Consider the following 57,671-nt stretch of genomic DNA (forward strand, 5'->3'; position numbering starts at 1 on the left):
TCCGACTAAACTCATCGCGCTAATGTTGGCGCGCTTTATGGCGACGGATCGAGGATTTTCTAAACTGAAACGTGAAGGCCACGTTGGTGCCACTGACGAAGGACAGTGACGCTTAAGCTTTCCCCGAAGCTGTTGGTCGACGCTAAATAGTTCCGTAATCAACCCAGGCGCTGCCGAATTGGCGCTAACAGCTGGACATCGTATCGGAAAGTGTGTCCCGCGTCTGCCCGGAACAACTCCGATTACTGGGTTCTCTCTGTTTTCAGACGCGAGACTGCTGGAGTCTAGGTGCGGCTATTCGTTACCTTCAGGCGCGTTACACTACTCCGGCCATTGACGTTGACAGGCACGTCACCCTCGATCGTGGCCCGACGTACGATGCGACGCTGATCCCCGTAGTCGTTGACCGCGTAATGCTGCGTTGCCCGGTTATCCCATATCGCAATATCGTCCTCTAACCAGTTCCAGCGCACGGTGTTTTCGGGTGCGGTGATGTGCGACTGGAACAGATCAAATAGCTTTTGTCCGTCGTATTTGGAGACCCCAACAAAGTGCTTTACCAAGGCGCCGAGCACTAGCGTCCGCTCGCCTGTTTCGGGATGGACGCGTACGACAGGATGCTCGGTCTCAAAAACTGTTCTGGTGAACACCTCCTCAAAGTGTTTTTTGTCGACATCGCGGACACGTGCGATCCCGGCGTAATCGAAAACATTGCTGTGAACGGCCCATAGGCCCTCGGCAAGCCGTTGTAGCGGCGGCGGCAGATCAAGATAAGCGGCAGCTGTGTTCGACCACACGGTGTCGCCTCCGAACGTTGGCATTACAACGGCCCGTAGGACCAAAATCTTGGGATAGGCAGCGGCGAAAGTCCCATCTGCATGCCAAACGTCGGCGCGACCGCCGCCCCGAGTGGAGTCCAACTCGAGGAGCGACGCCATCCCCTTGGTAGCACCGAGCATCGGATGTGGCACTAGCTTTCCGAGACGAGCGGCAAAGCGCTCCTGCTCGGCGTCATTGAGATGTCCTTGATTGCGGAAGAAGATCACCTTGTGCTCGAGCAATAAGCTGCTGATCGAGGCGATCGCGTGATCCGGTAGATCGCCTGATAGCTTGATATTTTTGACTTCGACACCGATCCGCGCTGCACGTTTCACAACATCTGTGCTCGGGATGAAGCCACCGATCAAAGCCATTGCGCTCATCTTGCTTTTCCAAGTCCTGGCCGTTCTTCCTTGCCTCTTGAAGCGAGTAATCTTCAGCAAGCATCGTGCCAAATCCCCGTCAATGCGCACTGAACGAATGGTGGTATTTGGTGCGAGCCATGAACTGAGCCGATGGTTGGGCATGCCAGGCGACGCTGGGAAAGCGATGCCGAAGGACTTTAGCTTACTATGCGCGCTGTACTGGATCTGACGCGAGATTGTGCCTCTGTCAGAATACGGACAAGTGTTTCTAAACAGTGCGGTAAGTCGGAGCTGACTGTTCCGTTGGTGAATTTCGCGAGGTAATCGATGGCCCGACCGCTGGAGCCTGGGAGAGCTGTAGATGCACATCAGGCTCTGTCGAGCGGCGCTGTTGGCGGGTCATGCACATTTGTGTTTCAGTCCTGAATCGGGATAAGAGCTGCAACTTCCTGGTCCCGTGCCAGTTTACTCGCCGCTAGGCCAGTGGCGACACCAATGCGATCTGGCGCGGGGCGGTTTTGGCTCATCTTGCGCTTGCCTTCGACTCTGGTGATCGGGATGCGCACGCCGACGATTTCACGCAACTGGGCGGCTATGAAATCCGCGGGCGCATCGCTGACCGCCCAGGGCGTCGCACGTGACGTCTCATGGATATTCGTCAGACGCGTCACGATCTCGAGCAGGCGATTGGGATCCTCGAAGAACTCAATCGGCCCATGGGCGTGGACCGCGATGTAATTCCATGTCGGCACCACATGTTCAGCTTGTCGCTTGCTAGGATACCAGGATGGCGTCACATAAGCGTCCGCGCCAGTAAAGATCGCCAGAGCTTCTCCAATCGGGGCCCTGCGCCAGTGCGGATTGCCCTTCGCCAGATGCCCGTACAGCGCGCCGTGTTCGCCTTCGCTCTCATTGAGGAAGAGAGGAAGAGGCGTCGCAAGTGGCCCATCTGATGTCGCCGTGATCAGGTTGACCAATCGGGCGCGGCGGATTGTGGCTCGAATGTTCTCGATGTCGTCGTCTCGAAAGTGGACTGGTATGTACATGAAGGCTCTCCGCTGGCAGCGTGGAGATAAACCTAAATCAGTATGCTAGAAAACTGCCAGTTTCAGTCGTTCCGCTAGAGGTTCTCCGCTTCCTCTCTTGGCGTGACGATTTTGGAGTTCTCTGGGACGCGGGTGATTTCGAACTGGCGATGGACGAAAGCAAGCTCATGAAACCCAAGTAAAGGCCCACACTCCTTAACTTAAGCCTCCCGCGAAACCTACGATTTCTTGAGGCGCGCCGATCTCGATCACAACCTACACTGCACGTCGATATATGGTTCCTCGTTCGATCGAGGCACTAGAACATTACGACAAGCATTTTCAGAAGACGCTCAGTTGGGGGCCTGACCAACGTGAGCGAAACCACAGGCAGATTGAAAGAGATCAAAACGATTTGCTCCGACCGAAGCCGCGCGCATAGCTGCGTGCGCTTCGACCATAATCCTACGGCTGGTCGAAGAACAGCGGAAGTCCTCAAGATCTTCGGCACGTTGCGCCGCAAGGTTTGGCTCGATAGCGTTGACGAACCCTCTTCCCGAAGCTCAGAGCTGCAGCACCGGACCCGACCTTTGCCGCCATCGAACGCCGCCGCCGCGACTCGGAGTGCGGTAGGTAGAACGGCAAGGCTTGGGAGTGTCGCTCGCCGGGTTCGCCGACAAGGACAAGCTATGGCTATACTTGGCATAGATGTGGTGAAAGCGAGCTTTGGTGAGTTTGGGAAGGCGCAGTTTGATTGCGACAATGATCGGACAGTCATTCTTTTCCCGAAGCACCCCCCCGGTTTCGAAGAGACATTTAGACAGATTCTCATAGGGGCTTGGCGCAACCGCAAGAAACACCTTCAGGTTTTGACATTTTGATATTCCTGATAGATGGGCGTTGGCTTCACGTGCGCTCCAATAATGCGGAAGTTGCGAAAGACATCCGTGCCTACGGTGAACAAGCCAAAAGCTCATCATTGCACCCTCGGGATAAGCCGCCTCATGCTTCGGTCGGGGGCAGGAGTACGTCCGGCACAACGGCTCGTTTTCGCTTCAGTTCTCGTTCGCAAACCAGCTCAACTGACCAAATCTGGTAGGTGCCTTGCGGGACTTTCGACGATAAAAGACAGAGCGCCCCGGGGCAGCCGCCCAAGGGTGCGAGGTGGCAGCGTTGCAGTACCGTGACGCTGGCGAGCGAAGTTAGTGGCGCACGTGATAGGGACAGCGCTTTTACCAAGGGCCTCTTCGACGAGCGCCGAGTCACATCGTCATTTAAACTTCGCTGGCAGCGCGGAGCCGGTAGGTACAGAGCCGCTTGAACAGCGCGGATGGCCGGCTCGCGCTGCCTCCCCTGAGCGTCGGCCACGATTTGTTCGCCGCGAACTTCATCGCGCAACTGCGCTCCATAACGGCAGGAGTCGCGAACAGCGCCAGGAGCTATATCGGCGTAACAATGGCTGCGGTGTAGCGAGGGCTCCTATGCTTGTACGCAAAGATGCTCTGCTTAGTGACGTTAAAAAGCGCCCTATAAGCATGCATGAAAGCTGAGAAGCTCACAGTGGACGGCATGAGCCACTAAGCCGCGGTCACGTTACCGGCGTGTTCGCTGGCGCTCGACGCTGAGACATTGGTTTATAACCGACGGCAACTAGGAACCCTGCTGAGGTGACGACGAGATCCGATGTCGCGACGCTATGGAGACAGCGTCGCGACAGTGTCACGCCTGCTCCGATTTTCGGCCGGGCCGCTCCTGAGGCGGACGAATTCCCGACGCGCCTGAAAAAAGTCGATTTCGTTCGTGGCTGAGCGGCCGCTGGGAAGCCAGGACCGAGTTTTGCGTGATGACACGATTTCCGGTTCCCTGAAACGAGTTCGCGAGTTTCTCTCATGGCTGAGGGTCGAATCATCGTCTCCCGCGAAGATCGCAAGCGAGTGCGATCTCGTCGGCTGCGACGCGAGCGAGATAGACGCGCCGCATACACGTGTTAGCTTTGACTATGGCATACAACGTATGGGTCGAAACCCGCGCGCGCGGAGGGTTCGGCTTCTGCCAATTCCTGAGACGCTTGGCCGAGTCGTCAAGATCAAGCCGAACGGTCGCGGCTACTATGGCTTCCTGCATGCCGATGGCGAGGCGCGCGCACCCTCCGCTTGATCGTCGAGCTGAAGTCATGTTGCCGTTCCTAACTCGGGCGGCTTCACGACGGCAGGACATCCCAACTCGCGCCATCTGCGTTGTGACGAAATGCTGCGACTAGCTAATGCTTTAGGATGCGCGCTTGGTCTTTTTTACTTACGGCAGCTGAAGCAGAGATATGGGGAGTTAGCGGCGCCCTTGTGCCGTCTGATCGTTCTGGAGGATTAAGCGGCGTTAACTGGCGGTCTTCGAGTTTGTCCAACAGTTTCTCGATTGGTGTGTATGACCACCAATGCTGGTAGGTCACTCGAGCCCTCACTCTCGCTAAAGTGCCCACTACCCTGAGGCGGGGGCCTCACGGGAAAGCCGGGTGGGTAGCCTTGTGATCCCCGAGGCTGACTACTGAGCCAGCGGCACGTGATAGGGACAGCGCCTTCCTTGCTCCAATGAGGGTGCCGAGTCACGTCGCCCCTGGCCGTCCGGCGAAGCGGATGCGGCAGAGATAGCGCATTTGTCGATCCTCCCCGGGTGGACATAGGCGCCGAGTCGCATCCGCGCTGCTTTCTGGTTGAGCTCCACGATTCGGGTCCAGTTTTTACGCCTTACCGGCTGATGCGCCTGATGGAGCTTGGTAACGCATTTGACGCAACGGACGCAATCGTCTTGGATACGAGAAACTTGCGTGGAGCGCGTCCCTAAGCGGCGCGATGGTTCGACCGCAACTGATGATCCGAATGGCCAGTCCTACCCGGTCCACGAGCCGGGGAGCCCGTTAGGTCAATCAGTCATAAATGTCCAGCGGATTGGCTGCGCGCCAATCCGGCGCGTAGCCCCAAGCGGCTGCCGCTGATCGCAAGCGCCGAATGGCTATCTCAGACGTAAACGCCGAAATTGCTCTCGACGGCAAGTGGTCACATGGGCCGCTTTCCCTTTTGTAAATTGCCGCGAAGGTCGTCAGCTTTCGGTAAGCCAGCCCTGATAAAGAATCGTTTGTTTAGCGGGGGCGTGGCAGGGACAGCGCATGAGCTGAAGGACCACCATGTGCCGAGTTACGCTTCCGTTAAGCTCATTACCGTTCGGATGCTGCACGCATAGTGCCTCATGATGCCGCCCAGGCCGTCAGACGCCGAGCCGCGTTCGCACAGCTTCCGACTCACGGGTTGGTTCTCATTCTGGCGATTTTGCTCGTCCTGCGAGCAATAAGCTCCTGATCAGTTTCCTGCCACCGATTAAAGGTGAGCTTGGGGCAGCTAGCTGGGCGGCAGTGACATTGCGCTGCCCCTGCGTATCCGTGGCGGGATAAGCGCCTAGTCAAGTTTTGCTAAGTGTCGGGCGCGTAGGAACAGCGTCTGCTCCAGCGCAAACAAACGACGTCGAGTCGCGCCCGCACTGCTTGCGATCAACATCGCCAACACTCTGGAATGGAAGGAGATTGCTAGCTGAATACCGTCCGCTCTTGCCTTGTTGCAAATTGTGTCCGCCATCCGTGGCGACGACCACGCCGACAGCGTCGCCGATTCTTCAACGAGGTACTCCTTCGCGGTCGCGATGGGGTGTTTGTATTACGCTCCGTCTAATTTTATTCCGCCAACATTCTTGCGTCTCTCATGTGCGTTTGGCTTGTAATTCTTGTTTATGCGAGGCGCGCGTGTCTGGCCACCTGTGTCTCCAATTCCGTTGACGGCAAAGACTCAGCTTAGAGAGTCGCCGACGAGGATGGGACCGACCGATTTTGGTAGGTGCCATGGGTACCTCTCGAAGGTACAACATTGTAGCCCTTGAGAATTTGAGCCTCATGGGAGCAAAGGTGGCCAGCCTCAGTCTTCGTGACCGGGGTGGCCACCAGCCTTGCGACGCCATGCATACAGCTCCAGGCCAACGAATGCATATATTCGAGCGGCATATCACGTCCCTGCGATCGCAAGCGATTGCGCTGCTTGCAGCCAATCAGGCCCGTGCCGCCGATCAGTCTCTGGGACTATCAGATCGCAAGGCCGCCACATTTAACTTCGAGGAAGTTCAGGCAATGCTAGCCATACTCGATTGCATGAATCCAAACATGCAGCCGAAGGAAGCACGGCAGATCGCTGCGCGCATACGCACGGTTCTAGAGGCGCCACATGGGGGGGATCCCGTTCGGGTAGCATGTTTTTGAGACCGTAAGGTGTGAGCTTCAGTAGGTGCCGTCCGATCTTGAACGAGGAAGCTGAACTTGTCGAAACGTTAGCCTACCCCTTGAGGATCGAATGGACACCCAGAAGAATGAGCCACTGACGCCGAAACGCCGTCGTGCCAAGCTTGATCGTAGGTGACCTGACGAAGGCTGCAGCGCGCTCCAGTTCAATTTTCAGCGAAGGCCATCGCCAAGTGATCAAGTGTTCCGCGAGGAAGGCGTGGATGGCATGAGATCGCTCCACAAGACCTCTTTCATTTAGCCAAATCTTGCCTGCCCCCTGCGCAGAAGTCGGAGTGTTGCGACGACAGCGCAACACAGGTAAACAGACCGCAGGCTGGGCCTAACTGAAGGTCACCGCCCCAAATTCGTTCGCGCCTGTACGGAAGACTTTCAGCAGTTGCATGATGCGCTTTCGCGCTGAGCAGCGGATGTCCGCCGTGGCCCGCAACCGCAGGAGTCCTATCGGCTTACCAAAGGCGTCGGGGAGGCTATTGCAAACTGGGCTCGGTCCAACTCAATTAATATAGAGCTCGACATGCAAACAATCACGAGCGTCGCTGAACTCGCCGCACTCTCACAAAATCCCGCAGTGCGATCCACGGGTCGGATCCGTGCCGACGATGGACTATCCCCACGATGTCTACCTGGCGCTGATCGCGGCAAGCTAGGCGAAATGCGATGTGAGCGTCGTCACAGGTCGAAACCTTTGTTGAACCTGGCGAACCTCGTGAGACCTCTGTGCGGAGCTTTGAGGCCCGGACATTTTCGCGTTGTCGCGACTGTCGGATGCAAGTTGTTCAACATGGTGCAGCCAGACGTCGTCTTTTGGCCAGAAGGAGTTTCGGCAATGCACAGTCGTGCGTCGCATGTGGTTGATCTCAATCTCCCTATCGAGATCGTCACCGTACCAAACGGTTCGCGAAGAGGATGGGCTCGCCATGAGTAGTCGCAACCGCTATCTCAGCAAGGGAGAACGTCAGCAGGGCCTATCCGCAGCGCTCGACGATTTTCGGTCGGGAGAGCGCAACGTAGAAAAGCTGATTGCGGCCGCAAAGGCGCATTTAGAGGGGTTGAAGACTGCAGTATCTTGAACTTGCCGACGGTGACACGCTCAAAGCGCCGACTCCCCGCGATGCGGCCGCCTACGTTGGCTCAACGCGGCTGATCGACAATGTAATCTTGGCGTTGCGAACTCGGTAGCGCAAGGCGTGGCCAAGCCGCGCGCGGCTTAGTCAGCTGACAGAAACGTTCAGGCACTGTTCCGAGAGGTGTATCGAGCTGGCAGCAGAGGGCGAGCTCCGAGAGGACTTTGTCCGGCGAGTAGCGAAGCGATAGCGCGTGCCAACGGAATATGTAGGGCCTTGAACTGTGTGGCCGGCAACTCGCAAGTCTTGCGACGGTGATCACCCGCCAATTCGACAAACCTTCGTATAGTGCTTTGCAGCCGATGCTATATCACCCACTTACCTTTGTAGAGTTGAGCACCGGTCAGATCGTTTGTACTTTCAATGTCGAACCTGGATCGTTCGGTGTGCGGGACAGTGCGAAGCCTGAACTAACGCCTTGCTAGAAGTCGTTGCGTTCCAATCAGCTATTGAACATCTTGATTCGAATCTTTGGCCGAGTGCACGCAAAAAGGGCAGGGACTTCGTAGCTGGGGCTCTAGCACAGTCGCCGCGTTGCTGATCATTGCCATAGTAAGTTGCTGGCAAATTTACATCCCACTCCTGAAATACGAGTCGACATGGCATTTACCGCGCTTTTCATCAAACGTCCGGTATTGTCAATCGTCGTCAGTTTCCTGATCTTGCTGATCGGCTTGCGCGCCGCCACCCTACTGCCGATCCGGCAATATCCAAAGCTATCCAATACGGTCATCAATATCACGACTGTCTATCCTGGCGCCTCTGCCGACACGCTCCAGGGCTTCATCACCACTCCCCTTGAGCAAGCAGTCGCGTCCGCCGAAGGCGTCGACTACATCAGTTCCTCGTCTGTGCTTGGTGTCTCGACAATCCAAGTCTACATCAAGCTGAATTTCGACCAAAACGAAGCGCTCACGGAGGTGCTCTCGAAGGTCAACTCAGTCAGATACCTGATCCCGAAGGAATCAAACGATCCAGTCGTCACGAAGTCGACCGGTCAGACCACTGCTGTTATGTATATCGCCTTCTCCAGCGAGGAGCTAGCCGCCAGCGCGATCACCGACTACCTCTCGCGGGTCGTGCAACCGGTTATCTCAACCGTCGACGGGGTTGCAGCGGCAGACATCCTGGGCTCCCAGAGTTTTGCAATGCGGCTGTGGCTCGATCCTGCGAAAATGGCTGGGCATGGCGTGTCGCCGGCCGAGGTTTCGGCTGCAATCGCCGCCAACAACTTCCAGGCCGCGGCTGGCCAGGCCAAGGGCTATTTCACTATCTCCGATGTCACGGCAAATACGGATCTGCGGAGTGTGGATGATTTCAAGCGGATGATCGTCAAAGCCAACGAGGGTGGCTTTGTGCGCATGGAAGACATTGCGGTAGTCGAGTTTGCCGCGCAGACGGCAGACACTAGCGTCGCGATGAACGGCGAGCACGCGGTCTTCATCGGCGTACAGGCGAGCCCGCAAGGCAATCCGCTAAACATAGTGCGAGGCGTTCGAGGGCTGTTTCCAGAAATGGAGCGTAACCTGCCCCCGTCGCTGAGGATGAAAGTGGCCTACGACTCCACCCAGTTCATTCAATCATCGATCGATGAAGTGGAGAAGACGCTCATTGAGGCTGTCGTGGTCGTGGTGATCGTGATCTTTCTGTTCCTGGCCTCACTGCGGTCGGTCATCATTCCTGTGGTCACTATTCCGTTGTCGCTCGTGGGTGTCTGCAGCATGATGCTCGCGCTGGGGTTTTCATTCAATCTCCTGACTCTCCTTGCGATGGTTCTCGCGATCGGTCTCGTGGTCGACGACGCGATCGTGGTGGTGGAGAACATTCATCGCCATTTAGAAGAAGGTGCGACGCCCCTAGTGGCTGCTACAAGGGGCGCGCGCGAGATCGTCGGTCCCGTTATCTCCATGACGATCACCTTGGCTGCGGTATATGCGCCGATCGGGTTTCTCGGCGGCCTCACCGGTGCGCTGTTCCGCGAATTCGCGTTTACGCTGGCGGGAGCTGTGATCGTGTCGGGCGTGATCGCGTTGACGCTGTCGCCCATGATGTGCTCGCTCTTCCTGAGGCGCGCCGAAGGGGGCCGATTTGCAAGGCTTGTGAACCGCGGATTCGGCGCCATAACACGATGGTACGGCCGCAAGCTCGACCGCTCGCTCGAATATCGCCCAATTACCGGCCTATTTGCGCTGACCATGTTAGGCCTTGTCGGTTTTCTCTACATGAATATTTCCAAGGAGCTCGCGCCTGAGGAGGATCAAGGTATCGTATTCGCGCTAACGAAGGCGCCAAAATACGCCAATATCGACTACCTCGACTATTACGGCGCCAAGCTTGAAAACGCGTTCAAGAAATTTCCAGAGAGTGACTTGAGCTTCGTGCTCAATGGCATCAGTGGCCAGCAGAGTGGCATGGCCGGCATGTTGCTCAAGCCGTGGGACGAGCGCAAGCGATCATCGATTGTATTAAAATCCCTCGTTCAAGCCGAGCTGTCCAAAATCGAAGGCATTAACGCGTTTGCCTTTAGCTTGCCTCCGCTTCCGGGCGGTTCGGGTGGCCTACCAGTGCAGATGGTGATTAATTCGACGGTTGGCTTCCAATCCGTTTACGAGCAGATGTCCAAGCTGAAGGATGTCGCGCGCAAGAGCGGTCTGTTCATGGTGAGCGACTCCGACCTCGAGTTCAACCAGCCGGTGGTACGAATCAAGGTTGATCGGTCCAAGGCCAACGAGCTCGGCATCACCATGCAGACTATCGGTAGCGCGCTCGCCACCTTACTTGGCGGGAACTACATCAATCACTTCAATTTGCAGGGTCGTTCCTACCAGGTGATCCCGCAGGTCCCACGTCAGGAACGCCTGGCGCCGCAAGCAATCGGGAGCTATTATGTGAAGACTGCGACGGGCTCAATGCTCCCGCTGTCTACGGTAGTCTCCATCGAGACTGCGACCGATCCGAACGCTCTCACCCACTACAATCAGCTCAACTGCGCGACCTTTCAGGCCGTGCCGATGCCTGGCGTCACGATCGGCCAGGCTGTAGACTTCCTGGAAGCCGAGGCAAAGAAACTGCCCGCAGGCTTCAGCCACGATTTTCTGGCCGACGCCCGCCAATACGTATACGAGGGTAACCAACTGGCGATTACCTTTGCATTTGCAATCATCATCATATTCTTGGTGCTTGCGGCGCAGTTTGAAAGTCTGCGCGATCCTTTCATCATCATGATCAGCGTACCGATGGCAATCGTGGGCGCCTTGACCCCGCCATTTTTTGGCTGGGCAACTATGAACATCTACACCCAGGTCGGACTGTTGACACTGGTGGGATTGATTTCCAAGCACGGCATCCTGATGGTTGGGTTCGCCAATGAGCTGCAGCTCAAGGAGAGACTTGACCGTCGCTCGGCTATAGAGATGGCGGCGCGCGTCCGACTGCGTCCAATCTTGATGACTACGGCGGCAATGGTCACGGGCTTCATACCCTTGTTGACTGCAACGGGAGCTGGCGCCGCGAGCCGCTTCTCGATTGGGCTCGTGCTCGTCGCTGGCATGACTGTCGGCACGCTGTTCACGCTTTTCGTGCTGCCGGCGGTCTATGTCGTGTTCGCGTCGGACCACCGCGCCGATGCGAGCTCCGGCCGCGCGAAGAACGCCGCCGAGTTCGGCCTCCCCGGCGCTGCTGATTCCCAGCTGGCCAAGCAATGACGATAAATGCAATCTAGGTTCGCTCAGTGGCAAGCGAGGGCGCCTGCGATCGCTTCACGCTCCGTTACGCATTGAGATCTTCACGCCCGTGGTGCCGAGCTTGGCGGCTATCGGGGGCTCGGAAGAACACATCGGTGATCCCCGGCTGCTCCGCTAAGGTGAATTTCACCGTACATTTCAAGGCAGCGGAATGCCCAAGCTCGACATCGCCGGGGGAGAAGGGAATTGATCCTCGCTGACAAAAGGTGCGTTGCTATTTATCCCAGGGCTCTTGAAGGAGAATTGTTTGCTTCCGTCTAACCGCGTTGCGTTGCTAGCTGAAAAATGATGACGCTGAACCGCTTAGGGGTCGACACGTGTTCAATTCCGTGGGAACGGCCCGTATCCATGGCCGACGCACTTACGGCTTTCGATACGAGGACCATTGATCGACAAGCCGAGAAACAAGCCGACGGGTTTTGGCTGAATGATCGGTGCCGAGTATCGGGAAGTGCAGCACAGCTTGCGTTGGACGATCGCAGTCGAGAACAAGAGCAACTGCTGAACGCAAAAACGGCCGCTGCCATCGTGAAGACGGGCGGAGCTGCTAAGCGAATGGTCAGAATCTGCCGCAACCCGATGACCAATGGCCGCGCTGGCTCCCCGACGTGTGACCCGACGCCCTCTGGAGTGGGAAAATTAAGGAAATGCCTGAGTTTAATGCTGCTATCTGGTTTCTGGCCGCAACGACGTGTTTTGCTGCCTTTGTAAATGGAGCCATTTGCTACGGCTTTTCGTCGCTCACTGTACCCTTTGCGCTAGTTTTCTACACCAATCGCATTCTCAACCCCGCCATTGTCATCATCGAGGTCTTCGTCAACGTTTACGTCCTCCTCATCAATCTGAAGGGCGTGCGGGTGGTCTGGAGACGAGTGTTTCCCATCTTGCTCGGGCTCTTGCCGGGCGTTGCGCTCGGCGGCTATGCCTTGACCTCGCTTCAGCCGGGCTGGATCAAATTCGCCACCTACACGATCATTCTGCCCCTGATCCTGCTGCAAGCTGCGGGTTGGCGCCGCCCTATCGGAGCAAGCTGGCTGATCGGCCTGCCATTCGGGTGGATGCTGGGCGCTCTCTATTCGCTGACGACAATCTCCGGGCCTCCCATAGCGATGCTGTTTAACAACCAAGGCTTGGTCAAACACGAATTTCGCGCCGGCCTAGCGCTGGTTCGCGTGGTGGAATCGAGCGTTACCGCCTTCGTCTACTATCAGCTCGGCTTGTTCATTTACGAAAGCGGCAGCTTGCTCTATGTTTTTGTACCGAGTGTCATGCTTGGCGTCCCGCTGGGGTCCTACGTCATTCGCCGGCTTGATGCGGAGATATTCCGACGCATCTGTATGAGCTTTGATGCTTGGATCGTGGGCTTCGGCTTGTCACGGGTGCTGATTGAGCTCGATCTAGTGCAGAGCGCCTGGGCTTATAGCGTGATGGCGGCAGCGATACTCATCGATCTCTGCCTGCTATACTTGTTCTTTACAACGCACTATCCAATCTCATCTCGGCGAACTGCGGATATAAGCACCTGAACGATGCCGGCGGGCAACTCGGTATCGAATGCGCGCGCGTCCTGGATCTGCTCGACGCCGCCCTCTTCGGCGGCGATGATGATGGCTTGCAAATCTGGTTGATTGCTCCAGACGGCCCAGCCCACCGGCGCCGGGAACCCGGGATCACAGGACAGCCCTGCACTGTTGGAGGCTGATGTTGCCGCCATGCCACTCGAAATGGCTGTTGCCGGCGGCGACACGCTGGCCCAGAACAAACGAACTGAGGCCCAATGGCTGCGCGGGAACCATCTGGCGGCCGGAAATTAGGGACGAACGAATATCAAAAGCATCGGGGCCGATATCCGCTTGCGCGTGGTAGCGGGGCTCGTTGTAGTGACCTCTTGAGACAGCGCCGCCACTCGTGATGAGAGCTTCCGATTGTGCAAAGTTGTCGGAAAAACGACGGCCGTGTTAGCGCCAACTGCATAGAGGCCTGGGGCGCCGTCGGCTTTGTAGGCGTTGCGACAAGCCATGCTGAGCGATGCGATCCGACTGTCGCAGACCAGCAAAAACCATCGCCCTCGTATGGCCAGCTCATCCGGGAGAGATTGGCCGAAACACCGCCGTCCCCAGGGGCTCGACGATCACCCCTACTTGTCGCTCTCCGTGTGACGCAGTTCAGTATTTGTGACGGCATCGCATTTGCAGGGATGAAGAACGTAAACTTGAGGCCATCATCGTCGAGCCGAGCGTCGCTTGCAGGCGACGCACGCAGGATGAGGGGCGCCGCGCCCGCGAGTCCGTTCTCTCAGGAGCGTCCGTGACACCATGTGCCAATTTGTCTGCCGGCCTGCTTGGGACACGCCTGACATTTTTTGTGGCCGGATTCGGCCTCGCGGCCTGGGCGCCTTTGGTGCCACTCGCCAAGGAGCGGCTCGCGGCGGATGACCGCATGCTTGGTCTACTGCTGCTCTGTCTCGGAACGGGATCTGTCGTCGCGATGCTTTTGACCAGCGTGTTGAACTCGCGGTACGGCAGCAAGCCCATTATCCTCGCGGGTGGACTTGGACTCGCGATCATCCTGCCGTGCCTTGCAGTTTCCGACACACCTATAAGGCTCGGTGCCACGCTATTTGCTTTCGGCGTTTCACTCGGCTCGATCGATGTAGCAATGAACATCCACGCGATTGAACTGGAGCGCGCCACGGGCCGTCTATTGATGTCCGGCTTCCACGCCCGGTACAGCATTGGGGAAGTCACCGGCTCTGCCGCGGTCACCTTGTTAGTCTCCCTGCAGTGTGGCTCGCTTCTCTCGACGTTGGTCTGTTCGGCGTTAGTAACGATCGCGATTGTGACGGCCTGGCCGAGGTTGCTGGCGACGGGTTCGAGACAGCAGGGGCCATTATTTGTCTTGCCCCACCGCAGTGTGTTGCTCATAGCGGTGCTCGCGGGTATAACCTTTCTTGTAGAAGGTGCAATGCTCGATTGGAGCGCTTTGCTTCTCGTTGAACGAGATCTTCTCGCGGAGGCGCACGGGGGCATTGGTTATCTGCTCTTCTCAATCGCCATGGCCGCAGGGCGTCTCAGCGGAGATGCCGTGGTGGCGCGAATCGGCGGCCGTGCCACGTTGATGCTCGGGGCTGTACTAATGGTAACAGGCTTCTTGGCCGTGGTGGCCGCGCCCGTTGCGTTGATTGCTATGGCAGGGTTCCTGCTTATTGGATTGGGTATTTCAAATGTTGTACCCGTACTGTGTCGACGCGCCGGCAAACAGAACGTGATGCCAGCAGGCATAGCGATAGCGGTCATCACGACAGGCGGCTACGCGGGTATACTCGTCGGGCCGGCCGGCATCGGGCTCATCGCACACATATCTGGCTTGCCAATGGCGTTCGGGATGTTAGGCGCGCTCATGTCCATCGCGATGCTGTCGGCGAGGATGATGACCGACCATCGCTAAGGCATTGGTCAAGAGGAAGGGAGCGCCGGTTCGCTCCGGCTAGTGATCGCCTTCGGCGGTTGAGATTTAGAGTCGATGAGCTCTCAACTGCTGGCAGCACGTCTCGATCTGATCTTTCCTTTTACTGCAAGTCGGCAGGGGTTCTTGGCGGCGAACTGAGGGCATTGTTGACAATGAACGTTCGTCAACTTGCGAAGCAAGATTGATCGTTACGTGAGCGGCGAGTCTGCTAGGCCGGACGTTCACCGCCGGTTGATCGTGGGATCGCCCCCTTATCCGGGAACAACGAATCACTCTGGTGCTGTCCGTCGCTGTCAGCCCGATACGCCCGATATGCCAGCTGAATGCCATCCTTTAGCGAAGTCGTGGCGCGCCAGCCGAGCCCGGACAGCCGACTCACGTCGAGCAGCTTGCGCGGCGTGCCGTCCGGGCGCGACGTATCGAAGCTGATCTCACCGCGAAAACCGACGGCGGCCGCGATCATGAGTGCGAAGTCGGCGATGCTGATGTCCTCGCCGCTACCGATATTTACCAGTTCCGACGAGGAATAGGTCTTCATCAGATGGATGCAGGCATCGGCGAGATCATCGACATAGAGGAATTCGCGGCGCGGCGTGCCGGTGCCCCACACCACGACGTTTCGGCTGCCCGAAATCTTGGCCTCGTGAAAGCGGCGGATCAGCGCGGCGACGACGTGGCTGTATTCGGGGTGATAATTGTCCCCGGGGCCGTAAAGATTAGTCGGCATCACGCTGATGAAATTGGCGCCGTACTGGCTGCGATAGGCCTCGGCCATCTTGAGGCCGGCGATCTTGGCGATGGCATAGGGTTCGTTGGTCGGTTCCAGCGGGCCGGTCAATAACGAATCCTCTCGCAGCGGCTGAGGCGCCAACCGCGGATAGATGCAGGAGGAGCCGAAGAACATCAGCTTCTCGCACCCATTGGCATGCGCCGCCTGGATGACGTTGCTCGATATCGCCAGATTGTCGTGCAGAAACTCGGCGCGCAGCGTGTTGTTAGCGACGATGCCGCCGACCTTCGCGGCGGCGAGGAACACGGCTTGCGGCCGCTTCGCGGCAAACCAGGCGTTCACCGCGGCCTGGTCGCGCAAGTCGAGCTCGCTGCGCGGCACCGTCAAGAGATCGGCCTGTTCGCGTGCTAGCCGGCGCATCAGCGCCGCGCCGACCATGCCGCGATGGCCCGCAACGAAAACCGTCTTACCCTTCAGTTCAAACGACGTGCTTGCCATTGGTCGCATCCTGCTTGGCTTCAACGAGATCGCTGGCGACCATTTCCTTCACCAGTTGCGAGAACGGCGTCTTCGGAGCCCAGCCGAGCTTGGCGCGCGCCTTGCTGCCGTCACCGATCAGGAGATCAACCTCGGTCGGACGGAAATAGGTCGGATCAATCTGCACCAGGGTCTTGCCCGAGGCCTTGTCCACGCCGACTTCCTCGACGCCCCTGCCGCGCCATTCGATGCTGCGCCCGACCTCGGCAAACGCCACCTCGACGAACTCGCGGACCGACCGCGTCTCGCCGGTCGCCAGCACGAAGTCGCCGGGCTCGTCGACCTGCAGGATCCTGTGCATGCCATCGACATAGTCGCGGGCATGGCCCCAGTCACGTTTGGCGTCGAGATTGCCGAGATAGAGCGTGTTCTCGAGGCCGACCTCGATGCGGGCGACGGCGCGGGTGATCTTGCGCGACACGAAAGTCTCGCCGCGGGTCGGGCTCTCATGGTTGAAAAGGATGCCGTTACTGGCGAAAATGCCATAGGCCTCACGGTAGTTCACCGTGATCCAGTAGCCATAAAGCTTGGCGACGCCATAGGGCGAGCGCGGATAAAATGGCGTGGTTTCCTTCTGCGGCACCTCTTGCACGAGCCCGTAAAGCTCCGAGGTCGAGGCCTGGTAGAACCGCGTCTCCTTTTCCATGCCGAGGATGCGGATCGCTTCCAAAAGGCGCAGAACGCCGATTGCGTCGGCGTTGGCGGTGTATTCCGGGCTCTCGAAACTGACCTGGACGTGGCTCTGGGCGGCCAGGTTATAGATTTCGGTCGGCCGGATCTGCTGCACCAGCCGAATCAGATTGGTCGAATCCGTCATGTCGCCATAGTGCATCAGGAACGGCACGCTGCCGGCATGCGGATCCTGGTAGAGATGATCGACGCGCGCGGTGTTGAACGAGGACGACCGGCGCTTGATCCCGTGCACGTGGTAGCCGAGACCGAGCAAATACTCGGCGAGATATGCTCCGTCCTGCCCGGTGACGCCGGTGATCAGCGCAACGCGCCGCTTTGAGTCCTGAGCCGTCATGGTCTCTCGTGGTTTCGCCGGAAAGAAAAGCCCTGTGAAACGCTATTGGAAGCTGTTTCTCGTGAAGTCTAGATGGCAAGCCCGCTCCACCCGCAATTTGAGGAAAGCGATCGTTAGGTCCAGTCATACACATCAGGTAGGAAAGCACACTATATACATTGTTTTAAATCGGACTGGATTGTGTGAACGCATTGATCTCCAAAACATCAAAGTCAACTAACGCTCGCATCCTGGCTTATATCACTGACGATCCTAAGCAGACGAGATGCATGCGATCGCCGTTGCGAGCGCAAGGGCGCGCTTCGTCCGGGCTATATCTCCAACGAGATAGAAGCCGACCATCTGTGTTCCTATCTAACCTCAGGCGCAAGTACGCATACGCGTGGTCTCGTCACGGCTTGCGAGAGCGACAAGCTGGAGCCGCAGTCATCGATGCATTTGCCGGATGACGGGATGCAAGCAAGCGTACAGTCAAGCTTGCACGTCAATTCGTAGTCAAGAAAGCACCCCTACCGTTAACTTCCGGACAGAACACCCGTCTTCGCGGTCGATTCATCGCCCGTGATCAGGCGCTGTTGCCAATATTAAGCTCGCGGCAGCCAGTGGAGCGGTCGACGCAAGACAAGATGAGCAAGAGTAGTAAACGTTGGTATAGATGCTCCAACGTTTCGATATCGAAAGTTTACGCTCGTACAATAGAGCTTCGCTGCCAATCGTCTAATCTCGATGGCCGTAACTTGCCTCGGTACGAGTGTGATGGGCCTCTTAAATCCGCGCCGGAAAAATGTTTCCGGTAGCACAGAACAATTCAAGCTAGAGCTGCTGCGCAGTTTGTACTCGATCGGCAGCCAAAAGCGGAATGTAGCCGGCCGAAGCGATGATGGCTGAAGGAGGTCTAACTCACGCTTGCGAATGCGGCGGCGATACAGGCGGCCGCGAAAAAGCCCGAACTTGACGCCTGTTACCATCGGGCAGGCGATTTCATGATCGGATTCCTGTAGGCGGGACCTCGGGCCCCTTGAACTTGGGCTGCATTGATCGATATGTGTGGAATTGTCGGCATTTTGGGGCGTGGTCCGGTCGTTGGCCAGTTGGTCGCGTCGCTCAAGCGATTGGAATATCGTGGCTATGACTCCGCAGGCCTCGCGACTCTCGAAGGTCTCCGTATCGAGCGGCGGCGCGCTGAAGGTAAGCTGAGAAACCTTGAAGAGCAGCTGCGCTATTATCCGCCGTTGGGTCATACCGGCATCGGTCATACCCGCTGGGCGACCCATGGAAAACCGACCGAGAGCAATGCTCACCCGCATGCGACGGAAAATGTCGCGGTCGTTCATAACGGGATCATCGAGAATTTTCGCGGGCTGCGAGCCGAACTGGAGCGGAATGGAGCCCATTTTCACTCAGAGACAGACACGGAGGTGGTGGCGCATCTCGTCGATTCTTATCTCAAGAGGGGCTACTCGCCGCAGGATGCGGTACAAGCGTCGCTGCCACAGCTGCGCGGTGCCTTCGCGCTCGCGTTCCTTTTCAAAGCCCACGACGATCTTTTGATCGGTGCACGTAAGGGGTCGCCCCTTGCGATCGGACATGGTGACGGCGAACTGTATCTAGGATCGGACGCCATCGCGCTCGCGCCTTTGACCGACACCATCACCTATCTCGAAGACGGCGATTGGGCCGTGCTTACACGCACGATGTGCGTGATTTATAGCGCCGACGGATTTGTCGTCCAGCGGGAAACATCAAAGTCTGGCGTATCGTCACTCCTTGTGGACAAAGCGAATTATCGCCACTTCATGGCCAAGGAAATCCACGAGCAGCCGACAGTAGCCGGCAAGACATTGGCGCATTATGTCGACATGGCGGCCAAGCGAGTCGCCCTGCCGGTCACATTGCCATTCGACTTTAAATGCATTCAGCGCATCTCTATTACGGCGTGCGGCACTGCAAGCTATGCCGGGCATATCGCCAAATACTGGTTCGAGCGGCTGGCGCGCTTGCCTGTCGAGATCGATGTAGCGTCCGAGTTCCGCTACAGGGAGGCGCCTTTGCGCCGTGGCGATCTCGCGATCGTCATCTCGCAGTCGGGCGAAACCGCTGACACGCTAGCTGCGTTGCGATACGCCAAGGACCAGGGCGTGCACACGATATCTGTGGTCAACGTCGCGACGTCGACGATTGCGCGCGAGAGCGAATCCGTTCTGCCGACGCTGGCGGGGCCGGAAATCGGCGTCGCTTCCACCAAGGCATTCATCTGCCAGCTGATGGTATTGGCGGCGCTTGCCGTCGCAGCAGGCAAACAGCGCGGTAAGCTGTCCGAGATCGATGAAACAAGGCTCGTGCGTGAGCTTATCGAAGTGCCGCGGTTGATTGCTGCGGCGCTGTTGATCGAGCCGCAGATCGAGAAACTCGCGCGTTATATCGCCGATTCAAGGGACGTGCTCTATCTCGGTCGTGGCACATCGGCTCCCCTGGCGTTGGAGGGCGCACTCAAGCTGAAGGAAATTGCCTATATCCATTCAGAAGGTTATGCAGCCGGCGAGCTCAAGCACGGACCGATCGCACTGATCGATGAGGCCGTGCCTGTGGTGGTGATCGCGCCTTATGACGGTGTCTTCGAGAAGACCGTCTCCAATATGCAAGAAGTTGCGGCTCGGGGCGGCAAGATCATCCTGATCACCGATTCGAAGGGGGCCTTGGAAGCGACGGTGGACACACTCATGACCATTGTGCTACCTGAGATGGTAGCAAGCTTTACGCCGATGGTCTATGCCATTCCGGTTCAGCTCTTGGCTTACCATACCGCCCTCGTAAGGGGTGCGGACGTGGATCAGCCGCGTAACCTAGCAAAATCGGTGACTGTGGAATGAGGCTACAGTGCTATATCGGAGCATTGAGGCCACTAATGGCGTGGGCGAGCTCAGAAAGAAAACGGTCCCGGTATCAACAGTCAATCATAGACCGATCCAGCTCGATGAGCAGAGTCAGCCCTGCTTGCGTCATCATCGTCAACCGGCTAACGCTACCGGGAGCGAGCGTTACCTTCCTTTTGTTCGAGCGGAACGGTAACAAGTGGGAATTAGAGATAATTGAAAGATCCAAGTTGGCTCTCGGTTACCCAGCCCGCTATCTGCTTTGCAGCGCCAATCAGTGAAGCTCGGTTCACAAAAGATACTCTGTAGCTCATCCTCCTACCTCGCCGATGCCGATGAAAAAGTCGGTGCACAATAGCTTCGGGCCGCTCCGTCGCAGCTTATTCACCGGCAGCGCATATGCGCGACAACTTACTTTTCCCGACTGCCAGCATCCGTGCGAGTCGGGCACGTCGAGCATGCACTTCGACCTCGGGACGCTTGCTTAGGATTAGCAGTCCAGTTTGTCCCTTCGATCGCGCGTGGCAGCGGTTCACGCAATCCGATTGGACGACACGCGCCACCGCGCCCTCCGACCTGATACGTGTCATCAGATGGATTGTTAGATGCATGACATTCCCGCGCAAGGTCGAGGCCCAAAACCAAGTGCAGAGGGCGCCGCACCGGAAGGACGCAGCGCCCCTGCTGTATATGCGGCAGGCGAGTACTATTGGCCACTATCCGATCCAGCGACAGTCAGCCGCTTGTATAGCAGGATCGACTAGCCTTGCGGCGATGTGGATTTAGCATGACTGCAAAGCTAGTTGGTGCAGCGATCGCATCGGGTTCCTAACGCGGGGCCGCAGAACGGGTTGCCAGAAGAACTGGTCCTCGTTCTGGGCACTGGAATTGCTAAAAATGAGCGCTGAGGCCGAACGCGCGGGTCGCGCTCCCACAAGTCAGCCTTAGACGACCTTTCTGGCGCACGCGATATTGTTGGTCAAAGTCTGGAATCGGCCGATCTATGCAGGGCGGTCCGCGTGCCCCACTGGAACGTTGAAAAGAAAACCCGAACATGAAACGGCGCGGCGGAACTCTTAAAAGAGTCCGATCCGATCGGCGTCCAACTCCAATAAAGGAGTTTCCTCGGAGGTGTTCGCCGCCTCTCATCAAACCTGATGAATGCCAATGGCAAGAGCGTGCCGCCGTGTCGTTCAAAAGGAAGCCCTATCACAAGCCGACTTGAGAGGGCCACGTCAGGTTTTGGTAAGTCAGGCTCCCTATCAGCGCTGCTGGGCCTAACAAGCCTAAAATAGACGCGGAAATGTATGCCTGACGGGAGCACCAATCGCCATGTATAATCGGATCAATGGCTCGTCCCACTGCCAATCCTCTGACTTTGCCGACACTGATGAGCAAATGGACGCAGACATCTTTGCAAATGCGTTCGCAAATATGAGCTTAGCTGACTCTGGTTCCAGTGGCAGTTCATCTTCGACAACAAGACCGTATTCGCTCACTTCAACCCCTCCCATAATAGAGTTGAATCGTCAGTCATTCCGAGAAGCCGCGGAGGCCTTTCATGGTGACGAAATCATGAAAATCGCCAACAACCCTCAAGAGTACTCCGACTTCGTGTCCGGCAAGGCAAGGCGAACTGCAGAAGTTGCCAAAGACTACGGGAGAACCCGAGATTCCGAGAATGCGCAATACTTCAGCTACCAATTGGGCAACAAGAGTGTCGGACTTCTAAGAACGGAAGGCGGCGACAGCATGACCGAGTTCGACGTCAAAAGGTGGAAGAAGCTATTTCCTGGACGCCACGGGACTACCTCTACTGTGGATCTTCAAGTCGTTCATCCGCTTGTCGAGAACGCTGGTGATATCCTGCTCGAGCACCAGCTTCGACTAGACGGCAAACAGCCGCTGCTCAATTTACGTCCGGCTAATTCGGAAGCAAGAGCCCGTGCGGCAAAGATGGGATTCGTCGAGGTTGACGCCGACAACATGGTTCTCGACCCAGAGAAGTCAGACAAGTGGGTGAGAAATAGCGGCGGCGAATGGCAGCGAAAAGGCACTACTGCGCTGTATCTTCGCAAAGATGACGACAGTGAAGGTTGTAATACCGAGATCCCAGCTAGCCGCTCAACATACGACTATGAGGATGATTTTATGTGACCATTCATTCACCGGTGATTTGGCCCGATGGAGTAGATCAATCTAGCCTGCTCCGGGCTCCTCTGTGTTTATCGCCCTTTCGGCCGAGAGTTCCTCTGAGTTGGCTCAAAATACTGCCCCAGAGTGCTGGTTGGCTTAGCGGTTGCTAATTGTTTGAGCCTTGGAAGTAGGGGCTCACCGCGCGAGGCAATTGCGACAATGCTCGCTGATGCGAGGACCCGCATGGGGTGCCGCGGAAGTGCGCCCGGCCGCCGAGGGCCGGGCGTGTTGCGCCGAGCACGTTGGACGGCTCGGAGACCAGAAGTCTTCTACAGATGGCCTACGAAGTAGTAAGGGCCTGGGCGCTTGCCTGAGTCGGTGGGCAAGGAATGCACAGCGAAGCGGCGCCGGATCGACAAGACGGCGGGCATGCGTCTAGGGACGTAACGACGCCGTGAGCACGAGCATCGTGCAGAGCTCTTTCACCAGAATGAGCGCCGACCTGGAATGAATCAAGCCGGGTGCTCTCCGTCTCTGGCGGGGTTGTTGTTTGTTCTGCAGCCGGCCATAGTCGGTAAAGCGTGGGCGGGCAAGTCGCGGTTCCGAGTGCGATCGTCGTTCCGACGAGCATTTAGATCGGACAAGAGCTCGCAGGTTGATCGAATCAGATGTCACCTCGCTCGCCATATGCCTTCAATGCGATGTCGAGGCACTTGAGTAGCTCTTGCCTGCCAAATGGCTTGGCGAGGAAGCCAATCGCCCCGGCCTCCAGGGCTGACGCGCGCGCGCGCTCGTTGGGAAAAGCTGTAATGAAAATGAAAGGTGTGTCGTAACCACGCGTCCGCATCTCTGCCAGCAGCTCCAGCCCACTCATAGTCGACATCTGCACATCGGTAATGACACAGGATGTCTCATTCAAGTACGGCGACCGCAGGAGTGCCTCGGCCGACGCAAATATCTGCACGACGTAGCCACGCGATTTCAAAAGGTTTTCTGTCGACGCTCGGACGGATACGTCGTCGTCAACGACGGAAATCAAAGGCGTGGACAAGATGAGCCCTCCCGACGCAGTACAGCGGCAGCCAAAGCGCTAGCCACTTTCCGCGAAAAGTGGGCTTAAGTGATGGAATTGTAAAATCATACTTGCGTTTGTTCGGAACGATTGTCGCGAATTCCCAGCGTCTCGCTCATTCGGATCAGGTCGGCTAGCGACCGGGCACGCATCTTTTTCATTACGTGACCTCGGTAGATCTTCACCGTAATCTCGGCGAGCCCAAGTTCGGCGGCTATCTGCTTATTCATCAGGCCGGCCGCGACCAGTTTCATCACTGCCTGCTCGCGTGGGCTTAAGGTCTCAAATAGAGACTGCAGATTCGCGACGGTTCGCTGAACTTCCCGTCTTTTGCGATCTCGTTCGGTCGCCGCAACCACGGCATCAAGCAGTTCCTGATCACGGAACGGCTTGCTGAGAAAATCGACCGCACCTCCCTTCATGGCCTTGACGGTCATGGGAATGTCGCCATGGCCGGTGATGAAGATGATCGGAATGTGTATGTTCAACCTGGCCAGCTCGGTCTGGTAGTCAAGGCCGCTCAGGCCTGGCAGCCGGACATCAAGAACTAGACAGCTTGTAACGTCCGGAATTGTGCTCTGCAGCATTTCACGGGCCGATCCAAACGCAACGACCTCCAACCCTACCTGTTGAAAAAGGTTCGTAAGCGAGCGGCGCACGGAGATGTCATCCTCAACGACGAAAACGATCGGCTTCGTCGAGGCCTCGGCACTGCTACCCTCACCTGGCGAGTCAAATCGTCCTGTCACTGGAGGGCCTCCTTGTGTACGGGCAGGACAAACTGGAAGGTCGCGCCCGGTTCATTGTTCTGGAGAAGCGATAGCCGCCCCCCATGAGCTTCCACGATAGAACGGCAGATTGAAAGGCCCATTCCAAGGCCACTCGATTTGGTGGTGAAGAAGGGATCCAAGACGTGGTCAGCGTCCTTCTCGGCGATCCCGACGCCGCAATCGGCCACGGCAAGCTGCACGTGCCCCAGGTCGTCCTTGGATGATCGAATCAGAAGTTCGCGCGGCCGGTCTGTAACTGCGTCCATCGCCTCGATTCCGTTCATTACCAGATTGATGATCACCTGTTGTAGCTGAATTCGGTCACCGAGGATCCTAGGCAGCGCGGCCGCCAACTCGGTTCGCAACGTCACTCGGTGGCTCACCAGCTCTCGTGTTACCAGCGCAATGACGTCCCTAACGACCTCATTAACGTCGAGTGGCACCATCTCAATCTCGCCCTTCTTCGCGAGCGCGCGAACACTGCGGATCACCTCGCTTGCCCGGATTGCGTCCTCGATGATCCATTCCACCGAAGAGCGCGCGGCGGCAAGATCAGGAGCTTCCCTAGCCATCCAGCCGAGGCACGCATCGGCGTTGTTGAGAATAGCGGCGAGTGGTTGGTTTATCTCGTGAGCGATGGAAGTCGTCAGTTCTCCTAACGTCGTTACACGCGTCACATGTGCAAGCTCCGCTTGTGCCTTTCGCAGCTTTTGTTCGGCCTGATCAGCGCGAATGAGAGCCGTTATGTCAGTGCTGACGCCGCGGTAGCCCAGAAAAGTTCCGTTTCCGTCGAAGAAGGGCTTTCCACTCGTGCGGACATAGATCGGAGATCCCGTCCGATTCACGGTACGGTAGATGAGATCCCGAAACGGCAGATGCGCCTGCAACGTCGCCCGATGCTGACGCCACTTCTCCGGTTCTTCTTCCGTGTCGCACGCAATGTCCCAGCGAGGCAGGCCCATCAATCCTGTCGCCAAAATTCCCGCAGCGCTGGTGTGCTCGGACAAGTGAGTGACCCGATGATCTGGCCCGGTCTCCCAGAGCCAGTCGGAAGCGGTCTCGGCGTAGTCGCGAAAGCGCTGCTCGCTTTCGCGCAGCGCGACAAGTGTGTTTTCCAGGCGTTCCCTAGCTGCGTGCTGCTCGGTGACATCCATATGTGTTCCGATCAGCTCGCTGACATTACCATCGCTGCCGAGGACAACGTGCGCAACGGAGTGTATGCGCCTTATCCCGCCATCTGGCAGAAGAATACGAAAATCGTACTCGAACCGTTCTTCCACGTGTTCAATCGCCTGCCGCTGTACCTCCTGTAGCCGCGGCAAGTCGTCCGGATGGATGCGCGATCGAATGGTCTCGATCGATACCGGCTCTTGTGGGCTAAAGCCAAACAGACGATCGACCTCGGCGGAGCGATACACGAAATCTAGACCGTAGACATCCCAGGACCAGCTGCCTGTGTGAGTGAGATGCTGGGCCTCGGCCAGATAGCCCTCGCTGCGGCGCAGCTGCTGCTCTGCTCGCCTCGCCGCCGTAATATCCGTGGCTGCCCCAACAAACTCGATGTCACCAGATTCTGTCCTCGTGGCTCGTGCCTGCGCATGAATGTGCTTTACTGAGCCGTCCGGTAGCAGAAGCCGGTATTCGTGGTCAAAATCGCTCGGGTCTCGCATCGCGCGATCGATAATCTCTCTAACCGCAGCCCTATCATCTGGATGAGTGCGCTCAACGACGAACTGCGGCCCCGGTTGCACTGTCTGAGGGTCTAATTGGAAAATCCGAAATGTTTCTTTGGACCAGAAGGCCTCGCCCGTAGTGGGGTTCCAGCTGAAGCTGCCTGTATGACTCAGCTCCTGCGCCTGGGCCAAATGCGCTTCGCTCCGCTGCAGTGCAAGCTCGGTCTGCTTGCGCTGCGTGATATCTTCGCAAGCTATAAGGGCGACGGGGCGCTCGTCGGCCCAAAGCATGGCCTTGGCGTGTTCACGTACCCACAAAACAGAGCCGTCCTTCCTCACTTTCCGGACGTCCCAAGTGCGGGATTGTCCAACATCCTCAAAACACGCCCGAATGCATTTGCGGACGAATGCACGATCCTCCTCAAGAAATATGCCGAGCACTGATTGGTCGATCAGTTCTGCACAAGCGTATCCCAGTTGTGTCGCGCCGAACGTATTGACGTTGAGGACAATGCCGGCTTCATCGACCATGAAGTACATGGCCGGATTGTGCTCGAAGATTGCGCGCCACCGTTTTTCACGATCCTCCAAATCCGTCGCACTTCGCTGAAGCTTGGCCGCAGCCACGCGCGCAGCTTCTCGTTCCTGGCGGAGTCTTCCGATCAGGTGCGTTACCACAATTGAGACAATAAAGAATGCAACAACCACAGAAACATCGCGGGGATCATCGATTCGCAGACTGAACGCCGGCGGGGCAAAGTAGTAAGCGAGAGCAGCGATTGACACGATGCAAAGCGCGGAGGACGCGATGAAGCTGCCCTTCAACGAAAATAGTAAGACTACTAACAAATAGGCGAACGCCGTGGCGGCGAAATGCGCGTGAAAGTACAAGCAAGTCAGTGTGACCGCGGCTAGCGTTATGCTGCCCAAGGTCAGCTGAGGGGCTGAAAGTTTAATTCTGCTGACACTATACATTTTGAGACCATCCGGCCTGTTCTCCGGCGGGAGAGCTATAGCATTTTAGGCAAAAATGAGGCAATCTTAGACGCTTGGGTCCGCCTTAGACGCTCGGGTCCGCGCGTGAGCGTGTCCGAGGTTGATCACCGGTGCCGAACTCAGCACGAGCGGAGAAAAAACGCATCATAAACATACGTATAGTTGTCCTAAACCTATCAATAGGTGTCGCAGACGGGGCTGCTGTCGAAGCCGAAATGTCTGCTTTGCGCTGCTGCCGGTAGTCCTTTGGGCCAGTCTCTTGAGCCTACAGCCGATGCATCCCCTTACACCCCTCGAATGAGGATAGCGGTTTCAGTTCGGCCGGGAGGTAGAATCGAAAGAAATCAGGCGCGCCTCCGTACCGGCAAAGAGCAGAAACAAGCTGCCGTCTCGCAGGCACGAAGAATGCGCAAGGGCGATCCCGCCTAGCTGCGAAAGACTCGTTTCCACCTGGTTTCGCTGGAATCGAGCGGCGACATCGACGTCGAATCCAGGGCAGCCTTGCAACGACTCGCCACGCCTGCGTCGATTTCCATCTAATCCACGCCGATCACACCCGCCATGATCTGATGACGCAGCGCGCACGGTAACGACGGATCACGAGTTGCATCCGCAGGATCCCGCCGGCGCTCCTCGTCGCGTGAGGCAAAGGGAGCGACGTGCATATGAGTATTCGTATGCGGACTAATACCCAGTCCGTCGCGCCGGACGTGTTCTGTCGCAGTCTTTGATCTGGCTTCGCAAAAATATTGCGCAAGCGCTCAGGTGGCCGGTAGCCCTGAGCGCGAAAGAGAAGCCCTGAAAAAAGGCCTACTTCTTTGCACGCCTGCCTCCCAGGAGAGCCGTCTGGCCGCCGCGCAAGGGCTGCGCACCGGAGAGCGCATGAGATAGTCATTCGTGCCCGAATGGCGGCGGCTAAGATCCCGGACCTACCTCATTGTGCTTGTAGTGTCGACAGTGGTGGAAACGGTGGGCTGGCTGAGCCGAGCCTGCAGGGTCACGTGATCGAGCTCGCCTTCCCACCAGGATACGAACACAGCCGCGATGCCATTGCCGATGATGTTGGTAAGGGCGCGCACCTCGCTCATGAACTTGTCGATCGAAAACACGATTGCCATACCCGGCACCAGAGCTGGGTTTACCACCGATAATGTCGCAGCGAGCGTGATGAAGCCCGCGCCAGTGACGCCGCTTGCTCCCTTCGACGTTAGCATTGCCACGAGCAGGATCGTGAGCTGCTGGCCAAAGGTGAGATCGACGCCGAGTGCCTGGGCAATGAACAATGTTGCAAGTGTCATATAGATATTGGTGCCGTCAAGGTTGAAGGAGTAGCCAGTTGGCACCACCAGCCCGACTACCGGCTTGGAGCAGCCCAGCCGCTCGAGCTTCTCCATCAACTGCGGCAGCGCGCTTTCGGAGGACGACGTACCGAGCACGATCAGAAGCTCGTCCTTGATAAAGACAAGGAACTTGAAGATTGAAAAACCGACGAGGCGGGCGATCAGACCAAGCACCACTACCACAAATAGCGCAGCCGTGACGTAGAACAGCGCGATCAGACCGATCAGATTGCCGAGTGCTGCGGGCCCGAACTTGCCGACCGTGAAAGCCATGGCGCCGAAGGCGCCGATCGGGGCCGCTTTCATTACAATAGCGATTACCCCGAACACCGCGTGTGCGACGTCGTCAATCATCCCGCGCAGACGCTCCCCACGCTTGCCCAGCGCCATCAGCGAGAAGCCGAAAAGGATCGCGAACAGGAGAACCTGCAGAACATCGCCGCGAGCGAAGGCGCCGATCACGCTATCGGGAATGATGTTGAGAATAAAGTCGACGGTTTTCGAGGCTTCCGCCTGCTTGACGTAATTGGCAACCGCCGCGGCATCCGGCTTAACCGCAAGGCCATGGCCGATCCGGACCAGATTGCCCATAACAAGGCCCAACAGCAAGGCAAAGCTGGAGACGATCTCGAAATAGAACAGCGCCTTCACGCCGACGCACCCGACTTTCTTGGCATCCTGAATATGCGCAATACCAGATGTGACAGTGCAGAAAATAATCGGCGCGATCACCATCTTGATGAGCTTGATGAACCCGTCACCAAGCGCCTTGATCCAGTCGTTGGTGGCGATAGACGGCCATAGGCAACCAACCATGACGCCAATTAAGATCGCGATTAGCACCTGGACGTAGAGTATCTTATACCAAGCTTGCGACGCGCGTACAGGCAACGCAGTTGCCATGGTGGTCATGACGCTTCCTTCCCGAATATACTCGAATGTGAGCCGCCGCTTTGTTGAGAGGCGACAGCGTCATACGAGACCAATCATTTTAGCCTTGCCCTGATTGAAGACGGTTCCGAGAGCCGGCGCGTCCTTCCAAAGGCAGACGTTTAGTTACGTTGTCCTTTCTCCCTAAGCAAGATATGCACCAGATCCCAAACTGCGGCCGACTTGCCTGTGTTCGGCGGCTTCGGCTTAAGTGCTCGTACCGCGTTCGCGCAAGGTCGAACAAAAACCGTAACGCGCATTAGCGCCGTTACGTCTCGGTTGGAGTGCTGAGATCGATGCAACAGTATGTGGCATTCGTAAAATTGATAATCTGGATTGTACGCATTTACCGGATGGAAGCCTGGTTCATGTCTCCATTGCGCGGACAAGGGATGAACTGCGTTGCCGCTCGCGGCGAAGCTCGTTAGTGCCGGAGCGTGTGTCTCCACGCCCGTGCTGACGATGCACAACTAGCTGGGGAGGTCGAGAGGCGGCCTTCGCTCGCGGCGCCTCGCGCATTTGCCGCGTCGCAGAAGCAGCGTACGACGATTTCTAAGCTAGATCCTTCGCTTTGCTGCCGAGCGGCAGGCCTCCTGCGAGCCATTCAGCTAGAGGCCCCCGCGAGGGCGGCGTTTGAGCCGGCTACAAACAAAACAGGCATATGCCCAGGTGTAGAAGTCTGCCGTTTTTGTTGCGCGGCTGTCACTGTCTGCTCGGGAACAAAGATGCCTGAAATCTGACAGAGCGTTAGGTCCACTCCACAGTGACGCAGCGTCCGCGCAATTTTTTTTACATTGGGCATAGAGCCGCCACAGTTCGCACGCGGCACAGGAATTGCTGATGGCAAAGGAGAAGCTGCCGCCGGCGGTTGGATCGAACCGTACTTGTCACAGGAGTTGTCGATGAGCCTTGTGATGCTGTTCTTGCTCGCAGAAGCGGCGCGGGTGAGTTCGGCGGCCGCAACGAGCTGCCGCGCTACCAAATGGCTATTCGCGCCGCATCGCTGGATGAGCCGGAGATGCAGGCGATCACTTTCAGGATACGGCGACCTGCGCTCACTGGCGGGCTGACGCGCGTGAATGTTGATTCATCAGAGATTTCGCAATCCGTTGCGCTCACCATCGAGCTCGCCAGCGTGACGACCGTGATTCTCCTCGTGATTGGTGTGCCCCTCGCCTGGTGGCTAGCCCGCTCAAAGACTTTTTTGAGCGAGGCGGTGGCCGCGATGATCGCACTTCCACTGGTGCTAACTCCAGCGGCTCTCGACTTCTGCGTACTCGTTTTGCTCGGCCACGACGGACCGGGTGGCGTTCTCGCCTCGTTCTGGGGCGGGCGCACGCTCGTTTTTACCTTCGCGGGTATCGTGGTCGGATCGGTGCTCTCGGCGCTGCCATTGGTCGTGCAGCCGATACGTAACGCCTTCGTTGCGGTTGGCGATCCCCATTGGGAATGACAGGGCGTGTTTCCCAATTGTATGCCTTCATTGCCATCAGCGCGCCGCTGGCGCGACTGGAGCTTGTTAAAGCAGCCGTGCTCGATTGCCAATGTGGAGGCGCACCGTGTCGGCTTCGGGCTTGGAGTGGCTGTACGCATCAACGAGGGGCTCTCGGCGGTTCCGGGCAATCAGGTGAGTTCACATGGACTGGCGCCTACGGGACACAATTTTTCTGCGACCCCAAAAGAGCATCTGGTCGCGGTGGTCGGGACGGCGGCGCCCGGAGAGATCCGGAAGTATTACCGCGAACAAGTCCAGTATATCGTCTATGCGGCGATAATCCGATAATTCGCTTTCCGCCGAAATGCCCGATGAACCGTTTGGTGTATTAAGCGGACAGTATTGCTAGGACGATAGATGCCGACTGAAAGTAGGCGTCGCCGTTTTCAATCGGCGTCAGACGAATCGCAGCATGCTTCAAAAACGCAATCGCCTCCGCCATTGCGAAGAATCTCCTTCAAGCAAGGTGGGTGTCGCGATGCGCCAACGCCTTGCTAACGATTGGCTTGCGCACTGAAGGCTCCGAGGCGATAGCTGTCCGGTCTGTCGCCGCCAACGGCGCCGTAGAAAGCTGCGCGACGAGCCGCTTTGAAACCAAGGGCAGATCGGATCGGAGCAGACTTAAAGAGCGAGTCAGCGTGCGCACCACAGCTCAGCCCATTGCGGGTTCTCTTCCTCGCTCGACAGCCGCTTTGGTGCGGGCTGCCTGCATAGTTGCGGCTGTGAGCGCTTCAACGCATCCTTGTCAGTAAGCGGCAAGTCCGATTGAGGCGGGGCAGTGCGGTGCTCGTCAACTGAACCAATTCTATTCAACGATCGGCATGACGAGTGTCGCGGTTGTGCAGGAGCGTAGTCCCCTGCATGGGTGAACCATAGTGCTGATTTGTTGAAGTGCTCACATCGACTCTCAAAAACTGGACAACATGAGCGTGACAGATCAATGCTTCAGCTTTTGGCACGCTACTCGGGTTCGACAATCCGCAGACCTCGAAGTGCCGGCTTGGTATCTTTCAAGTGTTTCGCCTCGCTGGCCTGTTTCTTGCTGAACGTCACAAATTCGTAACGGTTGGCGACAATTCGCATGGACGGTTTCATGGGTGACGGAAGGGAAACGTTCTACAGCGTGATCAGACGCCAGGGTATCACGCGTCGTAGTTTCCACAAATTCTGCAGTTTGACGGCCGCGAGCTTGGGGCTTGGTCCGCTCACCGCAAGCAGAATTGCGCACGCCCTGGAAACCAAACCGCGTGTGCCCGTCATCTGGCTGCACGGGCTCGAGTGTACCTGTTGCTCGGAAAGCTTTATCCGCTCGGCCCATCCCCTGATCAAAGACGCGCTGCTGTCGATGATTTCGCTCGACTATGATCATATGATCATGGCGGCGGCAGGACACCAGGCTGAGGCCATCCTGGAGGAAACCCGTGCCAAGTACAAAGGCGGGTATGTGCTCGCCGTTGAAGGCAATCCCCCGTTGAACGAAGGTGGTATGTTTTGCATCGACGGTGGCAAGCCGTTCGTTGAAAAGCTCAGGTTGATGGCGGAAGAGGCTATGGCTATCGTCGCTTGGGGCACGTGTGCGTCCTGGGGATGCGTGCAAGCGGCCAAGCCAAATCCGACTGGCGCGGTGCCGATCGATAAGGTGGTCACCAATAGGCAGATCATCAAGGTGCCTGGGTGCCCTCCTGTCGCAGAGGTCATGAGTGGCCTCGTGACTTTCATCACCACGTTCGGAAAGCTTCCCGAGCTTGATCGCCAAGGGCGCCCAAGTATGTTTTATTCCGAGCGCATTCACGATAAGTGCTATCGGCGGTCCCATTTCGACGCAGGCCAATTCGTCGAAGAGTGGGACGACAACAATGCACGCAAGGGCTATTGCCTGTACAAGATGGGCTGCAAGGGGCCAACCACCTACAACGCCTGTTCGGCACTTCGATGGAACGGCGGCGTTTCATTTCCGATTCAATCCGGCCACGGCTGCCTCGGCTGCTCCGAAGACAGCTTCTGGGATAAAGGGCCATTTTACGACCGACTCACAACCATCAAGCAGTTCGGCATTGAGGAGAACGCCGACGAGATCGGCATGGCCGCTGCGGGCGTGGTGGGGCTAACCGTCGCTGCCCACGCGGCGGTCACCGCCGTGAAGCGGTTGACCCGCCGGCCGGATCGCCCAGCCGACAAAGGCAAACCGAGTTGAGGAGGGGACGACAGTGGCCGTCCAGACGCCGAATGGGTTTAATCTCGATCGTTCCGGCAGGCGAATCGTCATCGATCCGCTGACGCGCATCGAAGGTCACCTCCGAATCGAAGCTAATCTGGATTCCGAGAATGTGATCCGCAATGCGGTCTCAAGCGGGACGATGTGGCGTGGCATCGAAGTCATCCTGCGCGGGCGCGATCCGCGCGACGCCTGGGCGTTCACCGAGCGGATTTGCGGGGTCTGCACCGGCACCCATGCGCTCACCTCCGTGCGCGCAGTTGAAAATGCACTAGGAATTGAGATTCCGGAGAATGCCAATTCGATCCGCAACATCATGCAGCTGTGCCTGCTCGTGCATGATCACCTCGTACATTTCTATCACCTCCATGCGTTGGATTGGGTCGACGTGGTCTCCGCGCTCAAGGCCGATCCCAACTCGACCTCTACACTGGCGCAGTCTATCTCGCCCTGGCCACTGTCATCCCCTGGCTATTTTAAGGATTTGCAGATCCGGCTGACCAAATTCTTCGGATCAGGGCAGCTCGGACCGTTCAAGAATGGCTATTGGGGGCATCCGGCCTACAAACTGCCACCAGAAGCGAACCTGATGGCGGTCGCTCATTATCTGGAAGCGCTCGACTTTCAGAAGGAGATCGTCAAGATCCAAGCTATTTATGGTGGCAAGAACCCGCATCCAAACTGGCTCGTGGGCGGCGTGCCGTGCGCAATCAACATCGAGGGGATCGGTGCGGTGGGCGCGATCAACATGGAGCGGCTGAACATTGTGTCCTCGATCATCGACCGCTCGATCGAGTTTGTCGAGCAGGTCTATCTGCCCGACGTTACCGCGATCTGCTCGTTCTATAGGGATTGGCTCCACGGCGGTGGTCTTTCGAGCAAAAGCGTGATGTCCTATGGTGACATCCCCGAAAAGGCCAATGACTGTACCGCCGAGAGTGTTAAGCTGCCGCGCGGGGTCATTCTTGATGGCAATCTCAATGAGATACTGCCGATCGACCATGGTGACCCCGAACAGATCCAGGAGTTCGTCGAGCATTCATGGTATAAATACCCCAGCGATTGCTGTGGACTGCATCCCTGGGATGGTATTACCGAGCCGAGTTTTGAACTTGGGCCAAAACTCAAAGGCAGCAAGACAGATATTAAGGAACTCGACGAGGGCGGCAAATATTCCTGGATCAAAGCGCCGCGCTGGCGCGGCCGTGCCGTGGAGGTCGGGCCGTTGGCACGATACATCCTCGGCTATGCGCAAGGCAAAGCCGAGTTCAAGGAGCCAGCCGAGAGACTGCTCAAGGAGCTGAATCTTCCTGTGACTGCGCTGTTCTCGACGCTTGGCCGGACTGCGGCGCGGGCGCTCGAATGCCAGTGGGCGGCCCATCAGATGCGTTATTTCCAGGATAAGCTCGTAATCCACATCAAGGCGGGCGATGCCGCAACTGCCAATATCAGCAGGTGGAGCCCGGAAAGCTGGCGCAAGGAAGCCAAAGGCTACGGGTTCACTGAAGCGCCTCGCGGTGCGCTCGGGCACTGGGTTAAGATCAAGGACGGTAAGATCGACAATTATCAATGTGTCGTGCCGACGACGTGGAACGCATCTCCTCGCGATTCGAAGGGCAACATTGGCGCTTTTGAAGCTTCCCTGATCGGTACCCCGATGGCCGATCCGCAGCGGCCTCTGGAGATCTTGCGCACCATCCATTCCTTCGATCCGTGCTTGGCTTGCTCGACGCACGTGATGAGTGCTGAGGGCCAAGAAATGGCTTCAGTTAAAGTTCGTTAGGTCCATGCAGGACAGGGCTCAGAAGCTTCTTGCCGCCGTCCATGCGGCGCCGACTGCTCGCAGAGGGGGCAGCGACGTCGCCTACATTTATGCGCCGGTGCGACTCTGGCATTGGGTTAATGCGGCTGCGATTCTGGTGCTAAGTTTAACCGGCTATTTTATTGGAACCGGGACACCAGCGACGTGGGGAAAGGCAAGCGGCAGTTTCCTGTTCGGCTATATCCGCTTTGCTCATTTCTCGGCGGGATATGTGCTCAGCGTCGGCTTTCTTCTGCGCATCTACTGGGCTTTGATGGGAAACGCGCGTGCCATACAAATCTTTTGCGTGCCGCTCTGGCGCGGGTTCTTTTGGTGGGAATTGTACCACGAGATTCGCAGGTATGCCTTTCTTACGGTTGAGCCTGAGAGGGGCCTCGGGCACAACCGCCTTGCTCAGCTCGCAATGTTCTTCATGTTTACGCAGACGATCACGTTCATGGTCGTCACCGGCTTTGCACTTTATGGGCAAGGTGCCGGTACTGACAGCTGGCACTACAAGGTGCTCGGCTGGCTGTTTTCACTCTGGCCGAATAGTCAGGACGTCCACACCTGGCATCATCTCGGCCTATGGGTGATCGTGATGTTCGCGCTGGTCCACATCTACGCGGTGCTCCGGGAAGACATCATGTCACGCCGCAGCTTCCCTTCTATGAAGTAGGTGAGCGCGGGTTTGGCGATTGACTGGGAAGCGGATGCTCAATCCGACAGACAAAAAGCGGATTCTGGTGCTCGGCATTGGCAACATCCTGTGGGCCGATGAGGGATTCGGTGTGCGTGCGGTCGAGGAGTTTCATCGCCGCTACGCCGTCGATGACAACGTCACCGTTCTCGATGGCGGAACCCAGGGGCTCTACCTCGTCAGTTTTCTTGAACGGGCCGATTGCCTGATCGTGTTCGATGCTATCGACTATGGATTGCTGCCCGGGCAGTTAAAGCTTGTACGAGATGACGAAGTGCCAAAATTCACGGGCGCCAAGAAAGTGAGCCTGCATCAGACCGGCTTCCAGGAGGTCTTGAGCGCGGCCGATTTGCTTGGCCGCCGCCCGCGAGAGCTCGCTCTTATCGGCTGTCAGCCGTTGGATCTGGAGAATTGGGGCGGTCCGCTGACCGCGCCGGTGCGCTTTCAGATTGCCCTTGCGATCAAACTCGCTTGTGAACTCCTAGAGCAGTGGGACTCGCCGGCAAAACCGCGGAGCGCGCCGCTGCCTGAATCTGAGCGGCTTTTGGCGAACAATATTGATCATGCGAATTATGAAATGAGGGCGCAGCCGATCTAGAAGCCTGCGACTGACCATGTGCCTTGGCTTGCCAATGACGATTGTCGAGACTGACGGTATTACCGCGCTGTGCGAATATGGCAGTGAACAGCGGCGCATCTCCGTCATGCTGCTCGCTGATGTATCGGTCGGCGCCAAGGTGCTCGTTCATATCGACAGCGCAGTGCGGCTCTTAGACGAAAATGAAGCAAGGCTGATCTCCGAAGCACTTGACGGGCTTGAGGCCAGCCTCAACGGTCAGAACTACGATCGCTTCTTTGCGGACTTGATCGGTCACGAGCCGCAATTGCCGGAGCACCTACGCTAACGGTTCCGTTCCCTTACGCCGACTGGGGTTCTTCACAGACCGAATTCCAGTCGCAGGAACAGGGCCTGGATAATGTCAGGCGCTATGCTGTTTGTTCGAATGCGAGCCGCGGCTGAAGGTGATTGGCATGCGCCTTGCTAACCGCCTGCTAGCAGAACCGAACATTATCAGAAAGAAGTGTGATGAAGTTGCAGCAAGCGCAGCATGGTCTGACACGACCCAGGCAGTCGGACGTGGAGGGCGTCAGCGCCGACGCACGCCTGGCCGCGCAAGCACCCGGGAAAGTGACCGTGATGCCGCTGTCGGCGGCCGATCCCGTACATATGCTCTGGATCATCCCGCTCGCATTCTTCCTTCCTGAAGTTGTTCGGTCAGGAATGCAAGGTGCAGTACCCTCGCGCGGCGCTAGTGGCACAGCAGTCGGCCGGCGTAGACCGTCGACGCCGAGCCTATCCCAAAGGCACGATATACTCCGCCTAATCGGCAAGATACGGGCCCGTTTGCTCACGATCGACCGCATCTCCGGGCCGATCATTCGGGCACACGCCGGCGGCATCGGCGTCGCCAAGTGCAATGCCCGTGGATACAGGCAGTGGAACATCGCATCGTGAAAACAGCGATCCCCGTTGTATCCGGCGTCGCCGACCGGGCGGCGAGGGACTTTACCACTAAATCTGGATGTCTCGATGCATTCTATCGCCCCGCGACGAGTGCGCTCGTCAAGCGCGCCTGGCGCGATTGGGACGAACGTGCAAGGAAGCATCCGAACGCCACCTTGCTTTTGTCAAACGCCGCTGCTGCCGTGGGGCGGCAGAGAAGCGGTGCTCCGACACAATTGTACGATCTCGCATATCTCAGCGATGCCGAGCGCAAGCTGATTGACGAATTGCTCGGAGAAGGGGAGGTGACCGGCGTGGTTGCACTGCCCGATGGCTGTTTGGCGCAAATCCGGGAGTCCGTGCTTGCGGGAATCTGGCGCGTGCGCATCGGGAACGAACCGGCAAGCGAATATGTTGAGGTCGGAGGGGTTCCGCAGATTGTCCGGCGTGCCGTAAATGACCTGACGTCCGTCGATCTTGTGATTGGCACGCCGCCGCATGGCGCGATGAACGTTCAACCGGTGCTGGCCGAGATACGCGAGCGGGCGCGCGTCTGGCGATGTGGCATGGATGCGCATATCATCAATCTCACATTGCTACCAATGAGCACTATCGACTTGACATTCTTGCAGCAAAGCTTGGGCAACGGACCGGTCCAACTCATGTTGCGGGGCTACGGCGCCTGCCGAGTGCAGGCGACCGGGACTAGGAATGTCTGGTCCGTGCAGTTCTTCAATTCCAGGGACAACATCATCCTTGATACGCTGGAGATTGGGGGCGTGCCGATTGTTGCATTGGCTGCCGACGAGGATTTCCAGGACTCTGCCGAACGCTTGCATGAAATCATTATGGCGTACTTCACATGAAGCGCTCGGGCATTTGGCATCAGGTAGGATCCCGCAGACAGCGCGTTTGCATGGGCCATAGCTTGCGCGCGACGAAGGGGCAGCGTTGCGTATGATCGTCGCTGCCCGCAGCAAAATCCATGTCCGCGTATTCCTAGCTGCCGACGTAGTCGCCTCGGTCGAGATCCTGCCGCGAGTGCGGCCGCCGCTGGCGCGGATATTCGCGGGAAAGCCGGCCTCGTCACTGCTCCATGTCGTGCCGCGGCTCTTCGCGTTATGTGCCGCTGCGCAGCAAACCGCACTGTTGTCCGCGATCGAAACCGCGCGCGACGAAGTGATCACCCTCGCAACAAAACAGCATCGTATTGCGCTTATCGTTACCGAGCGCATCGTGGAGTTGGTACGGGGGCTGTTTGTCGGACATCTTACGCTGGACGTCGCCAGTGCGTCGGCAATCGGCTCCCTGATGTCGGAATTGTCAGCGCTTGTCCGCTCCGAACAGCCAGCCTGGGGCTCCCCTCAACGGGAAGCAACAGCACGGATTGTCGCTGCGATTGGCGCGCTGGGCGTACCGAATGAGGGGGGCGCGCTCAGGTCCGGTAGCCCACTGGCGCGTCGCGTTGCGGCGCTTAATGAGGTCGGCCTGAAGTCTGCTCCGACGGAACACTCGTTCCTGTCCGCTGCTGACGACCTCAAAATTACGAAGCGGTTGCTCGGGGATGACTCGACATTTTGCTGTTGCCCCGATCTCGAAGGACATGTGCCCGAGACGGGTCCATGGGCGCGCCAAATGACCCGGGATCGGCTGTTGCTGAGACCCTTCGGTGCGGCCGAGCGGCTGACGGCCAGAATTGTTGAAATCGTCCGGCTATGTGCCTGGCTTGAGGCCGGCGCTCAGATTGACGCCGCGGAGCATGGGATTGTCGAAAGATATAAGCTAGGGCCCGGCCGTGCAGCGGCCGCGGTCGAATGCGCCAGGGGCCGTCTCTACCACGCGGTTGAGCTTGATGCTCAGGGCCGGATATCCCGCTTCGAATTCCTTGCGCCGACGGAGTGGAATTTCCACCGGCGCGGACCGCTTGCACGGAACCTGCAGGGGGCGGTGCTGACGGCTCGACGACGCCGTGAGGAAGTGCGCGCATTGATTGCATCGCTTGATCCGTGCGTCGGGTTCACCCTCAATTTTCGCGAAATTCGCGATGCATGAAATGGCGATTTGTCTTGGGATCATTCAGATCGTCGAGGAGAAGGTACGGGAGCGATCCTCTTCGCGGGTGCGGAGCGTCTGTTTAGAGATGGGAGTACTGAGTCATGCCGCGCCGGAAGCGATCAGGTTCTGCTTCGCTGTCGCTGCAACGCGAACCGTTGCCGAGGGCGCCGCTCTTAATATCGTCGAACTACCAGGCGTTGCCTGGTGCATGAGCTGTTCGAAAAGTGTCGAAATTTCTCGACGCGGTGAGTGCTGTCCTTGCTGCGGCAGCTATCAATTGCAGGTAATTGCCGGCGAACAGATGCGAGTAAAAGAGCTGGAGATCGATTGATGTGTACCGTTTGCGGCTGCACGGAAGGGACGCCGTCGACTAAACACTTGGAGGCAAATGATGCGGAGAGCCATGACCGATACGCCGACCATGTACAGGACGATTGCGATGGCCATTCTGTCCTTCCGCCACCCGACCAAAGTCCCCCGCTCTCAAACCACGGTGGCGAAAGTTATAACCGTCGTCGGTCGGCCCATCATCAGGCCCTTCGGAGTGGAGCCGGCTCGGCTGGTTTAAGGGGCGGGGGCATGAGCAGAAAGAAGATCATTGAGATCGAGCGCGATATTCTGGGCAAGAATAATGGGATTGCCGCCGTCAACCGCGCACTCTTCGTTGCCGATGACCTGCTTGTCTTTAATCTTTTGTCCAGTCCCGGAGCAGGCAAAACGACACTGCTGGTCCGCGCCGTGTCCGAGCTGAAACGTAGGCGGCCGGTTGGGGTTATTGAAGGCGACCAGCAGACCTCGAACGATGCCGAACGTATCCGGGCGGCCGGCGTGCCAGCCGTTCAAGTCAACACCGGCAAGAATTGCCATCTTGATGCTGCAATGGTTGGCGCGGCTTATCGCCACTTGCCGCCGCTCACAGGCGGTATTCTCTTCATCGAGAACGTCGGTAATCTGATCTGTCCCGCTGCCTTCGATCTTGGCGAGGCCCGCAAGATCGTAGTGTTTTCGATTACGGAAGGTGAAGACAAGCCGCTCAAATATCCTGATATGTTTGCCGCTTCGTCGCTCATGCTGATTAACAAGATTGATCTGGCGTCGCTGCTTGATTTCGATTTGGGAAAGACCGTCGAATACGCCAGACGCGTCAATCCGAAGATCGACGTGCTTGTCGTTTCGGCTCGTACTGGAGAGGGCTTTGGCGCGCTCTACGCCTGGATCGATAAGCAGGCGAGCGATCGGAGGCGCATCGTAGAGGACACAAGGCTATGAGCGCCGCAGCCACCTGCGACCGAACACGGCTGCGCGTGCGCGTGAGCGGGGCAGTGCAAGGGGTCGGCTTTCGTCCTTACGTTTATGGACTCGCCATGCGGTACGGATTGGCCGGGTTTGTCATCAATGGCCCCGAGGGCGTCATCATCGAGGTCGAGGGCCACCGTGCGTCGGAGTTTGTTGCCACGTTACCGCTCGAGGCGCCTCCATTGGCACGCATCGACCACATCTGCGTTCGCGAGACTGTGGCGCTCGCGGCAAAGGACTTTTCCATCGGCACGAGCGAAGTCGGCAAATTGTCAACGCGGATCGTTGCCGACGCCGCGGTCTGCCCGCAATGCCTCAGCGAGCTATTCGATCCAGAAAATCGGCATTACCTTTACCCGTTTATCAGTTGCTGCCATTGCGGCCCACGCTACACCATCGCCGAACGGCTTCCATACGATCGCCGTAACACCGTGATGAGCGCTTTTAACTTGTGCGCCGCCTGCGCGGCCGACTATGCCGATCCGGCGAGCCGCAGGTTTCACGCAGAGGCGATCGCGTGTCCGGCATGCGGTCCTCGGCTCAGCCATGGGATCAGCGTCATTGTCGCGGCAATCGCGGGGGGACAGATCGTGGCGATAAAGGGGCTGGGCGGATATCAGCTTCTTTGCGATGCGCGTAATCAGGAGGCCGTGCAGCGTTTGCGCAGGAGAAAGCTCCGCCTTCAGAAGCCACTCGCAGTTATGGTCGATTCCACAGAGGGCGTTCGCGAAATCGCGGAGGCGAACGCGGCCGAGCTTACGCTGCTCGAATCCGTCGCACGTCCTATCGTCCTCCTGCCAACGCGCAACAATCTGGCGCCCGCCATAGCTCCTGGTTTATCACGAGTGGGTGTCATGCTGCCCGTAGCGCCGCTGCATCACCTCATCTTGCATGCGTTTCGCTCGCCGCAGGCGCGTGCGGGGTCTAGCCCGGTCATCGTCGTCACCAGTGCAAATCTCTGCGGCGAACCGCTCCTGATCGATAACGCGCAGGCGCTGCGGCGGCTCAAGGGGGTCGCCGACCTTGTCGTGACCCATGATCGCGATATCTTGACGCGTGCTGATGATTCCGTGGTTTCGGTGGTGGCCGGCCGGGCCCAATTCATTCGTCGTGCTCGCGGCTATGTTCCCGAACCGATACGGCTTGCAAGGTCCGTCCCGCCCGTGCTCGCGGTCGGCGGGGCACTGAAATCGACCGTCACCATCACGCGGGACGACCAAGCGTTCGTCTCTCAGCATATTGGCGATCTAAATACAGCCGAAGGCATCCGTGCGTTTGAAAAGACAATCCGACACCTCACATCCAGCCTTGACGTGGAGCCCGTCGCCGTCGCCCATGATTTGCATCCCGATATGGCTTCTACCCGGTTTGCGGAGGCAAATGCCCGCGCGCTGGTCGCGGTTCAGCATCACCACGCACACGCTGCCGCAGTGATCGCCGAGCACGGCCATGCGGGACCTGCGCTTGCCCTGGTCCTCGACGGACATGGCTTCGGCTCCGAAGGCGGTAACTGGGGTGGCGAACTATTGTTGTGCGAAGGGACGTGGTCCCGACGCATCGGGCACTTAGCGCCCCTGCAGATGCCTGGTGGAGATCGTGCAGCGCGCGAGCCGTGGCGCATGGCGAGCGCAGTATTACACGGGCTCGGCCGGGGTAACGAAATCGGGCAGCGCTTTGCGGCGCAGCGCCAAGCCGGGGCGCTGTCGGACTTACTCGACCAGCCGGGCGGGACCACCACGACCAGTGCGGGACGGTTGTTCGATGCGGCAGCGGCGCTGCTGGGGATTGCGAATTTGCAGAGCTATGACGGCGAAGCAGCGATGAAGCTCGAAGCGCTGGTGCGGCAGACTGCGATTCTGGAAGCCGGCTGGACCATCCATGGCGGCGTGCTGTCGCTTGGTCCGCTATTCTCGCGGTTGATTGCTGATGACATTGACGTCGCCGGCGGAGCCGGGCTGTTTCATGGCACTTTCGCCGCCGCCTGCGTTGACTGGGTCACGCGCTCTGCGCGGACAACGGGCGTTAATACCGTGGTTCTGAGCGGCGGCTGCTTCCTGAACGCGGTGCTGGCGGACAAAATCCCGCGCGGTTGCAGCGATGCCGGTCTTACCCCCCTGGTGCCGCAGCGGATGCCGCCCAATGATGGCGGTTTGAGCCTTGGCCAGGCCTGGATTGCCGCTCTACAGATGGCTCAACAGTCGCCCGCCAGGGGAGGAACTACCTGACATGTGTCTTTCGGTTCCGGCAAAGATCGCCAAGATTCTTCCCAACCAAATGGCCCTCGTGTCCATCGATGGCATCAGCCTGGAGATTTCGATTGCCCTCATCGACGAGCTTGAGGTCGGCGATTGCGTCCTAGTCCATGTCGGCTATGCGCTCGCTAAGATCGATCCGACAGAAGCCAAGCGCACGCTAGAGCTCCTGCAGGAGCTAGGCAGCGCAGCGCAGGAATGCCGATCGTGAAATATTTTGACGAATTTCGCGACAAGACCACCGCGCAGAGACTTGCGCGTGCGATTGACGCTGAGGTCAGTTCACAAAGAGCTTACCGGTTCATGGAATTTTGCGGTGGACACACTCATGCCATATCTCGCTACGGTCTGGAGGATCTGCTGCCCGCGAACGTCCGGATGATCCACGGCCCCGGTTGTCCCGTCTGCGTTCTGCCGGCGAGCCGTATCGACATGGCGATCCGGCTCGCCGAGCGACCAGAGGTCACTCTGTGCGTCTACGGCGACCTGATGCGCGCGCCCGGGTCGCAAGGACAGTCCCTGTTGCGAGCTAAAGCGCTCGGGGCCGACATTCGAATGGTCTACTCGACCCTCGACGCTATCCGGCTGGCCGAACAGACGCCGGGCCGTGAAGTGGTTTTCTTTGCCATCGGATTTGAGACCACGACGCCCCCGTCGGCGGTCATGGTTCGCATTGCGGAGAAGAAACGGTTGGAGGGCCTTAGCGTGTTCTGCAATCACGTGCTTACACCCTCTGCGATGCACAGCATTCTCGAGAACCCGGAGATCCGCAACACAGGCGGGATCCCCATTGATGGCTTCATCGGGCCTGCACATGTCAGCACCATTATCGGTACGCAGCCTTACGAGCCCCTGGCGGAACAGTTCGAGAAGCCGATCGTGGTCGCCGGATTCGAACCACTCGACGTGCTGCAGGCTATCCTGATGCTAGTGCGGCAGGTGAACAAAGACCGCTACGAGGTAGAAAACCAATACAGCCGTGCAGTGACACGCGATGGCAATCGGCGCGCCAAGGAGGAGGTGTCGCAGGTATTCGAACTGCGTGAGCAGTTTGAATGGCGTGGGCTTGGACTTGTACCCAACAGCGGACTGAGGCTTAAGCGGTCTTACGCAAAGTTCGACGCGGAGACGCGTTTTGCGATGCGCGACATGCGTGTCGCAGACAATCCGGCCTGTGAGTGCTGCGCGATCCTGCGTGGCGCCAAACGGCCGTTCGAGTGCAAGTTGTTTGGAAATGTGTGCACGCCGGCAACGCCCATAGGGGCCTGCATGGTGTCATCAGAAGGGGCTTGTGCGGCGTATTGGACCTATGGCCGAGTTCGCGATGAGCAGGTGAGGCGGACGTCATGAGCGTGAAAGCCGATCTACGCAACCTCGACCTGGAGAACGGACGCGTTGAACTTTCCCACGGATCTGGAGGCCGTGCCATGGCACAGCTGATCTCCGGCCTTTTTCACCAGGCCTTCGGTAATGAATGGCTCGCCCGGTGCAATGATCAGTCGGCGTTTGATGTTCCGGCAGGCAGGATGGTGATGACGACTGACGGCTATGTGGTTTCGCCACTGTTCTTTCCCGGCGGCAATATCGGGTCCTTGGCTGTGCACGGCACGATCAATGATGTCGCGATGTCCGGCGCGCGTCCACTCTATTTGTCAGCCAGCTTCATCATCGAGGAGGGCTTCCGGTTTTCCGATCTCAAGGCAATTGCGGATTCGATGGGCGCGGCGGCGCGAGGGGCCGGCGTTTACATCATTGCCGGGGACACCAAGGTCGTAGAGCGGGGCAAGGCGGACGGTCTGTTCATCTCTACGGCCGGGATCGGGCTTGTGGCCGGGGGGCTCGATCTCTCCGCCGACAAGGCAAGGGTCGGGGATCGTGTGCTGCTGTCAGGTAGCCTCGGCGATCATGGGGTGGCGATCATGTCAAAACGTCAGAACATCGCTTTTCAAACCGAAATCGTCTCGGACTCAGCAGCGTTACATAATCTCGTAGCGGCCATGCTTGCCGCAGGTGGGGGAGGCATCCGGGTGATGCGCGACCCCACGCGCGGTGGGCTCGCTGCTGCTCTCAACGAGATTGCGCATCAATCCGACCTCGGGTTTCATCTGCAGGAACCAACCATTCCGGTGAAGCCCGCCGTTGCGGCTAGCTGCGAACTCTTTGGACTCGATCCGATTCATGTCGCCAACGAAGGCAAGCTCGTTGCGATCGTGGCGCCTGATTCGGCCGATGCCGTTCTTGCAGCCATGAAGGCGCACCCGCTCGGGTCCAATGCGGCTGATATTGGTGAGGCGGTGGCTGACGATCACAAATTTGTTCAGATGACGACCGATTTCGGCGGCCGACGAATCGTCGACTGGCTGTGGGGCGAACAATTGCCTCGGATCTGTTGAACAGGCTGCGAAACGTCCTTTTTTGGCAGCCATTTACTATCAATGGTGATTAGCCGTCAGCTCCACAAGCGCATCACTTTGTAGGCGATCCTGCCTAGTTGGCAACTTGCCATCTTTGCTGCTTGAGAAGTTCGGCGAGGCTGGATTGGGTTGTTAGCTTTTTTGCGGGGCGAGACCGCAATTCGGAACGATTCATCGCTATCGCGTAGTTTTCGGCGGTTAGGCTCAACGAACAGGATCGCACGATCTGCCCGGCCCCCCAGGGGTTTGAAATCCTGCGAAGCCTGTAAAATATCGCTGAATTCCTGCGCCATTTTGTCGGCTGCGTCGCGATATCGTTGCACGCTTCCGATAAGAAGGGCGGGTCAGGCAGGGAGTTTCAAATGAAGGTCGGAGTACCGAAGGAAATCAAGGCGCACGAATATCGCGTCGGCCTTACGCCTGGAGCTGCCCGAGAATACGTGGCAGCGGGCCACCGCGTGATGATCGAGACTGATGCCGGCGCCGGCATTGGTGCAACCGATGACGATTATCGCAATGCTGGCGCAACCATTCTAACTTCGGCGGCTGAGGTATTCGCATCGAGCGAGATGATCGTGAAGGTTAAGGAGCCTCAGCCGGCCGAATGGTCCCAGCTGCGCGAGGATCACATCCTATTCACCTATTTGCATCTGGCCCCGGACCCGGATCAGGCTACCGGCCTCTTGAAATCTGGATGCACCGCGATCGCCTATGAGACCGTAACTGATGCGCATGGTGGTCTTCCACTGCTGGCGCCGATGAGCGAGGTCGCGGGTCGTCTTGCGATCGAAGCGGCGGGTGGCGCCCTAAAGCGGAGTACAGGCGGGCGAGGGCTGCTGATCGGTGGGGTGCCCGGGGTTCAGCCTGCCCGAATCGTCGTGATTGGAGGTGGCGTCGTCGGTACGCACGCGGCGCGCATGGCGGTCGGTCTGGGAGCAGAAGTGACCATCATCGATCGTTCGATAATCCGGCTCCGTGAGCTGGACGAGCTGTTCGAAGGACGCGTTCGCACCAGGTTTTCGACCATCGAGTCGGTGGAGGAAGAGGTATTTGCGGCGGACGTGGTGATTGGTGCGGTGCTCGTCCCAGGTGCGAGCGCCCCGAAGTTGGTCCGCCGGAGCATGCTGAGCTCGATGCGCAAGAGGGCGGTACTCGTTGACGTCGCTATCGATCAGGGCGGGTGCTTTGAGACATCGCACCCAACCACTCACGCTGATCCAACTTACGAAGTGGATGGAGTCATTCATTATTGCGTAGCCAATATGCCCGGTGCCGTACCGCTGACCTCGAGCCAGGCACTGAATAACGCGACCCTGCCGTTTGGTTTGGCTCTGGCCAACAACGGGTTTTCCGCCGTACTCGAAAATCCACATCTGCGCGCGGGCCTCAACGTCCATCGGGGCCGGCTAACTTACAAAGCGGTGGCCGAGAGCCTCGGGCTGCCCTTCTCACCGATCGAACAGGCTGCGGCCTGATCCCAGAGGCCCTCATGGGCGTTTCCTCCCTGACTTAGGCCACCCTTCGGGGTGGCTTTTTTTTGGCTCCATCGATCTGGTGACGCCGGCATTTTTCTAGCGTGGGGCGAAGCGGAGGATCACCAGACGAACGCCTGGCTTCAGGCCGTAATCCAAGGCCTTTGAGAATGCGTCCCGCGGGTCCCAGGAGGACGCGCATTTCCGGAGCGACTTCATCTGGAGCGATCGCCGCAAGCTTTCCGACTGCCTGGGAGGCGCGGACCGGCGATGACTCTCGCTATGCGCTGCTGTCAGGCCCCTTGTAGGATTTGCGACACCGTGTCGAGGCGGCGACTTGCGTTATGGAAAATAGTGCAGACGAACCAAGCTCAAACTGTCTGGCACAAGACTTGATAACAAGAAACCGTCCCGCACTTTTGCTTACGGAATCGCAGTGATGGCCTACAAGATAATCGCATCCCAGTGCACCGTCTGCGGTGCGTGTGAGTTCGAGTGTCCCAATGCCGCGATCAGCCTGAAGAACGACATATATGTGATCAGTGCGTCCCAGTGTACCCAATGTGAGGGCCATTTTGACGCACCGCAATGCGCCGTCGTTTGCCCGGTGCCCGATACATGCGTGCCGGAAAAGGTGGGGTAGCCGATGAGAGGAGCTCCCGCACGAATTTATGGAGGTACTCGACAGCCGCCGCCTTTCAATCCATCTCCTGTTTTACTCAGTCGCTGGCCCGACTTCGCGGTGGCTTGCGCAATCCGCTCAGATTGCCGCCGCTTCGATGATCGGTCCGTTCGAGGATTGAGAAGCAATCGTGTTTCGGCCAGTCCTTAAAGAAGGCAAACGCGAACTTATTGAGGTTCTCCCGCGAACCCAAGCTCCGCTCGCTGTCGTCAGGTTGTCTGTTAGGGGTATGAGTTCTTCCACGTTTGTCGATGCTTCCTGGCGCAGTGATCAGATGGGCCCGGGCGGTCGGTGACGGCAATTTCTTGCTCGATGATTTTGAGCGACTCCTGAGCCCGCGCACCACGATGGTTGCGATCACACAAATGTCGCGTACTCTGCCCGTGTTGCCGGTGAAAGACGCGGTGGGGATGCGCATGCCCGCGTGTATCCGGTGCTGGTCGACGGCTGGCAAGGATACGTCCATCAGACCGCCAAAGTCTGCGATATCGATTGCCATTTCTACGTCATGACCGGCCACAAACAGTGTGATCCGACTGGGACTGGTGTGCTTACGGCAAGTCTGCGCACCCAGCATCGATGCCGCCCTTTAATGGCCGTGGGGACATGATCCGCGAGGTGTCGCGTTGCGGTGCTATTCATGGCGATCCGCCACCCCCGGTTCGAAGCGCGTACGCCGCCGATCGCCGAAGCCATCGCTTTAAGCGCGGCTATCGATTACATTGCAGATCCGCAGGCAATCGCTTACGCGCAGGAGAGGCTGGCTTCCACCTTCATGGACCGCGCCGGTGTAGCGGGGCGGGCGCCTGTGCTATGCCGCTGCTCAACCAATTCGGCGTGCCGGCGACGTGCCGTGGGTCCATTGGACTTTACAATGCACGCGGAGAGATCGATGTGCTCGTGCGTGCCCTGATCGACCGCGGCAGTTGCTCTGGGCGAGCCTACGACGTTCACGCGGCGAGGCGCTCGCATAGAGCTCTGGATGTGATCGCGCACCTCATCAGCATTGCAGCAGGCGAGCACCTGTAGGTCTGCATTGGCAAGCCTGTGACGGTCAGCCGGCCTTGCAGCAGCCTTCCGCCTTCGATCCCAGAGTACTGCGGCGCCGGATACGCTCGAGCTGGGCAGGGATTTTCACGCACATCCCACCTTGTTTCATTTCGAACAGGCCCAAACCAAGAGTTCTCTGCGCAAAGCGCGATGTCGGATTCGCAACAACACATCTTTTCCCGCACGAGGCGCGCTAAGCAACTTTGATTGTTCGGCTTTTTGTGCTGACGAGACGCTGGCATGCTGGTTGCAAAACTTGGGTCAAGAAGCCGCCCTCGCAATAGCTAACCTTTGAAGGACATCAGATGAGTCTCGCCACGACCCAGAGCATCGCAGAAATCAGGGCTCGCAACAAAGAGCTGATCGAGGAGGTGCTTAAGGTCTATCCGGAAAAAACCGCGAAACGGCGTGCCAAGCACCTCAACGTCCACCAAGCCGGCAGGTCAGACTGCGGGGTGAAGTCCAACATCAAATCCATACCTGGCGTGATGACGATCAGAGGCTGCGCCTATGCAGGGTCAAAGGGAGTGGTCTGGGGACCAATCAAGGACATGGTTCATATCAGCCATGGCCCGGTCGGCTGCGGTCAGTATTCGTGGGGCTCGCGACGCAACTATTACGTCGGCACGACCGGCATCGATAGCTTCGTGACTCTGCAGTTCACCTCCGACTTCCAGGAAAAGGATATCGTATTCGGCGGAGACAAAAAACTGGACAAAATCCTTGATGAAATCCAAGAGCTGTTTCCACTTAACAACGGCATCACGATCCAATCGGAATGTCCGATAGGGCTGATCGGCGACGATATTGAGGCCGTGTCAAGAGCGAAATCCAAGGAATATGGCGGCAAAACCATCGTTCCGGTCCGTTGTGAGGGCTTCCGGGGCGTGTCGCAGTCACTAGGCCATCACATCGCTAACGATGCGGTGCGCGATTGGATTTTCGGCCACCTCGAGGGCGACGGCAAACCAAAGTTCGAGCCGACGCCGTACGATGTTGCGATCATCGGAGACTACAATATCGGCGGCGATGCGTGGTCATCAAGAATTCTGCTGGAGGAGATGGGCCTGCGCGTGATCGCGCAGTGGTCCGGCGACGGCTCGCTGGCAGAGCTCGAAGCAACGCCGAAGGCAAAGCTCAACATTCTGCATTGCTATCGCTCAATGAACTACATCTCCCGCCACATGGAAGAGAAGTTCGGTATCCCCTGGTGCGAGTACAACTTCTTCGGACCTTCAAAGATCGCGGAGTCGCTACGCAAGATTGCAGGTTATTTCGACGACAAGATCAAGGAAGGCGCCGAGCGAGTGATCGAGAAGTATCAGCCGCTAGTGGATGCCGTGATAGCAAAATATCGCCCGCGCCTGAACGGCAAGACGGTGATGCTGTACGTCGGCGGGCTCCGTCCGCGCCATGTTATTGGCGCATATGAGGACCTAGGGATGGAAGTAATTGGCACCGGGTACGAGTTCGGTCACAACGACGACTATCAGCGCACAGCTCAGCACTACGTGAAGGACAGCACGCTCATCTATGATGACGTCAATGGCTATGAGTTTGAGCGCTTCGTCGAAAAGCTCAAGCCTGACCTTGTCGGCTCGGGCATCAAGGAAAAGTACGTTTTCCAAAAGATGGGTGTGCCGTTCCGGCAGATGCATTCGTGGGACTATTCGGGTCCATATCACGGCTATGACGGGTTTGCGATCTTTGCCCGCGACATGGACATGGCCGTCAACGCGCCGGTTTGGAAGAAAACGAAGGCTCCCTGGAAGGAAGCTTCAAGCGCCAAGCTCCAGGCTGCAGAATAAAGCGATTCATCTCGCTCTCTGGGAAAGCCGGGGCGATACAAATCTCGATAGTGAAGGATTTCACCAATGGCGCAGAGTGCCGAACATGTGCTCGATCATGTCGAACTGTTCCGCGATCCAGAATACCAGCAGATGCTGGCCAAGAAGAAGATATTCGAGAATCCTCGCGATCCTGCCGAGGTCGAACGTATCAAGGAATGGACGAAAACCTCCGAGTATCGCGAAAAGAACTTTGCGCGGGAGGCGCTAGCGGTAAATCCGGCCAAGGCGTGCCAGCCGCTTGGCGCCGTATTCGCCTCTGTTGGCTTTGAGCGCACGTTGCCCTTCGTCCACGGCTCGCAAGGCTGTGTGGCCTATTACCGCAGTCATCTATCGCGGCACTTCAAGGAGCCTAGCTCCTGTGTCTCTTCGTCGATGACGGAAGACGCTGCCGTATTCGGCGGTCTGAACAACATGACCGACGGGCTCGCGAACAGCTACAACATGTACAAACCGAAGATGATTGCGGTTTCCACTACCTGCATGGCCGAAGTGATCGGCGATGACCTCAACGCCTTCATCAAGACGTCGAAGGAAAAAGGCTCGGTTCCGGCGGACTTCGACGTGCCGTTCGCCCACACGCCGGCGTTCGTTGGCAGCCACGTCACCGGTTATGACAATGCGCTCAAGGGTATTCTGGAGCATTTTTGGGACGGCAAGGCCGGAACAGCGCCGAAACTGGAGCGCAAACCGAATGGGGCGATCAATATCATTGGTGGATTCGATGGCTATACCGTCGGCAACCTTCGCGAGACCAAGCGCATCTTGGAATTGATGGGCATCCAGCACACGGTTCTCGCCGATAATTCTGAAGTGTTCGATACCCCGACAGACGGCGAATTCCGGATGTATGAGGGTGGTACGACGCTAGAAGATGCGGCGAACGCGATTCACGCCAAGGCGACTATTTCCATGCAGCAGTGGTGCACGGAAAAAACGCTGGCATTCGTGGCGGAGCACGGCCAGGACGTTGTATCCTTCAACTATCCGGTGGGCTTATCCGCGACGGATGACTTGATCGTCGCGCTGTCACGCATCAGCGGAAAGGATATTCCCGAGCAACTCGCGCGAGAACGTGGTCGCCTGGTTGATGCCATCGCCGACTCCAGCGCTCATGTTCACGGCAAGAAGTTCGCGATCTATGGCGACCCGGATCTTTGCTATGGATTGGCTGCGTTTCTGCTCGAACTCGGCGCCGAACCGATTCATGTGCTTTCCACCAACGGCAACAAAGCGTGGGAAGAAAAAATGCAGGCGCTGCTTGCAAGCTCGCCATTTGGGCAGGGCTGCCAAGTCTATCCGGGTCGAGACCTCTGGCACATGCGCTCACTCTTGTTCACCGAGCCGGTCGATTTTCTGATTGGAAACACCTACGGAAAGTACCTGGAGCGTGATACCGGAACGCCACTGATCCGCATTGGCTTTCCGATCTTTGATCGGCATCACCATCACCGCTCCCCCGTATGGGGCTATCAGGGCGGTCTGAATGTACTGGTGAAGATCCTGGACAAGATCTTCGACGAGATCGACAAGAACACCAACGTTCTTGGCAAGACGGACTACAGCTTCGACATCATTCGTTGATGAGCGACTACAGGTGCCATCGCCCAAGCACAGGACGATGGCACGAGCATTTATTTGCCCTGAGAGGAAACAGGATGAGTTCACTAGCGGCCACGGTCCAGAATATCTTCGACGAGCCGGGCTGCGCCAAGAATGCCAGTAAGTCAGAGGCTGAGCGCAGGAACGGCTGCACCAGACAGTTGCAGCCGGGTAGCGCTGCCGGCGGTTGTGCTTTCGATGGCGCGAAGGTTGCGCTGCAGCCGTTCACCGATGTCGCTCACTTGGTTCATGGTCCGATCGCGTGCGAGGGTAATTCCTGGGACAATCGCGGGGCGGCGTCGTCCGGCTCGGATCTGTGGCGCACCGCATTCACAACCGATTTGAGCGAAACCGATATTGTTTTCGGAGGCGAGAAGCGGCTCTGCAAAGCGATCAAGGAGATCGTCGACAAGTACGATCCGCCCGCGATCTTCGTCTACCAAACCTGCATCCCGGCGATGATCGGCGATGACATCAACGCAGTCTGCAAGGCAGCATCTCAAAGATTCTCAAAGCCGGTGATCCCGATCAATTCTCCGGGCTTCGTCGGTTCGAAGAACCTCGGTAACAAACTCGCCGGCGAGGCCTTGCTCGACTATGTGATCGGAACGAGAGAACCGGACTACATCACTCCGTACGACATCAATTTGATCGGAGAATACAACCTTTCGGGAGAGCTCTGGCAAGTGAGTCCATTGCTAGACGAGCTGGGAGTGCGAATTCTCTGCTGCATCTCCGGCGATGGTAAATATCGCGAAGTCGCTTCATCTCATCGCGCGAGGGCGGCGATGTTGGTGTGCTCAAAGTCTATGATCAATGTGGCACGCAAGATGGAGCAACGTTACGGGATCCCATTCTTCGAGGGATCGTTCTACGGTATTCAGGATTCAAGCGAATCGCTACGTCAGCTCGCCCGCTTATTGGTTGAACGCGGCGCCCCGACAGATCTGCTCGGGCGCACCGAAGCGGTGATCGCACGCGAGGAAGCGCGGGCGTGGGCTGCCATCGAGCCGTACAAGCCACGATTCGAAGGCAAAAAGGCCTTGTTGATGACGGGCGGCGTCAAGTCATGGTCGGTCGTTGCGGCACTCCAGGAAGCCGGGCTGGAATTAGTCGGAACTAGCGTGAAGAAATCGACCAGGGAAGACAAGGAGCGCATCAAGGAGCTCATGGGGCAGGATGCCCACATGATCGAGGACATGACCGCGCGCGAAATGTACAAGATGTTGAAGGACGCAAAAGCGGACATCATGCTATCAGGCGGCAAGTCCCAGTTTGTCGCGCTGAAGGCGGCGGTGCCGTGGCTTGATATCAACCAGGAGCGTTGCCACGCCTATATGGGCTATGTCGGAATGGTTAAGCTGGTGGAGGAGATCGATAAGTCACTCTCCAGTCCGATGTGGGAGCAGCTACGTCGACCAGCGCCATGGGAGGCATTGGCCAAGGCGAGGGAGCAAATGCAAGCGCCGACGGGCGCAGTCGCCTGCGATCCGGCGCTCGCCGAATCCGCGCGGCGCGCAAGGAAGATCTGCGTGTGTAAGAGCGTTGATCTGGGCACGATTGAGGATGCAATTTACCTGCACGGCTTGAGGAGCGTCGCCGCGGTCCGAGAGCATACCAATGCGGGTGGTGGCTGCTGTCGAAGACGCATCGAAGATATGTTTGTGTCCGAGCCGTCTGACATGCGGCAGGCCGCAGAGTAGGGAGTCGTCATGGCCCTCGTCACGGCGCCAGCAAAAGCCTGCGCTGTCAACCCGCTGAAGATGAGCCAGCCGATCGGCGCCGCATACGCCTTCATGGGGCTGCGCGGGGCGATGCCGCTTCTGCACGGCTCCCAGGGGTGCACATCCTTCGGGCTCACGCTCTTTGTGCGGCATTTCAAAGAAGCAATACCGCTGCAGACCACCGCGATGAGCGAGGTTGCGACCGTACTCGGCGGCTATGAGAATCTCGAGCAGGCGATACTGAACATCTATAACCGTACCAAGCCAAAGATCATCGGGATCTGCTCGACCGGTGTCACCGAAACCAACGGCGACGATGTGGATGCATACCTCAAGCTAATCCGGAGCAATCATCCGCAACTCGCAAAGTTGCCACTGGTGTATGTCTCAACGCCTGATTTTAAGGGCGCGTTCCAGGATGGCTGGGAGAAGGCTGTTGCACGCATGGTGGAGGTGCTGGTGGACCGGCCCAGCGCCAGTGGCCTGTGGTATCCATCGAAAGTGAATGTTCTGCCGGGGTGTCACCTGACGCCCGGCGACCTTGATGAACTCCGTGTGTTACTGGAGGATTTCGGATTGTGCCCCTCCTTCCTCCCTGACCTGGCGGGGTCCCTCGACGGGCATATCCCCGATGAGTTTACGTCAACGACCATCGGCGGCATTGACGTCGACGAAATCGCGAGCATGGGGCGCGCAGGATGGACGATTGCAATCGGTGCGCAGATGCAGCGCGCGGCTGAGATCATGCAGGCTAAGACCGGCGTGCCTTTTCGCGTGTTCGAGCGGCTGTGTGGTCTCCATCCGAACGACGAATTCATGACGTTTTTGAGCGAGATTAGCGGCCGCCCAATACCCTTGAAATATCGACGCCAGCGCAGTCAGCTCGCGGACGCTATGCTGGATGCTCACTTCCATATAGGCGGTCGCGAGGTCGCGATCGGTGCTGAGCCAGACCTTCTGTTCGATCTATCGAGCATGCTGCACGATATGGGAGCGCAGGTGACCGTCGCCGTGACGACCACTCAGTCGGAGGTGATCGAGCGGATCAAGACCAAGGAGGTGCTCATTGGCGATCTCGAAGATCTGGAAGGACTTGCCAAACGAAAACGTTGTGACCTGCTGATCACGCATTCGCATGGAAGGCAAGCGGCGGCGCGGCTGAAAGTGCCGTTCTATCGTACAGGTTTTCCGATGTTCGATCGACTCGGCGCGGCACACCAACTATCCGTGGGCTATCGTGGTACGCGCAATGTGATCTTCGATATCGCCAATCTCGTTATCGCGCACCGCGAGGAGAACGACCACCCTACGCCCGATAGATGGCGGACTGCGGCCGGATCGCCACGACGCTCGGGGTACCGCAGCTCCACCGGCGCAGCTGAGAGCTCCACTGCATGAAGGTCGCGTTTGCCACTCAAGACCTGAGACGCGTCGATGCCCATTTTGGTTGGGCAAAGAATATCGCAATCTACGATGTCACGCCTGGCGGGCACGTGTTTCTCAAGGCGGTTGAGTTTGGCGGCGATCTTAAGGAAGACGGTAGTGACGACAAGTTGGTGCCGAAGATCGAAGCAATCAAGGATTGCGCAATCCTTTACGTCGCCGCCATTGGCGGTGCTGGGGCTGCGCGAGTGGTGGCCAACAAGGTCCATCCTATCAAGGTGAATAAGCCAGAAAGCATTCTGGTGTTGCTCGAAAAACTCGAGGGCGTACTAAAGGGCACGCCACCTCCTTGGCTACGCAAGGCCATGACAAAGGACCGACGGGGTACGTTCGAGTTCGACGAATGAGGTGATATGACTGGGAAAAGAGGGCAGCAGGGGAGCGCCTCCGACGCGCCTTTCCTCATGGAGTTGATCAAGGTTTGGCGTGCTCAGGACACCAACGGAGCCTGGGAGACGAAGAGCGATCTCGAGCTGCTCGAACTCTATATTCTGGACAAGGAGAACCGGCGCGCATTGCCCATTATCGGTGGTCCTGATCAGGATACGTTGTGGCGGCTTAAGCTGTTCTTCGATGCGGTCGCGCTCTCGATCGAGAGAGAGACCGGCGCGATGACCCAGCCGATTCTGGATCTGCATCATGAAGGCTTCGTCCGCATGGTGCTCATCTCAGGCCGTTTGATCGCCGTGAACAAGCAGCTGCGCGATGTGCATCGCTTCGGATTCGATAGTGTGGCAAAGCTCGCGCAGCAGGGCGACAGATGTGTCAGCGACGGAATCGACCTGATTCGGAAATTTCCGGACGTGGCGAACTATTGGGGATACTCATGAGCGATCGTGAAACACTGAAGGCAGAACTAAAGAAACTGTCCGTCAAGGCGACACAAGCCAAGATGGATCTGCACGACCTTTCGGAAGAATTGCCCACCAACTGGACCTCGATCATGGTGGTGGCGCAGAAGGCGTACGATGTCCATGCCGAACTCGAGCGCAAGCATCGCGAGCTGAAAGCGCTGGAAAATGCTTGAAGGGGGACTGCATGTCATTTGCAACGCGAGACGGCCGCGACTGGACGCCCCAATACCTGACCTCGATCGATGCCAAAAAGTGCATCGGCTGTGGCCGCTGTTTCAAGGTGTGCGGCCGAGATGTCATGACGTTGAAAGGAATCAGTGAGGACGGCGAACTTGTCAACCTCGACGACGACGACGATGAGATCGAAAAGAAGATTATGGTTCTGAATGATCAAGGCGCCTGCATTGGCTGCGCTGCATGCGCCAGGGTTTGCCCGGCCAACTGCCAGAGTCACACTCCTGCCGCATCTGAACAGGCGTGAGCGAACAAACGCGTCCTGTCTCGGCAGGCGAGACATAGGTGAGGAAAGGCACAATTGTGATCAGGTAAAGTGGTGCGGATGGCGTGCCAGAAGAACGTCGGTTAAGCAATTCGAGCAAGCTGAAGCGCAAGCATTGCCTGGTGATGGATGGCCGCCGGCTATGTCATGCCGATCATATCCGTTGCTCACAGACCACTCGTCTCCAAGGTCCATGTATTCGTAGAAGTCGAGCTGCGCTTCGCGCAGCACTTTATCCTCAAGCGTCGGTTTCTTCGATTGATCGGCAGCCGGCGATATGACGTGCGGTTCCACCTACAAGTCGCGGTTCGTCGCGGGAAGTATCTGTAACTCACCAGCTGACTGCGTGGGGTAGTCACACGCGGAAGCGCAGACTGCGATGGACAGGTTGTGGTCAGCTAGGAATTCTATCCTCGTCGGCAGAGCTTGCGCGGCACGAGCTCACGTGCAACTTTGCCGATAGGAGAGCGGTCTGATGTATGACAGAATCGTTGGCTCATCCAGCCAGTTCACAAGCGGTAACCAAACTGACGATTCGTCAGAAGCGGGAGATAGCCCCCGGTTTGCGCAAGCAATTGCAGGGATGGGGCCAGCTGAGTCGTCATCCGAACCAGCGGCATCATACTCTCTCGTCTCCGAACCGCCCATTAGAGAAATCGACCAAGGCACCTTCAACCGCGGAGTTGAAAGATTTTTGCGCGACGATATCAGGCAAATCGCCGAGCACCCAGAAGAGTACTCGGACTTCGTCTCCAAGAAGGCAGAGCGCGCAGCAATGGTTGCAGTAGGTTACCTCGGCACCTACTACGATCCAAGTAAGCCAGCACGGTTTTACGCCTATCAGTTGGGAGACGAAATTGTCGGGCTTATGAGAGCCGGAGGCCCGGCGCGGATAAAAGGAGACCAATTTCAGCAACAGTTTGGACGCGACCACGTCACGTCCGTAGTTGATCTTAGGGTAACTCATCCGCTGGTCGAGAACGCTGGTGATATCTTGCTAGAACATCAACTGCGAGAGGACGGCGACCATCCGCTGATCTTGTCGCGGCCCGCCTTACCAGGCATGGAACCTCGGCTAGCGGAAATGGGTTTTGTTCACATGGGTCGTAACTACTGGGTGCTTGATCCTCACCAACACCCCGATGTGTGGACGAAGAACGAGAACGAACCGTGGCAACGGGCTGACAAGCCTACGAAGTATCTTTCGAAAGCTGGGGGCACTGATGTCGGTCCTCAGAGAAGCTACGACACAGATTCGTCGGATGATGATGGCATCGAAACATATTTGTTGGAGCGCACTTTTAGGGGGCTGCACATGGAGTAAATTGGCTGCAATAGGAACGGACCTGAAGTGACGGGTATTTGACCGTCCTATACAGGGCTAAACAGCCTTTCTTCATAGGGGGCGCACGCTCGCTGCGTCGCCCTCGCAGGCTGAAAACGACCGTCAACCTTTCTCCGAAGGCACTTACGATGCTTTGGTGAGATACACGACCCGACAGCAGTAACGGCCTGAAGGCCGTGGCCATCAACGAGCAGCAACGACTAGCCGCCGCATGTAGCCATCACGCAAATGGCGCAGAATGCCTGAAGCCGAAAGCTGCAGCTGCGCAGCCTTCATCGAAAGAGCATGCGTGGGTAATTGGGCGAGCTGCAATGGCCTTCTGAGGTAGGTTACCGCAGACACGGTCCGCTTCGGCAGTTGTACATTTCTTGCATAATGATTGCACAACGACAATGAAGAAAACATTGTAACAAACGAGCGGTGAATGCAGCCAAATCTCACCTATGCGATTTGCAGC

Annotated in this window: 46 protein-coding genes and 2 pseudogenes (2 of these 48 cut by a window edge); 36 read left to right on the top strand and 12 right to left on the bottom strand. The window is 57.7% G+C overall.

The window, feature by feature from the left end; genetic code table 11:
- Positions 1 to 109 carry the 3' portion of a DUF2274 domain-containing protein gene (locus ACRQ5Q_RS07640; protein ID WP_439396807.1) on the top strand. Its footprint begins 134 nt before the window's first position, so 109 of the gene's 243 nt are visible here — the last part of the coding sequence; its start codon lies beyond the left edge, outside the window; it ends in the stop codon at positions 107 to 109.
- A gap of 175 nt (positions 110 to 284) precedes the next feature.
- On the opposite strand, the gene ACRQ5Q_RS07645 is transcribed toward ACRQ5Q_RS07640, so the two are convergent.
- Both ACRQ5Q_RS07645 and ACRQ5Q_RS07650 read right to left on the bottom strand, forming a co-directional pair.
- The gene (locus ACRQ5Q_RS07645) at positions 285 to 1,202 is read right to left on the bottom strand and encodes a TauD/TfdA dioxygenase family protein (RefSeq protein WP_439396809.1); all 918 of its coding nucleotides are present in this window, start codon (positions 1,200 to 1,202) and stop codon (positions 285 to 287) included.
- A gap of 398 nt (positions 1,203 to 1,600) precedes the next feature.
- Positions 1,601 to 2,230 (bottom strand): FMN-binding negative transcriptional regulator, encoded by a 630-nt coding sequence (locus tag ACRQ5Q_RS07650; protein WP_439396811.1) that lies wholly within the window; start codon positions 2,228 to 2,230, stop codon positions 1,601 to 1,603.
- Between the two features lie 4,967 nt (positions 2,231 to 7,197).
- Here ACRQ5Q_RS07650 and ACRQ5Q_RS07655 point away from each other — a divergent pair.
- The 4 genes from ACRQ5Q_RS07655 to ACRQ5Q_RS07670 all read left to right on the top strand — a co-directional run bounded on the left by ACRQ5Q_RS07655 (position 7,198) and on the right by ACRQ5Q_RS07670 (position 12,938).
- Positions 7,198 to 7,470, top strand: coding sequence for a pantoate--beta-alanine ligase (locus tag ACRQ5Q_RS07655; protein ID WP_439399708.1), 273 nt, complete (start codon positions 7,198 to 7,200; stop codon positions 7,468 to 7,470).
- Positions 7,391 to 7,615, top strand: a complete 225-nt coding sequence (locus ACRQ5Q_RS07660; protein WP_439396813.1) for a pantoate--beta-alanine ligase — start codon at positions 7,391 to 7,393, stop codon at positions 7,613 to 7,615. The genes ACRQ5Q_RS07655 and ACRQ5Q_RS07660 overlap by 80 nt, the downstream gene beginning before the upstream one ends.
- 653 nt (positions 7,616 to 8,268) lie before the next feature.
- Complete coding sequence (locus tag ACRQ5Q_RS07665; protein WP_439396815.1) at positions 8,269 to 11,373, top strand: efflux RND transporter permease subunit; 3,105 nt, start codon at positions 8,269 to 8,271, stop codon at positions 11,371 to 11,373.
- 686 nt (positions 11,374 to 12,059) lie between these two features.
- Positions 12,060 to 12,938 carry a sulfite exporter TauE/SafE family protein gene (locus ACRQ5Q_RS07670; protein WP_439396817.1) on the top strand — a complete coding sequence of 293 codons (879 nt, stop codon included), beginning with the start codon at positions 12,060 to 12,062 and terminating at the stop codon, positions 12,936 to 12,938.
- On the opposite strand, the gene ACRQ5Q_RS07675 is transcribed toward ACRQ5Q_RS07670, so the two are convergent.
- Positions 12,896 to 13,126: a hypothetical protein gene (locus ACRQ5Q_RS07675; protein WP_439396818.1), complete on the bottom strand. Its 231-nt coding sequence runs from the start codon at positions 13,124 to 13,126 to the stop codon at positions 12,896 to 12,898. The two genes, ACRQ5Q_RS07670 and ACRQ5Q_RS07675, sit on opposite strands and share 43 nt — an antisense overlap.
- A 593-nt stretch (positions 13,127 to 13,719) precedes the next feature.
- On the opposite strand from ACRQ5Q_RS07675, the gene ACRQ5Q_RS07680 reads away from it, so the two are divergent.
- A complete protein-coding gene (locus ACRQ5Q_RS07680; protein WP_439396820.1) occupies positions 13,720 to 14,859 on the top strand; it encodes an MFS transporter in 1,140 nt (379 codons plus the stop codon).
- 229 nt (positions 14,860 to 15,088) lie between these two features.
- On the opposite strand, the gene ACRQ5Q_RS07685 is transcribed toward ACRQ5Q_RS07680, so the two are convergent.
- Together ACRQ5Q_RS07685 and gmd are read right to left on the bottom strand one after the other, a co-directional pair.
- Complete coding sequence (locus ACRQ5Q_RS07685) at positions 15,089 to 16,108, bottom strand: GDP-L-fucose synthase family protein (RefSeq protein WP_439396822.1); 1,020 nt, start codon at positions 16,106 to 16,108, stop codon at positions 15,089 to 15,091.
- On the bottom strand, positions 16,089 to 17,174 hold the full coding sequence (gmd, locus tag ACRQ5Q_RS07690) for a GDP-mannose 4,6-dehydratase (protein WP_439396823.1): 1,086 nt from the start codon (positions 17,172 to 17,174) through the stop codon (positions 16,089 to 16,091). Before gmd ends, ACRQ5Q_RS07685 begins: the two co-directional genes overlap by 20 nt.
- Positions 17,175 to 18,217: 1,043 nt before the next feature.
- Between gmd and glmS the strand changes: the two genes are divergently transcribed.
- Together glmS and ACRQ5Q_RS07700 are read left to right on the top strand one after the other, a co-directional pair.
- On the top strand, positions 18,218 to 20,044 hold the full coding sequence (glmS, locus tag ACRQ5Q_RS07695; RefSeq protein WP_439399710.1) for a glutamine--fructose-6-phosphate transaminase (isomerizing): 1,827 nt from the start codon (positions 18,218 to 18,220) through the stop codon (positions 20,042 to 20,044).
- Positions 20,045 to 21,379: 1,335 nt separating this feature from the next.
- Positions 21,380 to 22,204 (top strand): Effector protein NopP, encoded by an 825-nt coding sequence (locus ACRQ5Q_RS07700; protein ID WP_439396825.1) that lies wholly within the window; start codon positions 21,380 to 21,382, stop codon positions 22,202 to 22,204.
- Between the two features lie 643 nt (positions 22,205 to 22,847).
- Here the strand turns inward: ACRQ5Q_RS07700 and ACRQ5Q_RS07705 are convergent.
- From ACRQ5Q_RS07705 to dctA, 4 genes are all read right to left on the bottom strand, one after another.
- Positions 22,848 to 23,234 carry a response regulator transcription factor gene (locus ACRQ5Q_RS07705; RefSeq protein WP_271526570.1) on the bottom strand — a complete coding sequence of 129 codons (387 nt, stop codon included), beginning with the start codon at positions 23,232 to 23,234 and terminating at the stop codon, positions 22,848 to 22,850.
- A gap of 86 nt (positions 23,235 to 23,320) precedes the next feature.
- Positions 23,321 to 24,004, bottom strand: coding sequence for a response regulator transcription factor (locus tag ACRQ5Q_RS07710; RefSeq protein WP_439396827.1), 684 nt, complete (start codon positions 24,002 to 24,004; stop codon positions 23,321 to 23,323).
- Positions 24,001 to 26,673 carry a PAS domain S-box protein gene (locus tag ACRQ5Q_RS07715; protein WP_439396829.1) on the bottom strand — a complete coding sequence of 891 codons (2,673 nt, stop codon included), beginning with the start codon at positions 26,671 to 26,673 and terminating at the stop codon, positions 24,001 to 24,003. The genes ACRQ5Q_RS07710 and ACRQ5Q_RS07715 overlap by 4 nt, the downstream gene beginning before the upstream one ends.
- Positions 26,674 to 27,623: 950 nt before the next feature.
- Positions 27,624 to 28,946, bottom strand: a complete 1,323-nt coding sequence (gene dctA / locus ACRQ5Q_RS07720) for a C4-dicarboxylate transporter DctA (RefSeq protein ID WP_439396831.1) — start codon at positions 28,944 to 28,946, stop codon at positions 27,624 to 27,626.
- Positions 28,947 to 29,946: 1,000 nt separating this feature from the next.
- On the opposite strand from dctA, the gene ACRQ5Q_RS07725 reads away from it, so the two are divergent.
- Both ACRQ5Q_RS07725 and ACRQ5Q_RS07730 read left to right on the top strand, forming a co-directional pair.
- The gene (locus ACRQ5Q_RS07725) at positions 29,947 to 30,417 is read left to right on the top strand and encodes a molybdate ABC transporter permease subunit (RefSeq protein ID WP_439396833.1); all 471 of its coding nucleotides are present in this window, start codon (positions 29,947 to 29,949) and stop codon (positions 30,415 to 30,417) included.
- An 81-nt stretch (positions 30,418 to 30,498) separates the two neighbouring features.
- A pseudogene (locus tag ACRQ5Q_RS07730) lies at positions 30,499 to 30,747 on the top strand (serine hydrolase domain-containing protein); the annotation flags it as partial.
- A gap of 672 nt (positions 30,748 to 31,419) precedes the next feature.
- Here the strand turns inward: ACRQ5Q_RS07730 and ACRQ5Q_RS07735 are convergent.
- Positions 31,420 to 31,542 carry a hypothetical protein gene (locus tag ACRQ5Q_RS07735; RefSeq protein ID WP_439396835.1) on the bottom strand — a complete coding sequence of 41 codons (123 nt, stop codon included), beginning with the start codon at positions 31,540 to 31,542 and terminating at the stop codon, positions 31,420 to 31,422.
- A gap of 10 nt (positions 31,543 to 31,552) precedes the next feature.
- On the opposite strand from ACRQ5Q_RS07735, the gene ACRQ5Q_RS07740 reads away from it, so the two are divergent.
- The 13 genes from ACRQ5Q_RS07740 to hypE all read left to right on the top strand — a co-directional run bounded on the left by ACRQ5Q_RS07740 (position 31,553) and on the right by hypE (position 44,675).
- Positions 31,553 to 32,653 (top strand): hydrogenase small subunit, encoded by a 1,101-nt coding sequence (locus ACRQ5Q_RS07740; protein ID WP_439399712.1) that lies wholly within the window; start codon positions 31,553 to 31,555, stop codon positions 32,651 to 32,653.
- 13 nt (positions 32,654 to 32,666) lie between these two features.
- Complete coding sequence (locus ACRQ5Q_RS07745; RefSeq protein WP_439396837.1) at positions 32,667 to 34,457, top strand: nickel-dependent hydrogenase large subunit; 1,791 nt, start codon at positions 32,667 to 32,669, stop codon at positions 34,455 to 34,457.
- Between the two features lie 4 nt (positions 34,458 to 34,461).
- Entirely contained in the window at positions 34,462 to 35,154 is a 693-nt protein-coding gene (gene cybH / locus ACRQ5Q_RS07750; protein ID WP_439396839.1) for a Ni/Fe-hydrogenase, b-type cytochrome subunit, read from the top strand.
- A gap of 34 nt (positions 35,155 to 35,188) precedes the next feature.
- Positions 35,189 to 35,773, top strand: a complete 585-nt coding sequence (locus ACRQ5Q_RS07755; protein WP_439396841.1) for a HyaD/HybD family hydrogenase maturation endopeptidase — start codon at positions 35,189 to 35,191, stop codon at positions 35,771 to 35,773.
- 16 nt (positions 35,774 to 35,789) lie between these two features.
- Positions 35,790 to 36,080 (top strand): HypC/HybG/HupF family hydrogenase formation chaperone, encoded by a 291-nt coding sequence (locus ACRQ5Q_RS07760; protein ID WP_271673090.1) that lies wholly within the window; start codon positions 35,790 to 35,792, stop codon positions 36,078 to 36,080.
- Positions 36,081 to 36,687: 607 nt separating this feature from the next.
- Complete coding sequence (locus ACRQ5Q_RS07765) at positions 36,688 to 37,545, top strand: hydrogenase expression/formation protein (RefSeq protein WP_439399714.1); 858 nt, start codon at positions 36,688 to 36,690, stop codon at positions 37,543 to 37,545.
- Positions 37,546 to 37,636: 91 nt separating this feature from the next.
- Positions 37,637 to 38,731: a hypothetical protein gene (locus ACRQ5Q_RS07770; RefSeq protein WP_439396843.1), complete on the top strand. Its 1,095-nt coding sequence runs from the start codon at positions 37,637 to 37,639 to the stop codon at positions 38,729 to 38,731.
- Positions 38,724 to 39,065, top strand: a complete 342-nt coding sequence (gene hypA / locus ACRQ5Q_RS07775) for a hydrogenase maturation nickel metallochaperone HypA (protein ID WP_439396845.1) — start codon at positions 38,724 to 38,726, stop codon at positions 39,063 to 39,065. Before ACRQ5Q_RS07770 ends, hypA begins: the two co-directional genes overlap by 8 nt.
- A complete protein-coding gene (gene hypB, locus ACRQ5Q_RS07780; RefSeq protein WP_439396847.1) occupies positions 39,065 to 40,003 on the top strand; it encodes a hydrogenase nickel incorporation protein HypB in 939 nt (312 codons plus the stop codon). Before hypA ends, hypB begins: the two co-directional genes overlap by 1 nt.
- The gene (gene hypF / locus ACRQ5Q_RS07785; RefSeq protein WP_439396848.1) at positions 40,000 to 42,255 is read left to right on the top strand and encodes a carbamoyltransferase HypF; all 2,256 of its coding nucleotides are present in this window, start codon (positions 40,000 to 40,002) and stop codon (positions 42,253 to 42,255) included. The genes hypB and hypF overlap by 4 nt, the downstream gene beginning before the upstream one ends.
- Before the next feature lie 49 nt (positions 42,256 to 42,304).
- Positions 42,305 to 42,493, top strand: coding sequence for a HypC/HybG/HupF family hydrogenase formation chaperone (locus ACRQ5Q_RS07790; protein WP_439399716.1), 189 nt, complete (start codon positions 42,305 to 42,307; stop codon positions 42,491 to 42,493).
- Positions 42,490 to 43,632 (top strand): hydrogenase formation protein HypD, encoded by a 1,143-nt coding sequence (gene hypD, locus ACRQ5Q_RS07795; protein ID WP_439399717.1) that lies wholly within the window; start codon positions 42,490 to 42,492, stop codon positions 43,630 to 43,632. The genes ACRQ5Q_RS07790 and hypD overlap by 4 nt, the downstream gene beginning before the upstream one ends.
- The gene (hypE, locus tag ACRQ5Q_RS07800; RefSeq protein ID WP_439396850.1) at positions 43,629 to 44,675 is read left to right on the top strand and encodes a hydrogenase expression/formation protein HypE; all 1,047 of its coding nucleotides are present in this window, start codon (positions 43,629 to 43,631) and stop codon (positions 44,673 to 44,675) included. The genes hypD and hypE overlap by 4 nt, the downstream gene beginning before the upstream one ends.
- Before the next feature lie 56 nt (positions 44,676 to 44,731).
- On the opposite strand, the gene ACRQ5Q_RS07805 is transcribed toward hypE, so the two are convergent.
- Complete coding sequence (locus ACRQ5Q_RS07805) at positions 44,732 to 44,989, bottom strand: hypothetical protein (protein ID WP_439396852.1); 258 nt, start codon at positions 44,987 to 44,989, stop codon at positions 44,732 to 44,734.
- 69 nt (positions 44,990 to 45,058) lie between these two features.
- On the opposite strand from ACRQ5Q_RS07805, the gene ald reads away from it, so the two are divergent.
- From ald to fdxB, 11 genes and pseudogenes are all read left to right on the top strand, one after another.
- A complete protein-coding gene (gene ald / locus ACRQ5Q_RS07810; protein ID WP_439396854.1) occupies positions 45,059 to 46,171 on the top strand; it encodes an alanine dehydrogenase in 1,113 nt (370 codons plus the stop codon).
- Positions 46,172 to 46,607: 436 nt separating this feature from the next.
- Positions 46,608 to 46,811, top strand: a complete 204-nt coding sequence (locus ACRQ5Q_RS07815) for a 4Fe-4S binding protein (RefSeq protein WP_439396855.1) — start codon at positions 46,608 to 46,610, stop codon at positions 46,809 to 46,811.
- A 299-nt stretch (positions 46,812 to 47,110) separates the two neighbouring features.
- Positions 47,111 to 47,879 (top strand): annotated as a pseudogene (locus ACRQ5Q_RS07820) (aminotransferase class V-fold PLP-dependent enzyme); the annotation flags it as partial.
- A 326-nt stretch (positions 47,880 to 48,205) separates the two neighbouring features.
- The gene (gene nifD / locus ACRQ5Q_RS07825) at positions 48,206 to 49,708 is read left to right on the top strand and encodes a nitrogenase molybdenum-iron protein alpha chain (protein WP_439396857.1); all 1,503 of its coding nucleotides are present in this window, start codon (positions 48,206 to 48,208) and stop codon (positions 49,706 to 49,708) included.
- Between the two features lie 66 nt (positions 49,709 to 49,774).
- A complete protein-coding gene (gene nifK, locus ACRQ5Q_RS07830) occupies positions 49,775 to 51,331 on the top strand; it encodes a nitrogenase molybdenum-iron protein subunit beta (RefSeq protein ID WP_439396859.1) in 1,557 nt (518 codons plus the stop codon).
- Between the two features lie 74 nt (positions 51,332 to 51,405).
- Entirely contained in the window at positions 51,406 to 53,052 is a 1,647-nt protein-coding gene (gene nifE / locus ACRQ5Q_RS07835; protein ID WP_439396861.1) for a nitrogenase iron-molybdenum cofactor biosynthesis protein NifE, read from the top strand.
- Between the two features lie 9 nt (positions 53,053 to 53,061).
- Entirely contained in the window at positions 53,062 to 54,471 is a 1,410-nt protein-coding gene (nifN, locus tag ACRQ5Q_RS07840) for a nitrogenase iron-molybdenum cofactor biosynthesis protein NifN (RefSeq protein WP_439396863.1), read from the top strand.
- Entirely contained in the window at positions 54,468 to 54,863 is a 396-nt protein-coding gene (nifX, locus tag ACRQ5Q_RS07845) for a nitrogen fixation protein NifX (RefSeq protein WP_439396865.1), read from the top strand. Before nifN ends, nifX begins: the two co-directional genes overlap by 4 nt.
- Before the next feature lie 6 nt (positions 54,864 to 54,869).
- Positions 54,870 to 55,346: a NifX-associated nitrogen fixation protein gene (locus tag ACRQ5Q_RS07850; RefSeq protein ID WP_439396867.1), complete on the top strand. Its 477-nt coding sequence runs from the start codon at positions 54,870 to 54,872 to the stop codon at positions 55,344 to 55,346.
- Positions 55,343 to 55,543, top strand: coding sequence for a CCE_0567 family metalloprotein (locus ACRQ5Q_RS07855; RefSeq protein WP_439396869.1), 201 nt, complete (start codon positions 55,343 to 55,345; stop codon positions 55,541 to 55,543). Before ACRQ5Q_RS07850 ends, ACRQ5Q_RS07855 begins: the two co-directional genes overlap by 4 nt.
- A gap of 11 nt (positions 55,544 to 55,554) precedes the next feature.
- Positions 55,555 to 55,851: a ferredoxin III, nif-specific gene (gene fdxB, locus ACRQ5Q_RS07860; protein ID WP_439396871.1), complete on the top strand. Its 297-nt coding sequence runs from the start codon at positions 55,555 to 55,557 to the stop codon at positions 55,849 to 55,851.
- Positions 55,852 to 55,911: 60 nt separating this feature from the next.
- Here the strand turns inward: fdxB and ACRQ5Q_RS07865 are convergent, their stop codons facing one another.
- Positions 55,912 to 56,163 (bottom strand): hypothetical protein, encoded by a 252-nt coding sequence (locus ACRQ5Q_RS07865; RefSeq protein WP_439396873.1) that lies wholly within the window; start codon positions 56,161 to 56,163, stop codon positions 55,912 to 55,914.
- A 181-nt stretch (positions 56,164 to 56,344) separates the two neighbouring features.
- Between ACRQ5Q_RS07865 and ACRQ5Q_RS07870 the strand changes: the two genes are divergently transcribed.
- On the top strand, positions 56,345 to 57,193 hold the full coding sequence (locus ACRQ5Q_RS07870; RefSeq protein ID WP_439396875.1) for a host specificity protein: 849 nt from the start codon (positions 56,345 to 56,347) through the stop codon (positions 57,191 to 57,193).
- 445 nt (positions 57,194 to 57,638) lie between these two features.
- A protein-coding gene (locus tag ACRQ5Q_RS07875) for a Rieske (2Fe-2S) protein (protein ID WP_439396876.1) crosses the window boundary here: on the top strand, positions 57,639 to 57,671 show its 5' portion. It continues 363 nt past the right edge of the window; the window shows 33 of its 396 coding nt (coding positions 1-33); its start codon is at positions 57,639 to 57,641; its stop codon lies off the right edge, out of view.

Origin of the sequence: Bradyrhizobium sp. PMVTL-01, from assembly GCF_051861855.1 — a bacterium.
Lineage (GTDB): Bacteria > Pseudomonadota > Alphaproteobacteria > Rhizobiales > Xanthobacteraceae > Bradyrhizobium.

Bases quoted from the DNA above. Each gene is read 5' to 3' on its own strand.
- hypB (WP_439396847.1), top strand. From the start codon at position 39,065: ATGTGTACCGTTTGCGGCTGCACGGAAGGGACGCCGTCGACTAAACAC.
- cybH (WP_439396839.1), top strand. From the start codon at position 34,462: ATGCAGGACAGGGCTCAGAAGCTTCTTGCCGCCGTCCATGCGGCGCCG.
- gmd (WP_439396823.1), bottom strand. From the start codon at position 17,174: ATGACGGCTCAGGACTCAAAGCGGCGCGTTGCGCTGATCACCGGCGTC.
- hypA (WP_439396845.1), top strand. From the start codon at position 38,724: ATGCATGAAATGGCGATTTGTCTTGGGATCATTCAGATCGTCGAGGAG.
- ACRQ5Q_RS07685 (WP_439396822.1), bottom strand. From the start codon at position 16,108: ATGGCAAGCACGTCGTTTGAACTGAAGGGTAAGACGGTTTTCGTTGCG.
- ACRQ5Q_RS07850 (WP_439396867.1), top strand. From the start codon at position 54,870: ATGACTGGGAAAAGAGGGCAGCAGGGGAGCGCCTCCGACGCGCCTTTC.
- ACRQ5Q_RS07740 (WP_439399712.1), top strand. From the start codon at position 31,553: ATGGGTGACGGAAGGGAAACGTTCTACAGCGTGATCAGACGCCAGGGT.
- nifD (WP_439396857.1), top strand. From the start codon at position 48,206: ATGAGTCTCGCCACGACCCAGAGCATCGCAGAAATCAGGGCTCGCAAC.
- ACRQ5Q_RS07670 (WP_439396817.1), top strand. From the start codon at position 12,060: ATGCCTGAGTTTAATGCTGCTATCTGGTTTCTGGCCGCAACGACGTGT.
- ACRQ5Q_RS07805 (WP_439396852.1), bottom strand. From the start codon at position 44,989: ATGGCGCAGGAATTCAGCGATATTTTACAGGCTTCGCAGGATTTCAAA.
- ACRQ5Q_RS07725 (WP_439396833.1), top strand. From the start codon at position 29,947: ATGGCTATTCGCGCCGCATCGCTGGATGAGCCGGAGATGCAGGCGATC.
- ACRQ5Q_RS07855 (WP_439396869.1), top strand. From the start codon at position 55,343: ATGAGCGATCGTGAAACACTGAAGGCAGAACTAAAGAAACTGTCCGTC.
- glmS (WP_439399710.1), top strand. From the start codon at position 18,218: ATGTGTGGAATTGTCGGCATTTTGGGGCGTGGTCCGGTCGTTGGCCAG.
- ACRQ5Q_RS07665 (WP_439396815.1), top strand. From the start codon at position 8,269: ATGGCATTTACCGCGCTTTTCATCAAACGTCCGGTATTGTCAATCGTC.
- ACRQ5Q_RS07715 (WP_439396829.1), bottom strand. From the start codon at position 26,673: ATGTATAGTGTCAGCAGAATTAAACTTTCAGCCCCTCAGCTGACCTTG.
- fdxB (WP_439396871.1), top strand. From the start codon at position 55,555: ATGTCATTTGCAACGCGAGACGGCCGCGACTGGACGCCCCAATACCTG.
- ACRQ5Q_RS07735 (WP_439396835.1), bottom strand. From the start codon at position 31,542: ATGCGAATTGTCGCCAACCGTTACGAATTTGTGACGTTCAGCAAGAAA.
- nifX (WP_439396865.1), top strand. From the start codon at position 54,468: ATGAAGGTCGCGTTTGCCACTCAAGACCTGAGACGCGTCGATGCCCAT.
- hypF (WP_439396848.1), top strand. From the start codon at position 40,000: ATGAGCGCCGCAGCCACCTGCGACCGAACACGGCTGCGCGTGCGCGTG.
- nifE (WP_439396861.1), top strand. From the start codon at position 51,406: ATGAGTTCACTAGCGGCCACGGTCCAGAATATCTTCGACGAGCCGGGC.
- nifN (WP_439396863.1), top strand. From the start codon at position 53,062: ATGGCCCTCGTCACGGCGCCAGCAAAAGCCTGCGCTGTCAACCCGCTG.
- ACRQ5Q_RS07655 (WP_439399708.1), top strand. From the start codon at position 7,198: ATGCGATGTGAGCGTCGTCACAGGTCGAAACCTTTGTTGAACCTGGCG.
- ACRQ5Q_RS07870 (WP_439396875.1), top strand. From the start codon at position 56,345: ATGTATGACAGAATCGTTGGCTCATCCAGCCAGTTCACAAGCGGTAAC.
- ACRQ5Q_RS07650 (WP_439396811.1), bottom strand. From the start codon at position 2,230: ATGTACATACCAGTCCACTTTCGAGACGACGACATCGAGAACATTCGA.
- nifK (WP_439396859.1), top strand. From the start codon at position 49,775: ATGGCGCAGAGTGCCGAACATGTGCTCGATCATGTCGAACTGTTCCGC.
- ACRQ5Q_RS07755 (WP_439396841.1), top strand. From the start codon at position 35,189: ATGCTCAATCCGACAGACAAAAAGCGGATTCTGGTGCTCGGCATTGGC.
- dctA (WP_439396831.1), bottom strand. From the start codon at position 28,946: ATGACCACCATGGCAACTGCGTTGCCTGTACGCGCGTCGCAAGCTTGG.
- ACRQ5Q_RS07770 (WP_439396843.1), top strand. From the start codon at position 37,637: ATGATCGTCGCTGCCCGCAGCAAAATCCATGTCCGCGTATTCCTAGCT.
- ACRQ5Q_RS07760 (WP_271673090.1), top strand. From the start codon at position 35,790: ATGTGCCTTGGCTTGCCAATGACGATTGTCGAGACTGACGGTATTACC.
- ACRQ5Q_RS07700 (WP_439396825.1), top strand. From the start codon at position 21,380: ATGTATAATCGGATCAATGGCTCGTCCCACTGCCAATCCTCTGACTTT.
- ald (WP_439396854.1), top strand. From the start codon at position 45,059: ATGAAGGTCGGAGTACCGAAGGAAATCAAGGCGCACGAATATCGCGTC.
- ACRQ5Q_RS07675 (WP_439396818.1), bottom strand. From the start codon at position 13,126: ATGGCGGCAACATCAGCCTCCAACAGTGCAGGGCTGTCCTGTGATCCC.
- ACRQ5Q_RS07790 (WP_439399716.1), top strand. From the start codon at position 42,305: ATGGCCCTCGTGTCCATCGATGGCATCAGCCTGGAGATTTCGATTGCC.
- hypE (WP_439396850.1), top strand. From the start codon at position 43,629: ATGAGCGTGAAAGCCGATCTACGCAACCTCGACCTGGAGAACGGACGC.
- ACRQ5Q_RS07815 (WP_439396855.1), top strand. From the start codon at position 46,608: ATGGCCTACAAGATAATCGCATCCCAGTGCACCGTCTGCGGTGCGTGT.
- ACRQ5Q_RS07645 (WP_439396809.1), bottom strand. From the start codon at position 1,202: ATGAGCGCAATGGCTTTGATCGGTGGCTTCATCCCGAGCACAGATGTT.
- ACRQ5Q_RS07660 (WP_439396813.1), top strand. From the start codon at position 7,391: ATGTGGTTGATCTCAATCTCCCTATCGAGATCGTCACCGTACCAAACG.